49 protein-coding genes and 2 pseudogenes are annotated in these 57235 nt (G+C 73.5%); 26 read left to right on the forward strand and 25 right to left on the reverse strand.

From position 1 onward, the window contains the following. Positions 1-229 precede the first annotated feature (229 nt). Entirely contained in the window at positions 230-433 is a 204-nt protein-coding gene (locus ACI794_RS06000) for a hypothetical protein (protein ID WP_456615863.1), read from the forward strand. 138 nt (positions 434-571) lie between these two features. Here the strand turns inward: ACI794_RS06000 and ACI794_RS06005 are convergent, their stop codons facing one another. The 4 genes from ACI794_RS06005 to ACI794_RS06020 form a co-directional block, all read right to left on the reverse strand. Continuing rightward, positions 572-1009 carry a hypothetical protein gene (locus ACI794_RS06005; protein WP_456615864.1) on the reverse strand — a complete coding sequence of 146 codons (438 nt, stop codon included), beginning with the start codon at positions 1007-1009 and terminating at the stop codon, positions 572-574. Positions 1010-1083: 74 nt separating this feature from the next. Further along, complete coding sequence (locus ACI794_RS06010; protein WP_456615865.1) at positions 1084-2211, reverse strand: flavin-containing monooxygenase; 1128 nt, start codon at positions 2209-2211, stop codon at positions 1084-1086. Between the two features lie 44 nt (positions 2212-2255). Continuing rightward, entirely contained in the window at positions 2256-2744 is a 489-nt protein-coding gene (locus ACI794_RS06015) for a hypothetical protein (protein WP_456601732.1), read from the reverse strand. A 116-nt stretch (positions 2745-2860) separates the two neighbouring features. Then, positions 2861-5578, reverse strand: a complete 2718-nt coding sequence (locus ACI794_RS06020; protein WP_456601731.1) for an AAA family ATPase — start codon at positions 5576-5578, stop codon at positions 2861-2863. Positions 5579-5707: 129 nt separating this feature from the next. On the opposite strand from ACI794_RS06020, the gene ACI794_RS06025 reads away from it, so the two are divergent. From ACI794_RS06025 to ACI794_RS06065, 9 genes are all read left to right on the forward strand, one after another. Next, positions 5708-7228: an MFS transporter gene (locus ACI794_RS06025; protein WP_456601730.1), complete on the forward strand. Its 1521-nt coding sequence runs from the start codon at positions 5708-5710 to the stop codon at positions 7226-7228. A gap of 116 nt (positions 7229-7344) precedes the next feature. Then, positions 7345-7578: a heavy-metal-associated domain-containing protein gene (locus tag ACI794_RS06030; RefSeq protein ID WP_456601729.1), complete on the forward strand. Its 234-nt coding sequence runs from the start codon at positions 7345-7347 to the stop codon at positions 7576-7578. Between the two features lie 108 nt (positions 7579-7686). Then, positions 7687-7824 (forward strand): hypothetical protein, encoded by a 138-nt coding sequence (locus ACI794_RS06035; protein ID WP_456601728.1) that lies wholly within the window; start codon positions 7687-7689, stop codon positions 7822-7824. A 127-nt stretch (positions 7825-7951) separates the two neighbouring features. Then, positions 7952-8731 carry an ABC transporter ATP-binding protein gene (locus ACI794_RS06040; RefSeq protein ID WP_456601727.1) on the forward strand — a complete coding sequence of 260 codons (780 nt, stop codon included), beginning with the start codon at positions 7952-7954 and terminating at the stop codon, positions 8729-8731. Positions 8732-8737: 6 nt separating this feature from the next. Then, a complete protein-coding gene (locus tag ACI794_RS06045; protein ID WP_456615866.1) occupies positions 8738-11260 on the forward strand; it encodes an ABC transporter permease in 2523 nt (840 codons plus the stop codon). 33 nt (positions 11261-11293) lie between these two features. Beyond that, positions 11294-11830, forward strand: a complete 537-nt coding sequence (locus ACI794_RS06050; RefSeq protein ID WP_456601725.1) for an N-acetyltransferase family protein — start codon at positions 11294-11296, stop codon at positions 11828-11830. Between the two features lie 129 nt (positions 11831-11959). Continuing rightward, positions 11960-12922 carry an EamA family transporter gene (locus ACI794_RS06055; RefSeq protein WP_456601724.1) on the forward strand — a complete coding sequence of 321 codons (963 nt, stop codon included), beginning with the start codon at positions 11960-11962 and terminating at the stop codon, positions 12920-12922. Positions 12923-13024: 102 nt separating this feature from the next. After that, positions 13025-16291: a heavy metal translocating P-type ATPase gene (locus ACI794_RS06060; protein ID WP_456615867.1), complete on the forward strand. Its 3267-nt coding sequence runs from the start codon at positions 13025-13027 to the stop codon at positions 16289-16291. Between the two features lie 128 nt (positions 16292-16419). After that, positions 16420-17169, forward strand: a complete 750-nt coding sequence (locus ACI794_RS06065; RefSeq protein ID WP_456615868.1) for a GNAT family N-acetyltransferase — start codon at positions 16420-16422, stop codon at positions 17167-17169. Here ACI794_RS06065 and ACI794_RS06070 read toward each other — a convergent pair. Next, positions 17117-17782, reverse strand: coding sequence for a hypothetical protein (locus tag ACI794_RS06070; protein WP_456615869.1), 666 nt, complete (start codon positions 17780-17782; stop codon positions 17117-17119). The two genes, ACI794_RS06065 and ACI794_RS06070, sit on opposite strands and share 53 nt — an antisense overlap. Beyond that, positions 17770-18114: a DUF2568 domain-containing protein gene (locus ACI794_RS06075; protein ID WP_456601720.1), complete on the reverse strand. Its 345-nt coding sequence runs from the start codon at positions 18112-18114 to the stop codon at positions 17770-17772. The genes ACI794_RS06070 and ACI794_RS06075 overlap by 13 nt, the downstream gene beginning before the upstream one ends. Before the next feature lie 157 nt (positions 18115-18271). Between ACI794_RS06075 and ACI794_RS06080 the strand changes: the two genes are divergently transcribed. From ACI794_RS06080 to ACI794_RS06090, 3 genes are all read left to right on the forward strand, one after another. Next, positions 18272-19381, forward strand: a complete 1110-nt coding sequence (locus tag ACI794_RS06080; RefSeq protein WP_456601719.1) for a sensor histidine kinase — start codon at positions 18272-18274, stop codon at positions 19379-19381. 2 nt (positions 19382-19383) lie between these two features. After that, the gene (locus ACI794_RS06085) at positions 19384-20040 is read left to right on the forward strand and encodes a response regulator (protein WP_456615870.1); all 657 of its coding nucleotides are present in this window, start codon (positions 19384-19386) and stop codon (positions 20038-20040) included. A gap of 223 nt (positions 20041-20263) precedes the next feature. Further along, positions 20264-21463, forward strand: a complete 1200-nt coding sequence (locus ACI794_RS06090; protein ID WP_456615871.1) for an acyltransferase family protein — start codon at positions 20264-20266, stop codon at positions 21461-21463. A 72-nt stretch (positions 21464-21535) separates the two neighbouring features. Here ACI794_RS06090 and ACI794_RS06095 read toward each other — a convergent pair whose 3' ends face one another. After that, the gene (locus ACI794_RS06095) at positions 21536-22228 is read right to left on the reverse strand and encodes a TetR/AcrR family transcriptional regulator (protein ID WP_456615872.1); all 693 of its coding nucleotides are present in this window, start codon (positions 22226-22228) and stop codon (positions 21536-21538) included. Between the two features lie 103 nt (positions 22229-22331). On the opposite strand from ACI794_RS06095, the gene ACI794_RS06100 reads away from it, so the two are divergent. After that, a complete protein-coding gene (locus ACI794_RS06100) occupies positions 22332-22610 on the forward strand; it encodes a 2TM domain-containing protein (RefSeq protein WP_456615873.1) in 279 nt (92 codons plus the stop codon). After that, positions 22607-23527 carry a CPBP family intramembrane glutamic endopeptidase gene (locus ACI794_RS06105; protein WP_456615874.1) on the forward strand — a complete coding sequence of 307 codons (921 nt, stop codon included), beginning with the start codon at positions 22607-22609 and terminating at the stop codon, positions 23525-23527. Before ACI794_RS06100 ends, ACI794_RS06105 begins: the two co-directional genes overlap by 4 nt. Positions 23528-23607: 80 nt before the next feature. Here the strand turns inward: ACI794_RS06105 and ACI794_RS06110 are convergent, their stop codons facing one another. Beyond that, entirely contained in the window at positions 23608-25293 is a 1686-nt protein-coding gene (locus tag ACI794_RS06110; RefSeq protein WP_456615875.1) for an FAD-dependent oxidoreductase, read from the reverse strand. 199 nt (positions 25294-25492) lie between these two features. On the opposite strand from ACI794_RS06110, the gene ACI794_RS06115 reads away from it, so the two are divergent. Beyond that, positions 25493-25804 (forward strand): ubiquitin carboxyl-terminal hydrolase 14, encoded by a 312-nt coding sequence (locus ACI794_RS06115; protein WP_456601712.1) that lies wholly within the window; start codon positions 25493-25495, stop codon positions 25802-25804. A gap of 39 nt (positions 25805-25843) precedes the next feature. Here the strand turns inward: ACI794_RS06115 and ACI794_RS06120 are convergent, their stop codons facing one another. From ACI794_RS06120 to ACI794_RS06150, 7 genes and pseudogenes are all read right to left on the reverse strand, one after another. Beyond that, the gene (locus ACI794_RS06120) at positions 25844-26665 is read right to left on the reverse strand and encodes a hypothetical protein (RefSeq protein ID WP_456615876.1); all 822 of its coding nucleotides are present in this window, start codon (positions 26663-26665) and stop codon (positions 25844-25846) included. Further along, complete coding sequence (locus ACI794_RS06125) at positions 26662-27624, reverse strand: ABC transporter ATP-binding protein (RefSeq protein WP_456601710.1); 963 nt, start codon at positions 27622-27624, stop codon at positions 26662-26664. Before ACI794_RS06125 ends, ACI794_RS06120 begins: the two co-directional genes overlap by 4 nt. After that, complete coding sequence (locus ACI794_RS06130; protein WP_456615877.1) at positions 27621-27815, reverse strand: hypothetical protein; 195 nt, start codon at positions 27813-27815, stop codon at positions 27621-27623. Before ACI794_RS06130 ends, ACI794_RS06125 begins: the two co-directional genes overlap by 4 nt. A gap of 87 nt (positions 27816-27902) precedes the next feature. After that, positions 27903-28399: pseudogene (locus ACI794_RS06135) on the reverse strand (FBP domain-containing protein). 29 nt (positions 28400-28428) lie between these two features. After that, the gene (locus ACI794_RS06140; protein WP_456615878.1) at positions 28429-28779 is read right to left on the reverse strand and encodes a hypothetical protein; all 351 of its coding nucleotides are present in this window, start codon (positions 28777-28779) and stop codon (positions 28429-28431) included. A gap of 137 nt (positions 28780-28916) precedes the next feature. Further along, positions 28917-29582 (reverse strand): response regulator, encoded by a 666-nt coding sequence (locus tag ACI794_RS06145; protein ID WP_456615879.1) that lies wholly within the window; start codon positions 29580-29582, stop codon positions 28917-28919. Then, the gene (locus ACI794_RS06150; RefSeq protein ID WP_456615880.1) at positions 29579-30775 is read right to left on the reverse strand and encodes a sensor histidine kinase; all 1197 of its coding nucleotides are present in this window, start codon (positions 30773-30775) and stop codon (positions 29579-29581) included. Before ACI794_RS06150 ends, ACI794_RS06145 begins: the two co-directional genes overlap by 4 nt. A 133-nt stretch (positions 30776-30908) precedes the next feature. On the opposite strand from ACI794_RS06150, the gene ACI794_RS06155 reads away from it, so the two are divergent. Continuing rightward, the gene (locus ACI794_RS06155; RefSeq protein ID WP_456615881.1) at positions 30909-32555 is read left to right on the forward strand and encodes a histidine kinase; all 1647 of its coding nucleotides are present in this window, start codon (positions 30909-30911) and stop codon (positions 32553-32555) included. Between the two features lie 56 nt (positions 32556-32611). Here the strand turns inward: ACI794_RS06155 and ACI794_RS06160 are convergent, their stop codons facing one another. Then, complete coding sequence (locus ACI794_RS06160; RefSeq protein ID WP_456615882.1) at positions 32612-35146, reverse strand: ABC transporter permease; 2535 nt, start codon at positions 35144-35146, stop codon at positions 32612-32614. 1 nt (position 35147) lies between these two features. After that, the gene (locus ACI794_RS06165; protein WP_456601702.1) at positions 35148-35951 is read right to left on the reverse strand and encodes an ABC transporter ATP-binding protein; all 804 of its coding nucleotides are present in this window, start codon (positions 35949-35951) and stop codon (positions 35148-35150) included. 208 nt (positions 35952-36159) lie between these two features. On the opposite strand from ACI794_RS06165, the gene ACI794_RS06170 reads away from it, so the two are divergent. The 7 genes from ACI794_RS06170 (at position 36160) to ACI794_RS06200 (ending at position 43939) form a co-directional block, all read left to right on the forward strand. After that, complete coding sequence (locus ACI794_RS06170) at positions 36160-37008, forward strand: phosphatase PAP2 family protein (protein ID WP_456601701.1); 849 nt, start codon at positions 36160-36162, stop codon at positions 37006-37008. A gap of 134 nt (positions 37009-37142) precedes the next feature. Next, positions 37143-39869 carry a LuxR C-terminal-related transcriptional regulator gene (locus tag ACI794_RS06175; protein ID WP_456615883.1) on the forward strand — a complete coding sequence of 909 codons (2727 nt, stop codon included), beginning with the start codon at positions 37143-37145 and terminating at the stop codon, positions 39867-39869. A 182-nt stretch (positions 39870-40051) separates the two neighbouring features. Beyond that, entirely contained in the window at positions 40052-40291 is a 240-nt protein-coding gene (locus tag ACI794_RS06180; RefSeq protein WP_456615884.1) for a hypothetical protein, read from the forward strand. Positions 40292-40339: 48 nt separating this feature from the next. Next, on the forward strand, positions 40340-41086 hold the full coding sequence (locus ACI794_RS06185) for a DUF4386 domain-containing protein (RefSeq protein WP_456615885.1): 747 nt from the start codon (positions 40340-40342) through the stop codon (positions 41084-41086). Next, on the forward strand, positions 41083-42102 hold the full coding sequence (locus ACI794_RS06190) for an NAD(P)-dependent alcohol dehydrogenase (RefSeq protein WP_456615886.1): 1020 nt from the start codon (positions 41083-41085) through the stop codon (positions 42100-42102). Before ACI794_RS06185 ends, ACI794_RS06190 begins: the two co-directional genes overlap by 4 nt. Continuing rightward, on the forward strand, positions 42099-43073 hold the full coding sequence (locus ACI794_RS06195; protein WP_456615887.1) for an ABC transporter ATP-binding protein: 975 nt from the start codon (positions 42099-42101) through the stop codon (positions 43071-43073). The genes ACI794_RS06190 and ACI794_RS06195 overlap by 4 nt, the downstream gene beginning before the upstream one ends. Then, positions 43070-43939, forward strand: coding sequence for an ABC transporter permease subunit (locus ACI794_RS06200; RefSeq protein ID WP_456615888.1), 870 nt, complete (start codon positions 43070-43072; stop codon positions 43937-43939). Before ACI794_RS06195 ends, ACI794_RS06200 begins: the two co-directional genes overlap by 4 nt. 470 nt (positions 43940-44409) lie before the next feature. Here ACI794_RS06200 and ACI794_RS06205 read toward each other — a convergent pair whose 3' ends face one another. From ACI794_RS06205 to ACI794_RS06225, 5 genes and pseudogenes are all read right to left on the reverse strand, one after another. Beyond that, positions 44410-45177: a DUF6544 family protein gene (locus ACI794_RS06205; protein ID WP_456601694.1), complete on the reverse strand. Its 768-nt coding sequence runs from the start codon at positions 45175-45177 to the stop codon at positions 44410-44412. Then, positions 45174-45611: a hypothetical protein gene (locus ACI794_RS06210; protein WP_456615889.1), complete on the reverse strand. Its 438-nt coding sequence runs from the start codon at positions 45609-45611 to the stop codon at positions 45174-45176. Before ACI794_RS06210 ends, ACI794_RS06205 begins: the two co-directional genes overlap by 4 nt. A 394-nt stretch (positions 45612-46005) precedes the next feature. Further along, positions 46006-46455, reverse strand: coding sequence for an SRPBCC family protein (locus ACI794_RS06215; RefSeq protein WP_456615890.1), 450 nt, complete (start codon positions 46453-46455; stop codon positions 46006-46008). A gap of 957 nt (positions 46456-47412) precedes the next feature. Beyond that, positions 47413-47739: a hypothetical protein gene (locus ACI794_RS06220; RefSeq protein ID WP_456601804.1), complete on the reverse strand. Its 327-nt coding sequence runs from the start codon at positions 47737-47739 to the stop codon at positions 47413-47415. Positions 47740-47947: 208 nt separating this feature from the next. Next, positions 47948-48178, reverse strand: a pseudogene (locus ACI794_RS06225) (NAD(P)H-binding protein); the annotation flags it as partial. Positions 48179-48448: 270 nt separating this feature from the next. Between ACI794_RS06225 and ACI794_RS06230 the strand changes: the two are divergent. Further along, positions 48449-48970: a TetR/AcrR family transcriptional regulator gene (locus ACI794_RS06230; RefSeq protein WP_456615891.1), complete on the forward strand. Its 522-nt coding sequence runs from the start codon at positions 48449-48451 to the stop codon at positions 48968-48970. Positions 48971-50227: 1257 nt separating this feature from the next. Next, positions 50228-51190, forward strand: coding sequence for a diguanylate cyclase domain-containing protein (locus tag ACI794_RS06235; protein WP_456601690.1), 963 nt, complete (start codon positions 50228-50230; stop codon positions 51188-51190). Between the two features lie 541 nt (positions 51191-51731). Here ACI794_RS06235 and ACI794_RS06240 read toward each other — a convergent pair. The 3 genes from ACI794_RS06240 to ACI794_RS06250 form a co-directional block, all read right to left on the reverse strand. Further along, on the reverse strand, positions 51732-54563 hold the full coding sequence (locus tag ACI794_RS06240; RefSeq protein ID WP_456615892.1) for an EAL domain-containing protein: 2832 nt from the start codon (positions 54561-54563) through the stop codon (positions 51732-51734). 1317 nt (positions 54564-55880) lie between these two features. After that, entirely contained in the window at positions 55881-56771 is an 891-nt protein-coding gene (locus ACI794_RS06245) for a hypothetical protein (protein WP_456601688.1), read from the reverse strand. Continuing rightward, positions 56768-56923, reverse strand: a complete 156-nt coding sequence (locus tag ACI794_RS06250) for a hypothetical protein (RefSeq protein WP_456601687.1) — start codon at positions 56921-56923, stop codon at positions 56768-56770. The genes ACI794_RS06245 and ACI794_RS06250 overlap by 4 nt, the downstream gene beginning before the upstream one ends. Positions 56924-57235 lie beyond the last annotated feature (312 nt).

The following is a 57235-nucleotide window of genomic DNA, read 5'->3' on the forward strand; positions in this document are numbered from 1 at the left end:
CCCCCCCCCCCCCCCCCCCCCCCCCCCCCGCCCCCCCCCCCCCCCCCCCCCCCCCCCCCCCCCCCCCCCCCCCCCCCGCCCCCCCCCCCCCCCCCCCCCCCACCACCGGCGGACGCACGGGCAGCGGAGCGATCGCGGTCGCGGCGGTGAGCATGCCGGCGGCCGCCGCGGCGGCGGTATCCCGGGCGGAGGCGTCGCCGCGGCGGATTGCGAGGTATCCGCCGAGGGCGTGCGGGGCGGCGGCGACGGCGGCGCCGAGCAGCGGCCGTCGGCCGGCCAGGGTGGTGCCGGCCGCCGCGGCCAGGCCGCTCGTGCCGGCCGCGAGCACGGCCAGGCCGGGCTTGTCCGCCCGGCCGACGAGGGCGACGCCGCCGTCGACGAGCATCGCCGGTGCAGCGTCGACCAGGCCGCGGGCCAGGCCGGACGACGGTGAACGACCGCGGCGGGTGGCGGTGGCGGTGATCTCCCCGGCGGCGGCGGCCAGCAGCCCGGCGAGCAGCCCGACGGTGTGACGGGGAGGGTGCGAGACGGTCATCGGATGCTCCTCGGGAGGCCGGGCGGGTCGGGGTGGTCAGCCGCGAGCCGGGGGCTCGGCGGAGGGCGGGACGTTCGGGGTCAGCGGTTGTGCGGCCATTGCCAGCGCGACCGTCAGCACGGCGCTCACCGGCCCCCAGAGCACCGCCCCGGCTGGGGCGAGCCAGCCGAGCGCGGCCGGCCCTGCCAGCACGGCCACCGGTGCGCCGAGTGCGGCGACCACGGCACCGGCATGCCAGTCGCGGTGCAACAGCCAGCCGGCCGCGAACAGCGCCCACCCGACGACACCGGCACCGGCGACCAGCCAGGTGGTCCCGCCCAGCAGCGACCAGCCGAGCTCGAGACCGGTCACGGCGACGAGCAGCGGCAGCAGCGTGGTGGCCCAGCCGGTGAGGAACTGGACCACCGCGGCATGGTGGCTGCCCGGCGCGGGCCTGGCGGGCACGGTCGGCGGGAGCAGGATCGCGGTGGGCATCGGCTTCTCTTCGGTGGGCCGGCGGTGGGACGGACGGGGGTGCTGCGGGTGACGCTAGGGGCGCGGCAGGGGCTTCACGCCGGGGAAACTGCCTGGATCGACGGCTCGGAGCGCACCGGCCGGGTAGCGTCGGTGGCCATGCGCTCGGAGAGGGCGGCGGCGTCGGCCCCGACGAATCCCAGCAGGGCCGAGCCGCGGCAGGTCTGCCACGGCAGGCCGAGGAAGTACAGCCCGGGCACGTCGGTCACCCCGGCGGTGTGGCGCACCTGCCCGTCGACGACGACGCCGGGAACGTGCAGCCACGAGTGGTCGGGCCGGTAGCCGGTGGCCCAGACGACCGCGTCGACGTCGACCGCGCTCCCGTCGGCGAAGTGGGCGGTGCGACCCTCCAGACCGGCCAGCCGGGGCCGGAAGTCGATCCCGCGGCGGCGCAGGTCGCGGCTGCGGGTGCCGATGACCAGGTCGCCGCGGGCACGCAGCCGGCGGGCGATGCGGGTGTGGCTGGGCACGGTGAAGAACCCGGAACGGGTCAGCCAGAAGAACAGGTCACGGCCGGCGACGCGCTGAGGCAGCTCGGTCGGCCGGGTGCCGACCGCGACGGTGACCGGCTGGGTCGTGGCGAGCTCGGCGGCGATCTGCAGGCCGGAGTTGGCGGCACCCACGACCAGGACCCGGCCGGCGCCGGACAGCTGGGCGGGGTTGCGGTACTCGGCGCTGTGCAGCTGCGGCACCTGCGGGTCCAGCCCGTCGGCGAGACCGGGGATGTGCGGCGTCTGGAAGGGGCCGGTGGCGACGACGACCTGCTTCGCGCGCAGCGTCCCGGTCGGGGTGGTGGCCGCGAAGTCCCCGTCGGCGGCACGATGCAGGCGCAACACCGGGGAGTTGAGCCGCACGGGAAGCGCGAAGCGGGCGGCGTAGGCGGCGAGGTAGTCGGCGACGTCGTCCTTGCTCGGGTGGGTGTCGGCCGGGGCGGGGAACGGCATTCCGGGCAGCGAGTCGTACTGGGCGGGGCTGAACAGCCGCAGCGAGTCCCAGCGGGAGCGCCACGAGGAGCCGATCTCCGGGCCGGCGTCGACCAACAGGAAGCCCGCTCCACGGGCGGCGAGGTGGTGGCCGAGGGCGAGGCCGGCCTGACCGGCGCCGATGACGAGTACATCCAGGAGCTGGCGCTGACCGGCGGGGCAGGGCAGTGACGTGGGCATGGGATCTCCCGGCGTGGTGAGGAGGGGCGGAGGGGTGTCGGCGGTCAGACGAGGCCGACGGTGAGCAGGGCGGTGGCGATCACGAGGTCGGCGGCCAGGCAGGTCTCGGCGTACCAGCGGGGCACCACCCGGCCGAGGCGGTGATGGGCGACGTCCCAGGCGGCGTGGGCCAGCCAGCCGGCGGCCAGCACGTAGCGCGCGGTGGCCGGGTCGACGGCGACCGCAGCCATCGCCACCGCGCCGAAGCCGAGCACCGCGGCGGTCTGGGCGGTCAGCAGCCGCCGATCGGCCAGGTCGCCGCGGGCGGTGCCCCAGGTCAGGTAGATCACCGCGGCGAGCAGCACGCACCAGGCGCTGATCCAGGCGTGCACCTGGTCGGGCAGCGGCGCCAGGGCGGAGAGGCTGGCGGCGACCGCCGCGACGCCGATGCCGGTGGGCCAACGGCGGGCGAGCGTGGTGCGCAGTCCGCCGCGCCGGCGAGAACCCGAGGCGGCGGCCGCTTCCGGCATGTGGGTGACGACGGTGCTGGTCATCGGGAGCTCCTGGCGTCCGGGCTGTGGTGTCGCTCGGACGCTAGGAGCGGGTTGCCGACGTCACGCCGGGAGAACCGCCAGGTCGGCTGCCGGGGCGGGTCGCGGCAGCCGACCGATCAGAGCTCGAGCGCGAGCGCGGTGAGCTCGGCGCGGGAGGCCACGCCGAGCTTGCTGAACACGTTGCGCAGGTGGAAGTCGACGGTGCGCGGGGACACGAACAGCCGCGCGGCGACGTCCCGGTTGGACAGCCCCTGCCGCACGAGTGCGGCGACCTGGCGCTCCTGGGCGGTCAGGTCGGTGGACGTGGTGACGTCGCGGCGGCGGGCGGTCTCCCCGGAGGCGCGCAGCTCCTGCGCGGCCCGTTCGGCCCACGGCGCCGCGCCCAGCTCCTCGAACAGCGCCAGCGCCGCCCGCAGGTGCGCGCGGGCGTCCACCCGGCGTCGCGCGCGGCGCAGGTACTCACCGAGGGCCAGCTCGGTGCGCGCCCGATCGGGTACCCGCAGTGACGCCGCATGGGCGGTCAGGGCGCGGTGGAAGTGCTGCTCGGCGTCGCCGTCGCCGGCGAGCAGGGCGCGGCCGTGCTCCACGGCGGCGACCGCGGCCGGGGCGCGCGTGCCGGCCGCGAACGCCTCCAGCTCGGCCAGCCAGGTGCGTGCGAGATCCTCCCGTCCCGCGCGGACCGCGGCCTCCAGCCGGTCCAGGGCGGCCATGCGGCGGTACGCCGGGGAGCTGATCTGCTCGAGGTGGTGCAGCGCGGACGCCGGCTGCCGGGCGCGCAGTCCCTGCGCCCAGTGCACCATGTCGACGACGATGGATCCGGTGAGCCCGACCGGGTGCGCGTCCCGGATCGCCGACACGTCCGCCACGTGCTGATCGGCGGCGTCGTCCCCGCGAAGTGCGGCGAGCACGGCCAGCTCCGCGGCCGGCAGCGCGGTCAGCCCTGCATGCCCCGTGCTCGCGGTCAGCGTCAGCGCCTCGTTCGCGGCGCCGGCCGCCTGCGACCAGGCGCCGGTGGCGATCTGGAACAGCGCTCCGCGGGTGAGAGCGTGCTCCACCATGCTCAGCGCTCCCGCGCTCCGGGCGGCGGTCAGCTGCTGCTGGTGCAGCCGCAGGCCACGTTCGTCATCGTCGATCAGCATCGCCGCGACGCCGAGGTTGGGCTGCAGCACGTGATCGTCCACCACGACGTCGTCGGTGAGGGTGAAAGCGTCCTGGAAGCAGTCGGTCGCGGTGGCCCAGTCCTCACGGCGGACGGCGCGGAATCCCTGCAGGAGGGCGAAGGCTGCGTGCGAGTGGGGGGCGGCGTCCCTCCCGGGACGAGGAACCAGCGCTGCCGGGTCGAACTCCCGCGGGGACCGTGCCCCGAAAGCGGCCAGCGACGCGGCGAGCATCGCGAGCTGCTGGGCCAGCGCCTCCTCGGCGCCGGCTGCCACCTGGGCGGCCTGCACGATGTAGTCGTAGCCGTCGTCGACCGAGCGGGTGTTCCACTCGATCTGCCCCTGCAAGGTGAGCAGCCGCGCGCGCAGTGCGGGCTCGGTCACGTCGGCCGCGGCCGCGCTCGCCAGCGCTGCCGCCCGGGACGGGTGGGCCCCGAGCCAGCTCGATGACGCAGCCAGGTACAGCCGCCGGCCCCGGGCCTCGCCCCCACCGGTGAGTTCGGCGGCGCGCGCCCACGCGGCGGCAGCGGCCTCGTGCCCGCCGCGACCCGCGGCCCGCTCGGCGACCGCATCCAGCGCGTCGACCACCGCCTGATCCGGCCGGTCGGCCGCCGCCGCCAGGTGCCACGCCCGTCGGTCCGGGTCCCCGGACAGCACGTCGGCCAACGCCCGGTGGGCGGCGCGCCGCTGCGCGCTCGTAGCCGCCCGGTACACCGCCGAGCGGACCAGCGGGTGGTACAGCGTCAGAGCGTCGCCGTCGACCCGGACCAGACCGATCCGCTCGGCCTCCTCCAGGGCGTCGTCACCGAGGTCGAGACGAGCGGCGGCGTCCCGGACGACGGTCAGCCGGCCGGTGTCGTCGGCCGCGGCCAGCAGCAGGAACCGCTGGGCCCGGTCACCCAGATGCCGGACCCGGTCGAGGAACCCCCGCTCGACGCCGCCGGTCAGCGGCAGCGGCGCCGGGAGCGGCGTCCGGCCGGCCAACTGGTCGCCGGTCAGGGCGGCGGCGAGCTCGCCGAGGGCGAGCGGGTTGCCGCCGGTTGCGGCCACCAGCCGGTCCCGTACCGCCGGATCGACCGCACCGCCGGCCCGCGCCGCCAGCAGTTCCTCGGCGTCGGTCCCGGTGACGGCGCCGAGAACCACGGTGGACAGGTCGCGAGCGTCGAAGCCGTACGCCTCGCCGTCGCGGGCGGCGAAGAGCAGCGCGACGCGTTCGGCGTGCAGCCGCCGGGCGGCGAACAGCAGTGCCGCGGCGGAGGCGTCATCGAGCCAGTGGGCGTCGTCGACCACGGCGAGCACCGGCGTCTCCTCCGCGGCGTCGGCAAGCACGCTCAGCGTGCCGAGGAAGGCCAGGAACCGGTCACCGTCACCACCACCGGTCGCCTCGCCCAAGGCCGCCCGTAGCGCCGCAGCCTGCGGTGCCGGCAGGCTCTCGATCCGGCCACGCTCCGGCCACAGCAGTCGCTGCAGCGCGGCGAACGCCAGCGGGGACTCCGACTCCACTCCCGACGTGCGCAGCACCCGCATGCCGGAGGCGGTCGTGACCGCCTCCGCCAACAACGACGACTTCCCCGACCCGGCCACGCCACGGAGCACCAGCGACCCGCCGGCTCCGGCGCGGGCGGCGTCGAGCAGGGCGGCGATCGCCGCACGTTCGTCATCCCGTCCGACAAGCACGACCGGGACCGTACCGATCTGAGCGGGCCAGGCCCCGGATCGAGAACCTGGCGAAATCACCGGCGTGGGCGAGCTCGGCGATGGCGAGCGTGGGACCAGACCCAACAGCCCCCACCTCGAGGAGCAGCCATGTCGGCCCATCCCAGCGCCGAACCGGCGGCGCTCACCGCCCGGCACCAGCCGCAGCACGCGCCCGATCACACCGCACAGACCGCACCCGGCCACCCGTCACCGTCCGCGGACGAGCCGCGCCGGCCGTGGACGGTGTTCGCGCTGATGATCGCCGCCCAGTTCATGGTGATCCTGGACGTGTCGGTGGTGAACGTCGCCCTACCCAGCATCAGCGACGCCCTGCAGCTGTCCGCCGCCGACTACCAGTGGACGGTCAGCGCCTACGTGCTGCTGTCCGGTGGCTTGTTGCTGCTGGGCGGGCGGATCGCCGACCTGCTGAACCGACAGCGGGCGTTTCTCGCCGGCGTCGGCGTGTTCACCGCCGCCTCGCTGGTGAGCGGCCTGGCCCAGACCCCGCTCACGCTGATCCTGGCGCGAGCCGCGCAGGGCGCCGGTGCCGCGCTGCTCACCCCGGCTGCGCTGTCGATCATCATGACCGCCTACGCAGGCCGGCAGCGGCAGACCGCGCTCGCCGTGTGGGGGACCGTCGGCAGCCTGGGCATCGCCGCCGGCGTGCTGTTCGGCGGCGCGCTGACCAGCACCCTGGGCTGGCGCGCGGTGTTCTTCATCAACGTGCCGATCGGTGCCGCGGTGGTCCTCGGCACGCTGCGGACAGTGGCCCGCGGCGGTGCGCAGCCCGGCGGGCTGCGGCAGCTGGACGTGCCGGGCGCGCTCACCCTGGTCACCGGGCTGCTGGCCCTGGTCTTCGGCATCGAGGCCACCCGCTCGGCCGGGTGGACCGCACCCCGGACCTGGCTCGCCCTGGCCTTCGCCGCCGTCCTGCTGACCGCGTTCGCGCGGGTAGAGCGCCGCGCCGCCGACCCGCTGGTGCCGCCGTCGACCTGGTGGATCCGGTCGCTGATCTCCGCCTCGGCGGTCATGGCCGGCATCACCGGCGTCGTGGTCGGTGCCATCTTCCTGTCCTCGCTGTACCTGCAGGACGTCATCGGCGCGTCCCCGGTCATCGCCGGGCTGCAGTTCCTGCCGCTGGCCGCCGCGATCACCGTGGCCGCCACCGTCGCGTCGAGGGTCATCTCCCGCCTCGGCGCCCGCACGCTCATCCTCGTCGGCCTGGTCGTCATGGCCGCGGGGGTGCTGGTCCTGGCGGCAGGCGCCGGCGGCACGTCCTACGCCGCCGACGTGCTGCCCGGGTTCCTGCTGGTCGGCGCCGGCGTCGGACCGATGTTCGTCGCCATCGCCGTGGCCGCCATGAGCGACGTGCCGGCCGAGAAGTCCGGGCTCGCGTCCGGGCTGATGATGACCGGCCACGAGATCGGCGCCGCCCTGGGCGTCGCGGCGCTCACCGCCATCGCCGGTGACCTCGCCACACAAGCGGGTCTCATCGACGGCTACGGCCGCGCCTTCACCGCCACCGCCGGCGTCCTCGCCGCCCTGTTCGTGCTGGCCCTGCTCGCCGTCCCCGCCGGCAAGCCGACGGCCGGCGCCAGCGGTCACGGGCACGGAGGCCACGGCCACTGAGCCGCTGCCGGCCATCCCCCCTGACGAACCCGGCGAAATGCCCGGTGAGAAGGGCGCCGGTCCGCGGCGACTCTTCCCACCGACCGATCGCACCACCCACCTCCCGAGGAGTTCCCATGCTGTCCGGCACCCCCCGCACCTTCATCGGCTCGACCACCTTCACCGTCACCGGCATGACCTGCGCGCACTGCCAGCGCGCGGTCACCGAGGAGATCGCCGCCATCGAGGGTGTCGAGTCCGTCACCGTCGACGTGGCCAGCGGCACCGTCACCGTCACCGCCGACCGCCCCGTGGACCGCGCCGACATCGCCGCCGCGGTCGACGAGGCCGGCTACACCCTCCGGTCCTGACCGCCCCTCCGGCCGCGGGAGCCCCGCCCGGCTCCCGCCGCCCTACGCCTCACCACCCGCCTCCCGGCGTGACCGTTCCCCTCCCACCTCCCGTCGCAGGAGACCGCCATGTCCTTCGCCACCCACGACCACCTCGCCCGTGCCCGTCACCAGGAGCTGATCGACGACGCCGAGCGCGCCCGGCTGGCCCGTTGCCTGCAGCCGCCCCGCCGGTGGAGGCGCCCCCTCCACCGGGCGCGCACCTGACCGGAGGGCCCGCGCCCCGCGGACACCCGGCGATCGCGCGCTGTCCCGCCCGCGGGCCGCACCGCACATCTCCGCCGACCGACCACCGACCAGACCTGACCCCGCCATCCGCGAGAGAGAGACCGCCATGACCACCGTCGCCCCACCTGAGAGCACATCCCTCACCGTCGCGGCGCAAGCCCGCGACGTCGTCAAGACCTACGGCCAAGGGGAAGCCGCCGTCCGCGCCCTCGACGGCGCCGACGTCACGATCGACGCCGGCCGACTCACCGCGATCATGGGGCCCAGCGGCTCGGGCAAGTCGACGCTGGTGCACGCCCTCGCCGGGCTCGACACCATCGACTCCGGCCAGGTCCTCATCGGGGACACCGACCTCACCGCGCTGTCCGAGCGGGAGCGGACCCTGCTGCGCCGGGAACGGCTCGGCTTCGTGTTCCAGGCGTTCAACCTCATCCCCTCCCTGACGGCCGCGGAGAACATCGCCCTGCCGCTCACCCTGGCGGGCAAGCGGCCCGACCCGGCATGGCTGGCCGAGCTCGTGCAGATGCTGGGCCTGGGCAACCGGCTCGACCATCGACCGGCGGAGCTCTCCGGGGGCCAGCAGCAGCGCGTCGCCGTCGGCCGGGCGCTGATCGCCCGGCCCGACCTGGTCTTCGCCGACGAGCCGACCGGCAACCTCGACTCCCGGCACGGCGCCGCACTGCTCGCCTTCCTTCGGGACGCCACCCGCTCCCTGGGCCAGACGATCGTCATGGTCACCCACGACCCCGTCGCTGCCTCCTACGCCGACCGGGTCGTCTTCCTCACCGACGGCCGCATCGTCGACGAGCTCTCCGCCCCCACGCCCGAGACCGTCCTGGCACGCATGGCGCTCCTCGACGCTCCTACCTCACCGATTGGAGCGTGATCTGCGATGTGGCGCCTCGCCGTCAAGAACGCGGTCGCGCACCGCTCCCGCCTGACCCTGACCTGGCTCGCCGTCGCCCTGGGCGTCGCCTTCGTCGCCGGCAGCCTCGTGCTCACCGACACCAGCAGCCGGCTGCTCGACGCGCAGTTCCGCACCGCCGCCGCCGGCGTGGACCTCACCGTCCGCGGCGTGGCCGCGTTCGGCAGCGCGATGGGCGTGGAAGTGGAGCGGGACCCGTTGCCGGCCGACCTCGCCGAGCGTGTCGCAGGCACCCCCGGTGTCGGGCAGGCACGAGCGGTCGCCTCCGGTCCCGGGCAGCTGCAGGTCCGCGGGGAACCGGTGCGACCGAACGGCCCGACGATCCTGGGGACGTGGGCGGAAGCCCCGTTCACCGCCTACGATCTGCGCACCGGCCGCGCGCCGGACGGCGGCGACGAGGTGGTCCTGGACGCCGCCACCGCCGCCGCGCACGACATCGCCATCGGTGACACCGTCACCGTCTCCGCCGCGGCCAGCCGCCGGCTGGAGGTCGTCGGGTTGACCGGCGTGGGCGTGGACGACGGGCTGTCCAACAGCGCCGTGGTGCTGGTCGACCTGGGCACCGCCCAGGCCCTGCTCGGCCTGGGCACGGGGGTGACGTCGGTCGACGTCATCGCCGCCCCGGATGTCGCCGTCGCCGAGCTCCGGAGCGACCTGGCCCAGGCCCTGGGGGAGGAGTACGCGGTCACCAGCGGCCAGGACGCCGCCGAGGCGAGCGCCGAGGCGGCGAAGGAGAGCATCAGCTACCTCCGCGTCGTGCTCCTCGCGCTCGCCGCCGCCGGGCTCCTGGTCGGCGCGCTCCTGATCGCCAACACCTTCGGCATCGTGCTCAGCCAGCGCAGCCGGGAGCTGGCCCTGCTGCGTGCCGCCGGGGCCACCGGTCGGCAGGTGTTCGCCTCGGTGCTCGCCGAGGCCCTCCTCATCGGGATCACCGGCGCGGCCGGCGGCACCGCGGCCGGCATCGGCGCCGCCTACGGGCTCCGCGGCCTCGCGCAAGGCGCCGGCCTGGCGCTCCCCGACGGCCCGCTGACCGTCACCTCCCGCACGGTCCTCGTCGCTCTGGTCGCCGGCGCCCTCGTGACGCTCCTGGCCGCGCTCGGGCCGGCCCGCCGCGCCGCCCGCGTCGCCCCGGTCGAGGCCATGCGGCTCTCCGAGCCGGCACGGCCTCGCCGGCGCCGGTTGGTCACCGGGTGGGTGCTGCTCGCCCTCGGTGTCGCGCAGCTGGGCGCCGCCGCCGTCCTGCGGGACATCGCCGGCGTCGCGCTCGGCGCGGTGCTGCTCCTCCTCGGCCTGGTCGTGCTGGGCCCGGTGCTGGCACCGCGGCTGGCCAACGCCGTCGGCCGCCCGCTGGACCGCCTCGGTGTCCCCGGCCGCCTCGCGCGCGAGTCCACGGTCCGCAACCCGCGCCGGACGGCCGCCACCGTGACGGCCCTGGCCCTCGGCCTGGCCCTGATCAGCTTCGTCTCGGTGCTCGGCGGGTCGGTGAAGGCCATCAGCGCCGGCCAGCAGGAGGCCCTCACGGCCGACCTGCTGATCCGGAGCGCCGGCGACGAGATGCTCGGCGGGCTGTCCCCGGAGGTCGCGGTCCGCGTCGCCGACCTGCCGGAGGTGGGCGCGACCTCCTCGATCCGCTACGGGCACTGGCTGGACGGCGGCACGACCAGCGCCCTGACCGCGGTCGAGCCGGCGACCCTGCCGCAGGTCGCCGACGTCGAGATGACGGCCGGCGACCTCGGGGCCCTCGAGGAGGGAGGCGTCGTCCTCGCCGAGGACGTCGCGACCGAACGGGGTCTGGGAGTTGGCGACAAGCTGGCGATGACCTTCCCGCGCCACGGGGAGCAGCAGGTCCGGGTCGTCGGCGTCATGGCCGACGCTTCCGCCCAGGCGCTCAGCAGCGGCTACATCCTGTCGCTGACCACGTACGCCCAGCACTTCAACGAGGACGTGGACGCCAGCGTGTTCGTCGCGCTCGCCGACGGCGTCGACGCGGAGGCCGGACGGACGGCACTGGAGACCGCCGTCAGCGACTTCCCGAACGCGGAGATCCTCGACCAGACCCAGGCGGTCGCCGCGCGGGCCGCCACCGTCGACCAGGCGCTCGGGCTGATCACCCTCCTGCTCGGCTTCGCCGTGGTCATCGCCTTGCTCGGGATCACCAACACCCTGGCCCTGTCCATCGTGGAGCGGACCCGGGAGATCGGGTTGCTGAGGGCGGTCGGCATGACGCGCCGGCAGCTGCGGTCGATGATCCGCGCCGAGGCCGCCCTCGTGGCCGTGGCGGCCGTCCTCGCGGGTGTCGCCGTCGGGCTCGGGCTGGCCGTGGCAACTCTTGCCGGCCTCAGCAACGACGAGCTGCTGACGATCCGGATCCCCGTCGGCCAGCTCCTGGTCGTCGTCGCGATCGCCGTGCTCGCCGGCCTCGCCGCCGGCCTGTTGCCCGCCCGCCGGGCTGCCCGGCTCGACGTCCTCACCGCCATCGCCACCCACTGACCGCCCGTGCACCACCGTCCACCAGGAGTTCCGATGACCGACCGATCCACCACCCCCCGCCCCACGGCGCCCCCCGACCACCACGCGGCCGTCACGATCCGCCGAGCGACGCCGGCCGATGCCGCGGACGTCGCCGTCATGGTCGCCGAGATCGCCGCGCACGAGGACCGAGCGGCCCACGTCCACGTCCAGGAGGAGCAGTGGCGCCGCCTGCTGGCCCGGCCCGAGGTCATCGTGCTGCTGGCCGAACGCAGCGGCGGGCCGGTGGGCTACGTCTCCGCCGTCCGGCAGCTGCACCTGTGGACCGGTGGCGACGTCGTGAACCTCGACGACCTCTACGTCCGCCCCGGGCACCGCGACGCCGGCGTCGGCCGGCAGCTCATGGCCACCCTCGCCGAACTGGCGGAACCGGAGCAGCTGCTCATCCGCTGGAGCATGGAAGTCGACAACGCCGACGCGCAGCGGTTCTACCGCCGCCTGGGCGCCGGCCTGCGGCACAAGCTGCTCGCCGCCTGGCCGCCGACCGCGTACGCGGAGGCCGCCGCCGCGGTGCGTCCCGGCGTTGTCTGACCCGCAGCCACGGCCGGCATCAGCGGGCGCAGAGCCGAGCCCGGCGAAACCACCGGTTCGACGGCGCTCGTCACCGCGGAGCATCTGAGTCCGACCGAGCACCCCCTGCCCCGTGGTGGAGGAGTTCCCATGCAGCAGCGTCACCGGCTCCTCGCCGTCGCCGTCGCCGTCTCGTGGGGACTGAACTTCCCCGCGATCCACCTCTCGCTGGCCCATTTCCCGCCGTTCTTCCTGGTCGCCCTGCGATTCGCGCTGCTCGCGGTTCCGACCGTGCTGCTGGTCCGGCGGCCGACCGTGCCGTGGCGGTGGATCCTCGGGTACGGCGCCGGATTCGGCGTGCTGCAGTTCCTCTTCCTGTACCTCGCCATGGCCTCCGGGATGCCCTCGGGTCTCGCCTCGCTGGTGCTGCAGTCGTCGGCTCCCTTCACCGTGGTGCTGGCCGGCGTGCTGCTGCGCGAGCGGCTGAGCGGCCGCCAGGCGCTCGGCGTCGCCACGGCGGCAGCCGGCCTGGCGGGGATCGCCGTCCACCGGGCCGAGATGGGCGGTGGGGCGATGCTGCTGCCGCTCCTGCTGACGGTCTGCGGCGGGCTCGGCTGGGCCCTGGGCAACCTGTGCAGCCGCCAGGCGCGGGCCACCGAGCCGTTCCGGCTCACGCTGTGGATGACGGTGGTTCCACCGCTGCCCATGCTCGTCGCCTCACTGACCCTCGAAGGCCCGGCCCGCATCTCGGCGTCGGTGGCCTCGCTGGGCACCGGGCAGGGCGCCCTGGCCGTGGCCGGCCTCGCCTACACCGTGCTGGTCGCCACGATCGGCGGATCGGGCGTGTGGACCTGGCTCATGAGCCGCTACCCGTCGAGCGTGGTCGCCCCTTACTCGATGCTGGTGCCGGTGGCCGGCATGGCCTCGTCCTGGCTCGTGCTGGGCGAGCCCACGTTCGCCGTCGAGCTGGTGTGCGGTGCGGTCGTCGTCGCCGGCGTCCTGCTCGGCAGCGGTCCGGCCGCCCCGGTGCAGCGGGCGGCAGGACGCAGCGCGCTTGAGGTCGCTCCGCGGGTTCCCGCCGCGCCCCTCCCTTCACAGGCCGCCGGCCGCTGAACGACCTGGAGCCGGCAACCCGGCGAAATCGCCGGTCCGACCCCCTGGGTCGCCCCCGAGCATCGACTCCGCCTCATCAACCTGTCCCGCCCAGGAGTTGCCATGACGACCACCGTCCCTCCGGCCGCCGCGACGGCGACCGAGCCGACCGCCGGCTGCACCCTCGACATCGGCGGCATGACCTGCGCCTCGTGCGTCGGCCGGGTGGAGAAGGCGCTGCGCCGGGTCGACGGCGTCGCGACCGCGGAGGTGAACCTGGCGACCGAGGTCGCCACCGTCCGGTTCGACGCGGCCCGGGTGGGCGTCGAGGAGCTGACCGCGGCGGTGGCGCGTGCCGGTTACACCGCCACGCCGCACCGCGAGGCCCAGCCTGACTCCCAGGGCGTCGGCACCGATCCCGCCGCGGCGCCCGCGGACCACGAGGGCGAAGCCCAGGTGACCGCGCTGAAGTGGAAGTGGCAGTTCACCCTCGCCGTGGGCCTGGGGCTGATGGCCCTGATGTACGTGCCGCTGTACCTGGACACGATGGACTGGCTGATGCCGGCCATCCTCGTCGTGGCCACCGTCGTGCAGGCCTGGGCCGGCCGGGAGATCTATGCCGCGGCGTGGACCGCGGCCAAGCACGGGTCGACGAACATGAACACCCTGGTCGCGCTAGGTACCGGCGTCGCCTACGGATACAGCGCCTTCGTCACCTTGTGGCCGGCCGCCGCTGAGAGCTGGGGCCTGCCGCTGCACGTGTACTTCGAGACCTCGCTGGTGATCCTCGCCCTGGTCCTGGCCGGCCGGTGGATGGAGGCCCGCGCGAAGAAGCGCACCGCCGCGGCGATCACCGCGCTCGTCGGGCTGGCCCCGAAGACGGCGCGGGTCCTGCGCGACGGCGCGGAGGTGGACGTGCCGGTCGAGCGGGTCGTCGTCGGCGACCTGGTGCGGGTGCGGCCGGGCGAGAAGGTGCCGGTGGACGGCGTCGTCACCGACGGGGCGACGGCCGTGGACGAGAGCATGCTGACCGGCGAGAGCCTCCCGGTGGACAAGACGGTCGGCGACACGGTCATCGGCGCCACGCTCAACCGGACCGGCACGGTGGTGCTGCGGGCCACCGCGGTGGGGGAGGACACCGCCCTGGCGCAGATCGTCCGCCTGGTCGAGGACGCCCAGGGTGCCAAGGTGCCGATGCAGCGGCTCGCCGACCGCGTCTCCGCATGGTTCGTCCCGATCGTCCTGCTGCTCGGCGTGGCCACCTTCGCCGCCTGGGCGCTGTTCGGCCCGGACACCGGCCGGCTGACCATGGCCACCAGCACGGCGATCGCGGTGCTGATCATCGCCTGCCCGTGCGCGCTGGGCCTGGCCACCCCGACCGCAGTCATGGTCGGCACCGGCCGCGCCGCGGAGCTGGGCATCCTGGTCGGCAACGGCGACGCGCTGGAGACCGCCCGCCGGGTCACCGCCGTCGTCCTGGACAAGACCGGCACCCTCACCAGCGGACGGCCGGCCCTCACCTCGGTGACCACGGCGGGCGGCTGGGCCGAGGACGACGTGCTGGCCCTCGTCGCGGGGGCGGAGACCGGCAGCGAGCACCCCGTCGCCGAGGCGATCGTCGCCGCCGCTGCCGCCCGCGGCCTGCACCTTCCCGCGCTCGGCTCGTTCGACGCCGTCCCGGGTCACGGCATCGACGCCGTCGTCGGAGGGAGGCACGTGCTCGCCGGCAACCAGGCACTGATGCGTGCACGCGGCGTGGACGTCTCCGCGCTGGCCGATGCCGCCGCCGCTGCGGCCACGGACGGGCAGACCGCGATGTTCGTCGCCATCGACGGGCAGCCGGCCGCGAGCATCGCCGTTGCCGACACGGTGAAGCCCGAGTCCGCCGAGGCGGTGGCCCAGCTGCGGGCGCTGGGGCTGCAGGTGTGGATGCTCACCGGGGACAACACCGCGACCGCGCGGGCCATCGCCGACCAGGTCGGCATCGAGGACGTGCTCGCCGAGGTGCTGCCCGCCGACAAGGCGGCCAAGGTCCGCGGGCTCCAAGAGCAGGGGCACGTGGTGGCGATGGCCGGCGACGGCATCAACGACGCCGCGGCCCTGTCGGCCGCCGACGTCGGCATCGCCATCGGCACCGGCGCCGACGTCGCCATCGCCGCCTCCGACATCACCCTCGTCGGCGGTGACCTGCGCGGCATCGTCTCGGCGATCGCCCTGTCCCGGCGCACGGTCGCGACCATGAAGCAGGGCCTCGCTTGGGCGTTCGGCTACAACCTGCTGCTCATCCCGGTCGCCGCCGGTGCCCTCTACTGGTGGGACGGCCTGCTGCTGGACCCGGTGCTGGCAAGCGCCGCCATGGCGATGAGCTCGGTCAGCGTGCTGACCAACGCCTTGCGGCTGCGCCGGTTCCAGCGGCCGGCGACCGTCCAGGAGATCCTGCGGCCGCCGCTGCGCGCCCGCATCGGCCAGTACGCCTACCTGACCGGTGTCGCCGTCGTGGCGCTCGCGCTCGGGGCGGGGCTCACGGCGGTCAGCCGGATGGACTTCGCCGAACGCGGCATGAACGGCACCCTTGCCTGGATGCAGGGCACCGGCATGCCGATGCGCCCGGCCATGAGCGAGATGATGACCGCCGAGGTGCCACCGACCGATGCCGCCGAGGCCGGCGTGGACGTGCGGCTGGACCTGCCCGCACAGGTCCGCCCCGGTGAACCGACGCGGCTGGTCGCCACCGTGGTCGACGCCGCCACCGGCGAGCCGATCGAGGACCTGACCCGCAGCCACGAGGCGTGGATGCACCTCATCGCCACCCGGGAGGACCTCGGCACGTTCACACACGTCCACCCGCAGCCGACCGGCAAGCCCGGGCAGCTGGCCGTGGACGTCACCTTCGTGACGGCGGGCACGTACGTGGTCAACACCGAGTTCCGGCGGCAGGGGCAGATGGAGGACGTCCACCAGCGGCAGGTCATCACCGTCGCCGGTTCCGCTCCCGAGTCGGTGAGCCTGGTGGCGGGACCACGCGCGGTCGTCGTCGACGGCGTCCGGGTCGAGCTGGACGGCGAGGTGGAGGCAGGCGGCGTGAGCGATCTCCACTTCGCGGTCAGCGACGCGGCAACCGGCCGGCCGCTCGACGATCTGCAGCCCTACCTCGCCGCCGCCGGCCACGTCGTGGTCATGCGCGCGGACGGGTCCACCTTCGCCCACGAGCACGCCGAGGTGGCCGACGACTCCGGGCGACCGGTCTTCGCCACGCCGGGACAGACCTTCGGCCCGGAACTCGACGTGCACGCGGAGTTCCCCACCACGGGGACGTACCGGCTGTGGGCCCAGTTCCGGCTCGCCGACGGAACAGTGATCACCGCGCCGTTCACCGTGCACGCTGCCTGACCGAACCGTCACCCCCGCGCGCCGGCGACTGCGCGCAGGGGTGACGGACGGTCGCATCCCCCCAGGAGCAACGAATGACCCTCACGTCGCGCCCCGCCACCCTCGCCGACGTCCCGTCAGCCGCCGAGGTGCTCGCCGACGCCTTCACCGACTACGCGTGGACCAGGTGGACGGTCGATGTCCACGACCACGAGGAGCGGCTACGGGAGTTGCACTGTCTCTTCCTCACCGAGGTCGCACTTCCCTTCGGCTGTGTCGACGTCGGCGAGGCGGAGGGGCAGCTCGTGAGCGTCGCGGTGTGGATGCCGGGCGATGCGGTGCCGGATGACGTGTGGGCGCGGGTCGGGCCGGCGGCCGCCGAGCTGGCGGGGGACCGGGCGTCAGCGGCTGAGGAGGCCGAGGCAGCGCTGGCCCTACGTCGACCCGCGGACCGGCACGTGATCCTGGCCAGCCTGGGTGTACTGCCCCATCGGCAGGGCAGGGGGATCGGTGCCGCGACCCTGACCCCGGGGCTCGACCGCGCCGACCAGGACGGGCTGCCGGTGCACCTGGAGACCAGCGCGGAGCCGAACGTGCGCTTCTACCGGCGCCTCGGCTTCGCGATCACCGATGTCGTCGACCTGCCGGCCGGCGGCCCACGGACCTGGCTGATGCGCCGCCGACCCCGAGCCGGAGCCGTCAGAGCAGCGGCGGGGCGGGGAACGCGCACGCCCGGTGAACTGCATCTCGGTCCTCCTGATGGGGGCGTGGCCACCCCGGCCATGTGCGGCGCCGGCCCCGGTCATCCGTTGCCTCGTCGGGCCGAGGCCGCCGCCGGAGCACTCGTCACCGGCTGCCGGCCGCCCGTCGCCACACCACCAGACCCGTGCCGCCGATGACGACCAGCAGGAGCGGCAGGCTGAGGTACAGCGTGGCGGTGAGCGAAGGAACCTCGAGCACGAGGGACGCTGCGCCGGCGAGGAGCAGCGGTGCGAGCCCCCGGGCGAGGACGGTCAGCCAGCGCTGTCCCAGCCCGATCCGCCAGGTGACGGCGGTCCCTGCGACGACGAGGACGGCGAGCGCGAGCAGCTTGCCGGCGTCCACGAGGTCGATCGCCGCTCGCAGCGCCGCCGTGCGCTGCGGGGAGCCGTCGTCGACGCCGGCGACCAGCACGAGGAGCAGGCTCACCTGGAGCCAGGACAGTGCGGCGGCGGTGACCCCGGCCCCCACGGTGAGAGCCGGCCCGCGTCCGTCGTTCCGGCGAACAGCCAAGCGGGCAAGGCTGACGGCGAGCACCGCCAGGGCCACACCTGCCGTGCCGTGCACCAGGAGCGACTGGACGACCATGCCGAAGCGGTGGTCGGCGATGTGGGTGTGCACCTGGACGGCCGTCGCGCCGGTCGGTACGGCGGGCACTGCGAGCAGGCCGGCGATCCACGCCGCGACGTAGGCCGAGGAAGCCGCCGCCGCCTGGCGGGGGAGGCTGCTGCGGACCGGGATCACTGCTGCCACCAGACCAGCAGAGCGGCGTTGACGGCGGCGGCGAGGCCGAAGGCCGAGGCGAGCTGGGGGCGCCCGGCCTGCACGAGCGCGGCGACCGCGGCACCGAGCACCAGCGCCTGGACGGCGAGCCGCGCCGCCGAGGGAAGGGCCACCGCGGCCCGTGGTGAGGCGAACAGCCCCCAGACGACGGCGGCCACGACAGGCGCGCCGACCCCGGCCAGCACGCGGACAGCGACGGGGACGCCGAGCGTGAAGCCCCAGAGGGCCAGCGCGGCGAGCGCGCTCAGCTCCAGGGCGAAACGGGCTACCAGGTTGGCGCCCTGCAGTACGGCGAGGCTCATTCCGGCTCCTTCTGCGTCGGGACGGCTGCAGCGTGGCTGCGCGGTAGGGACGCCGTCGTCGGCGCCCGGGTGGATCCTCCGAGCTCCACCCGACACGCCGGGCGTCTCCACCCGGGGATGGATTCCGCCGACCCGCGGAAGCTGGCACTGTCGCTGCGTGCAGGTCCGTCCTCGGTTGTTCACGGCGGTGGGGTTCGCCGTCGTGGCGCTGGTCGCGGTGGCGAACGCCGGCGGCGCGGTCGGATTCGGGTCCAGCGGGCCGGCTGCCCAGGTCACCGTTGCCACCGTCGCCTACGCGTTGGCGGCGGGAGTGCTCCTGCTGTGGGGCACCGCGCCGCGATGGGGCGTCGTGGCTCTGCTGGTCACCATGGCCCTGGCCGCCACCGCCGTCCGCAACGCGGATCCCACCGGGCCGGTCGTGGCCCTGTTCCTGATCATGGCCTTCGCGCCGTTGCGCCTGCCGCTGCCGGAGGCGGCGGCCACCGCCGTCGCCTCCGCGCTGGTGTTCAACCTGGAGCAGGCGCGCACCGCGGAGGACCCTGCCCTGTTCGTCCTGGTCACCGACGGCGGCGCCGCCTTCTTCTTCCTCATGGGCTGGCTGCTGCGCCGCGAGCAGGAGCAGCGCATGGAGCTGGAGGCCACCCGGGACGCCGAGCGCAGGGCCGCGGCCCTGGGCGAACGAACACGGCTGGCCCGCGAACTGCACGACGTCCTGGCTCACACCCTGTCGGGGCTGGCCGTCCACCTGGAGGGCGCCCGGCTCCTGGCCCGCTCGGGCCCGACACCGCCCGGCGTCGTCGCGGTCATCGACAGCGCCCATGCCCTGGCCAGGTCCGGGCTCGCGGACGCCCGCCGCGCCGTCGCCACCCTCCGCGGCGACGACCTGCCGGGCCCGGAGCTGGTGCCGCAGCTCGTCGAAGAGCACCGGAGGGCCGGAGGATCCTGCACCCTGACGGTGAGCGGCGACCCGGTGCTGTTGCCGGCCGACGCACGGCTCGCGATGTACCGGGCCGTGCAGGAGGCGCTGAGCAACGTCCGCAAGCACGCGCCCGATGCCGCCGCCGAGGTCGTCCTGCGCTGGGAACCGGAGGAAGCAGTGGTCATCGTCGAGGACCACGGGGCGGCCGGCCAGGTCTCATCCCCCGATCCGGTCGGCTACGGCCTGACCGGCCTGGCCGAGCGGGCACACCTGCTGGGGGGACGGTTCGAGGCCGTTCCCACCTCGGACGGGTTTCGCGTCGAGCTCGCCGTCCCGGTGGCGAGGTGAACGTGCGCGTCCTCCTCGTGGACGACCAGCGGGTCGTCCGCGACGGGCTGACTCTGCTCCTGGGGCTGCTCCCCGGGATCGAACTGGTCGGCAGTGCCGAGGACGGGGAGCAGGCGCTGGAAGCGGTGGCCCGGCTGCAGCCGGACGTCGTCCTGATGGACCTGCGCATGCCGCGCATGGACGGCATCGAAGCCACGCGGCGGCTCCGGGCGAACCACCCGGACGCCGCGGTGCTGGCCCTGACCACCTATGCCGACGACGACTCCGTCCTCGCCGCGCTGCGTGCCGGCGCTCGTGGCTACCTGACCAAGGACGCCGGGGCCGAGGACATCGCCCGGGCCGTCGCCACGGTCGCCGCCGGGCAGATGGTTCTCGACCCCGCGGCGCAGGAGCGCGTGGTCCACAATCTGGGCATCGAGGCGTCGGCGTCACGGCCGTCGGCGGGCCGCCGGGCGCTGCCCGACGACCTCACGCGACGGGAGGCGGAGATCCTCGGTCTCATCGCCGAGGGGCTGTCCAACGGCGAGATCGCCACCCGCCTGTACGTCAGCGAGGCCACTGTCAAGACCCACGTCAACCACATCTTCGCCAAGACCGGCGCCCGTGACCGAGCCCAGGCCGTCGCCTACGCCTACCGGACGGGGCTCGCCTCCACATGAGACCGCAAGACGTCTGCCGACGGCACCGGCACATCGGTCGAGGGTCACGCGAACTCCGCCGCGCCGCCGCCCGTCGGTGCTCACGGCCCGGACCGTCCGGCGGACTACGTCGTCCTCTGTCCCGTGCCCGTCACCGCGGTCCCCGGACGGCGGGCGGTACTCGACAGGGCGGTGGGGGCCTGCCAAGGTGCTGCCGGCGGCCGATGCTGAGGAGCGCGACGGGATGACGGCGACGGAGACGTCGGGGCGGGTCGACCGCTGGCCGGGGTTGGACCTCGCCCGGGTGGTGGTCGTCGGCGGCCTGATCCCGTTCCACGCCGCGCTGGTCTTCGACGCGACCGACGACTTCTACGTCAAGAGTGACCGGACCACCGACCTCGTGCCGTTCGCCGCCCCCATCGTGGTCGCGGCGATGCCACTGCTGTTCCTGGTTGCCGGGATCGGCGCATGGCACTCGTGGCAGGCCCGCGGCACCGGTGACTACCTCGCCCGGCGGGTGCGCCGGTTGCTGGTCCCCCTCGTGGCCGGCATCGTGCTGCTCGTTCCCCTGCCGGTGTGGCTGCGGCTGCGGGCGGATCCGGGGTACAGCGAGTCCTACGCGGCTTTCTGGCCCCGCTTCTTCCGCGTCGACGGGGACTGGTCGGAGTTCCCGTTCGTGCTCCGGCCTGCGGTCGACGGCCGGGGGTTCGAGACGGGCCACCTGTGGTTCGTGTACCTGCTGCTGCTGTACTCGCTGGTCGTGCTGCCGCTGTTCGGCTGGCTGGCCTCCGCCGGCGGGCGGCGAGGAGTGCAGCGGTTGGCGACTGCCACGGGGCGACGCGGTGTGGTCCTGCTGCCCGCGGTGCTGCTGGCTGCGGTTGCCGCCGGGTTCGGCCTGGACGAGGGGATGGCCGCCGGCCACGAACTCGGTTTCCTGCTGTTCTTCGCGGCGGGTGGTGTCATGGCCGCCGACGAGCGCTTCCGGGACGCGCTGCGACGGGACGCGGTCCTCGCCGCGGCGACCGCGGTCGGGCTCATGGCCGTCGCCGGAGGGGCTCTCCTGCTCGGTGGGGACGGCGACCTGCTGCTGGACCGCACTCCGCTCGCCCTCGCCGGGAGGGCGGCGTTCGGTGCGGCCGGGTGGTGCGCGGTCGTGGCGGTCATCGGGGGGCTGGGCCGGCTGCGGCCGCGGCAGCCCCGCACGGGTGGGGAGAGCCCGTCGGGTGGTCGCCTCGCCCGCTACGTCGCACCCGCGGTACTGGCCTGGTACGTGCTGCACCAGCCGATCCTCGTGCTGGTGGCCTACCTGGTCGTCGGCGGCCCGATGCACCCGGTGCTGGAGTACCTGGTCATCTGCCTCTGCACGGCCGCCCTCACCCTCCTGGCCTACGACGTGCTCGTCCGGCGGACGGCGCTGACCCGGGCGTTGTTCGCCGGGACCTGAGCCCCGTCGGGACATCGGCACCGGCCGGTCGGTCGCGGCGGCCGGGTCGCCGACCGGCACCCGGCATCGCCTTCAGCCCGATTCTTCAGCGGCGGTCGGCAGCTGGGCCCGCAGGCCCCCGAGCAGCAGCCGCAGGCCGTGGTCGAACTGGGCGGTGAGGTCGGGCCCGTACAGGTGATCGACGGTAGCGGCGATGTGCGGGTAGTGGTCGGCCGGCAGCCGGGCGAGCACCGCGTGCGTGTCCGCCTGATCCTGTACCCCGCCGTCGGGGGAGGCGGCGAACGGGGCTTCGAGTGCAGCGAAGCCGAGGGTGTAGAAGAGCACCGCCTGGTACCCCTTCGCCGCCGCCGCGGGGTCCAGGCCGGCGGTCAACAGCAGCCCGAGGCCGGCGTCGAACCCGTGCAGCGTCGCCTCTTGACGCGGCGGGCGTCTCACCGCCGCCGCCACCAGCGCCGGATGAGCCAGCAGAGCGCGGCGGGTCCGGTGTGCCGCAAGGCGCAGCCGCTCCAGCTCGGCCGGCCGGCACGGCGCCCCGGGCGGCGGCTCGGGACCGGGCCGGCCGTCGCGTGCCTGGGCGAACAGCCGGTCGGCCAAGGCCTCGACCAGCTCGGACTTGTCGGCGAAGAAGCGGTACACCATCGTCGGGACGGCACCGACGGCCTGGCCGAGGCGGCGCATGGTGAGCCCGTCGAGCCCCTCGGCGTCGACGATCTGCATCGCCGCCTCGAGCAGCCCGTCCCGGGTGATCCGCTGCGATCGTGGCACGGCATGGCCCTTCGTCGAGACGTCCCTTGCCTCAGTGAACACCGTTCACCTACGCTGCCGCCATTCGGTGAACAGCGTTCACTCACCCGGTCGGGGAGGGGTCATGACGACTGACGCGCTACGGGAGGGTGCGGAGCGGCGGGCGCGGCAGCGGGTCGAGCAGAAGCTCGGTCTGGCGCTGCACTGGTTGGTCTACCTGGGGGTCAACAGCGGGCTGGTCCTGGCCGCGGGCGGCATCACCGGCTCCGGTTGGCGACTCATGGGATGGGGGCTGGGCCTGGCGGTGCACACGGCCTACGTCGTCGGTGACCTCGGCCGGGTCCGGGAGCGGCTGGTGCAGCGGGAACTGGACCGGGAGCTGGAGCGCGGGCGGGCGCGGTGACCGAGGTCCTGCCGGGGCGATCCGCGGCGGTCGACCGGGGGCCGGCCGATCGCCTGGCGCAAGGCGTGTTCTGGGGGGCGCTGGCGCTGGCCAGCGCCCTGCCGCAGATCGTCGTCGCCGAGCTGACCGGGGAGGCGCCGTCCCTCCTGCCGGTCACCCAGGTCCTGGCGCTCGTCCTGCTGCTGATCGCCGTCCGGCGTTCCGATCGCCTGCGGGGTCTGGACGCGTCGCTCCGCTGGCTCCTGGCGATGGCGGCCGGCTGGCACCTGGTCATCGGCGGCCTGACGGGCACCGATGTCTGGGAGAACTGGCAGCACACCGTCCCGTGGGTCGCCCGCGGCGCCGTGGTCCAAGCCCTGCTGGTGGTACCGACCGTGCTGCTCGTCGTCCTGGGCCCGGGTCGGCTCGGGCGCACCGCGCTGCGGTTGCGTGCCGGGGACGATCGCGTCCGCGCCCGGGCGGGGGTCTACACGGCCGGTGCCGTTCCGGTCTGGCGCCGGCTCGGCACCTTCTGGGCGGTCGGCATCACCGCCGGCACGGCCACCGCCATGTGGTTCGCCCTGGGTTCGGACTTCGGCGATCCGACCGTCCTCCTGTGGTCCCTGCCGTTCGTCGCGCTGCTGGCCGCGACCAACACCGTCAACGAGGAGTTCGGCTACCGCAACGTGCCGCTCGCCGTGCTGCCATCGGTCGTCGGCACACGGGGGGCGCTGGCTGGAACTGGCCTGCTGTTCGGCCTGGCCCACTACCACGGCAATCCGCCCGGTGCCTCGGGCGTGCTGCTGGCGGGCTTCCTGGGGGTGCTCCTGGCCAAGAGCATGGTGGAGACCGGCGGATCCCGGTGGGCCTGGATCATCCACTGGCTGCAGGACATGGTGATCTTCTCCGCCTTGACCCTGGCCTGGACGAACCTGTAGCTCGGGTGCCATCGGAGCGCGGCGGAGGCCGCCGCGGGTTCACGCGCGTGCCGGTGGACCGGGCCCGTTCACCGTCGGCGTCAGGCCGGGACGCCTGCGTCCTCGGCGAGTGCGGAGTGCACGAGCGACACGACTGTCGCCCCTTCTCCGACGGCCGACGCCACCCGCTTGACCGAGCCGGCCCGGACATCCCCGACGGCGAACACCCGCGGCAGGCTCGTCTCCAGCAGCAGCGCCTCGTGGGCCGCCCTGTCCGGGGCATGCTCGTCCCGCAGGTCCGGGCCGGTGAGGACGAAGCCGTGGGCGTCCCGGCGGATCTCGTGCGGCAACCACCCGGTGTCCGGCACAGCGCCGATCATCACGAACATCGCGTCGGCCTGGACCTCGATCTGCTCACCTCCTGACCGGAGCGTCAACGACGTCAGCCACTCGGTGCCGCCACACGCGACGACTTCCGTGCCGGTCAGGACTTGGACGTTGGGCAGGGACGCCAACTGCTCGACCAGGTAGTGCGACATACCGGACGCCAGCGATCCGGACCGGACGACGAGGGTGACCTGATCGGCGGACTCGGCGAGCTTGACCGCCGCCTGGCCGGCCGAGTTGCCTCCACCGACGATGAACACCCGCCCACCGGAGATGCCGGGAAGCTGGACCGTGGGGGATCCGTACTGGACCCCCGACCCGACCAGCGCCTCGGCGCCGGCCGCAGGCAGGCGTCGGTAGCTGACGCCGATGGCGAGGACGACGGCGCGGGCACGCACCTCGCTGCCGTCCTCAAGGCGGATCACGTGTTTGCCGTCCTCCCTGTGCAGCGACGAGACCCGTCGCGGAACCAGCACCTCGGCGCCCAGCCGCACCGCCTGGGTGCCCGCGCGCTGCATGAGCGCGCCGCCGCTGATGCCGCTCGGGAAACCGAGGTAGTTCTCGATCCGGGAACTGGTGCCTGCCTGGCCGCCGTAGGCCTGCGACTCCAGGACGAGGGTGCGCAGTCCCTCCGACGCGCCGTAGACCGCAGCGGCCAGACCGGCCGGTCCCGCGCCGACGACGACGAGGTCGTAGCGGTCGCGGGCAGGAGTGGTCCGGGCGCCGAGCGCGTCGGCCACCTGTCGCGGCTCCGGGTCGAGGAGCACAGCTCCGTTGTGGAAGAGCAACAGCACCTGGTCCGGGCGCGCGGCGTGATGTCCGCGCAGCAGGCTGCCGCGCCCGGATCCCGGGTCCAGCCACTCGTGCGGAAGGCCGTTGCGGGTGAGCAGGTCACGCAGTTCGTTGCCGCGCGCCGAGGTCGGCGCACACACCACCGTGATGGTCCGCACGGCCATCAGCTGGTCCAACTGCCACTCTTCGATCAGGTCGTCCACTGGTGGGTGCAGGCGGTCAGCTGCGGGGCGCCACGGGTGCGGAACGGCTGCATGGGCGTCGCCGCTGGCGAGCGCGCCGCGGACCAGCTCACCTTCGTCGTACTGCGCGGGGTCGGTGACGTACGCGGCGGACAACAGGACGCGTCGCACCCCGGGGAACCGGTGGCGGATCTCGGCCAGCAGGGCGGACCCCTGCCCGCCAGGCAGTCGGCTGGCGACCAGCGCGAGCGCCACGGTCCGGGACCGTTCGACGAGCAGGTCCGTGGCCGCCTCGCCGGTGGCCGCAGCGAGCACCCGTTCGGCGCCGAGGTGGGCGGACAGGTCGGCGACCAGACCGCTTCGGACGCTGTCGTCCGGGACGACGACCAGGACCGCCCCCGGAAGGGCTTCCGACGACTGGGACATGCCCTCTACTCTGCCGGATCTCGCTGGCCCGTCGGCCCGTCCCGCCCGCGGTCAGCGGATCGCATCCGTACCCGCCGGCTCGTCCGCGTCGTCACGTCCCGACGCCCGAGGAGATGACCGTCATGACCGTTCCAGCCGGTCCCGCCTCCGCCATCGCACCGGTCCTCCGGTTGCTCGTCGACACGGGGGAGAGCCGGCGATGACCCTTGCCACCGCGCTGCGCGGCCGGCTGCCGTGGTTCCTGCGCCGCCGCGGCACCTGCAGCCACCTGGACGCCGTGCGCGACGTCTCGCCCAGCGCCGACGGGTGCGAGGACTGCCTGAAGACCGGTGACGCCTGGGTGCACCTGCGCATGTGCCTGGTCTGCGGGAAGGTCGGCTGCTGCGACCAGTCGAAGAACAAGCACGCCACCGCTCATTTCCGCGAGACCGCCCATCCGCTCGCGCAGTCACGCGAGCCTGGCGAGTCGTGGCGCTGGTGCTACGTCGACCAGGTGATGCTCACCCGCTGAAGCCCGTGCCCGGCGCCGACGCAGTCGGGCGTGACGGGATCAGAGCTCCCGGCGGGCCACGCCGCGGACGGCGAGCAGCAGCGCCGCGCCAGTGGCGAGGGTGGCGACGAGCGCGGCACGCAGGTAGTCGCCCGTGTCGGCGCCCTGAAGGAGGGCGGTGGGGGCACCGGCGAGAGCCGAGGGCATCCACGGCTGCAGCGCCGGGATCGCGGCGAGCAGCGGGAGGACCAGGACGACGGCGAGAGTCACCGCGACGGCCGACAGCGTGCTCCGGGCGCGGGTGGCGACCGCCGCGGTGACTGCAAGGGCGAAGACCAGGTACAGGGAGCTCAGTGCCCACCCGGTCAGCACGGCCGGGATGTCGGGCAGGCCGATCAGGACGCCGGTCTCGTACACCGCCAGGGCGGTGCCGGCCGCGTGGGCGGCCACGGCGGCGCCGGTGACCACCGTCCAGCGGGGGAGGACCAGCCGGGCGGCGGAGGGCACGCGGGTGCGGTAGAAGACAGCGAGTGTGGGGTGGGCGTTGACGGTCAGCGCCGCGGCGGCGAGGACCAGCGCCGCGAGAAGCCCCAGCTGGAGCGCGTTGCCGGTGTAGCCGTCCATGGCGTCGGCGGGCGTGGGCGCGGTGGCCCGCACGGTGATGTTCCCGGCCGTGCCGACCGCGGACAGGAGCTCGTCTGCGTAGCGGGCCAGCAGCGGGCCGGTGCACGCGAAGAAGAGGAAGGGAGCAGCCAACCCGATCCACCGTCGGGTGCGGGTCAGGCGCAGCCACTCCAGCCGCCACAGCCCGAGCGGCCGGATGGTCCCGGCCTTGCGGTGCACGCCGGAAGCGGCCGGTGGACGGCTCGTGGTTGCGGTCACGGGTTCTCCCGGGTGGTGGTCAGGGACAGGAACGCGGTCTCCAGGTCGGCGGTGTGCGGCTCGATCGCCACGATCCGGGCGCCGCATGCGGCCAGCGCGGGCACCAGCCCGATCTCCGCGGAGTGGGCGCTGGTGACGTCGACGCGGAGGACGCCCCGCGCGGGGCTGGTCACCCGCGTGACCCAGGGCTGGTCCTCGAGGGCCGCCCCGGCCCGGTCCGCGCCGTCGCGCAGCCGCACCGTCCAGGCGGGGCGGGCGTGGTCGGCGAGCAGGTCGGCGGTGGCCCCCTGGTAGAGCAGCCGACCGTCGCGCAGCACACCGATGGTGTCGGCCACCCGCTCGACGTCGGCGAGGATGTGCGTGGACAGGATGACCGTGCGGTCGCCGGCCATCCCGGCGATCAGGTCGAGCATCCCCGCCCGGCCGGCCGGGTCCAGGGCGCTGGTGGGCTCGTCGAGCACCAGGATCTCCGGGTCGGTCACCAGGGCAGCGGCCAGGCCCACCCGCTGCCGCATGCCACGGCTGAACCCACCGACCCGGCGGTACGCGGCGTCGCCGAGGCCGGCGTGGGACAGCGCCTCGTGCACGCGCGCGGCCGGGAGGTGAGGGGCGCTCAACGAGCGGGCGAGCTCGACGGCCTCGGCGGCGGTCAGCCACGGCTCCAGGTCGGGCACGTCGGGGCAGACGGCGATGCGCTCGACCGGTACGGCCGTGGTGACGGAACCGGCGTCGGCGCGGCGAAGCCCGGTCACGATGGACAGCAGGGTGGTCTTGCCGGCGCCGTTGGGGCCGACGATGCCGTAGACGCTGCCCCGGGGGACGAGCAGGTCGACGCCGTGCACGCCGGCGCCACCGGGGTAGCTGCGGGTGAGACCGGCGGTGCTGATCGCCCACGGGTGGCCGGGGTCGACCGCCGGGCGGTGCGCCAGGCTCGCCGCGAGCGGAGTACGGGCGCTCATCGCTGCTGACGCCCGGCGACGAGGTAGGCGACGGCGCCGAAGGGGATGGAGAACAAGCAGATCAGCGCCCACCCCCACCGCGGCAGCCACCGCGGATTCGGGAAGCGGGCGAGGTCAGCCAGCGCGTAGGCCACGACACCGACGGCGAGCAGGAGCAGCGGGGCCAGGGCCAGCACGGTGCTCGAGGACATGGCAGGTCCTTCCGGGGAGGGGAACGGGCAGTGAGGACGGGCAGACGGGGTCGGGCGGTGACGGGCGCCGTCAGGCCTCCGACTCCGTCAGATCGCGCGCAGTACGTGGTCGGCGAAGCCGTCCAACCGGGTCTGCAGGGCTGTCGCCCGTTCGGAGATCACCTCGTCGGGGTCACGGGTCTGCAGCCACGGGGGGATGTCGGTCCTGACCCGTCGGGAGCAGTTCAGGTCTGCGCAGATGTACTGGCCGACGGTGTTGCCGTTGCGTCCGGCCTCGCCGGCTCGCCGGGCGGTGAACAGGGAGACGTCGGCGCCGGACTGAGTGCTCTGGCAGAGCAGGCACATCGCGGCCGACCGGCTGGACATGCCGGTGTCGGCGGCGCGCAGCGCGATGCCCAATGGCCGGCCGTCGCGCCACCAGACGGCGTATCCGCGCAGTGGCGCTCGGGGTCTCGCCAGCCGAGGAACTCGCGCTCGTCCCAGGGCACGTCGTCCAGACTGCCGGGCAGAGTCATGGCCAGCGCCTCGCTGCGGGAGCAGTTGACGAACGAGCGCCGGATCTCCTTGTCCGTCAACGCCTTCATCGAAGCGTCCTCCTTGCAGGGTGGGGAAGTCAGCGGAGGGTGGTGAGCAGTACGGCGAGTGCAGCTGCGTCGTCGTGGCCGATGAGCAGTTCGTCGTACCGGTGCCCCTGGAGGCGCAGACGGAGGGCCGGCTGGCCACGGCGGACGTCGACGAGGCGCCGGGCGCCGCGGCCGCGCCAGGTGCCGACCATCCGTCGACCGGGGATGCCCAGCCCGGGTGCACGCAGGCCGCGGGCGGCGGTGAGCCCGTCGGCCACGGCCTCGGCGCTGGTGATCGCCGAGCGGGGGACGACCTGATGGCGGAGCAGGCCGGCGATCCTGCTGAAGCGGGGGAGCCGGACGGTGAGGGTGTCGTCGGAGACGTGGATCGCGGCGGTCATGGGGGCTCCGTGGCTCGCGGCAGGGCAGGGTGCCCCGCTCGGTCCCGACGCTAGGAGCGGAGCGCCGCTCGGTCGTCCTCCGGACGTCCCGTTCCGAACCCCTCCCGGAGGAGGACCGCCCGAGGTGGAGCTCGTACTCAGGAGCCGGCCGGCGTGACGAGCCCGCGCTCGTATGCGAGCACGACCGCCTGGACCCGGTCGCGCAGGCCCAGCTTCATGAGCACGTTGCTCACGTGGGTCTTCACCGTCGTCTCGCTGAGGACGAGTTCCCTGGCGATCTCGGCGTTGGACAGCCCTCGTGCCACGAGCAGCAGGACCTGGTGCTCGCGTTCGGTGAGCTGGGCTAGGGGGGCCGGCGCGGTCGTCGTGGTGGCGGGCAGCTGCCGGGCGAAGCGGTCGAGCAGGCGGCGCGTGACCCGGGGGGCGACGACGGCCTCGCCACGGTGGACGACGCGGACGGCCTCGACGAGGTCGTCGGCGGGGACGTCCTTGAGCAGGAACCCCGACGCCCCGGCACGGAGTGACTCGACGACGTACTCGTCGAGGTCGTAGGTCGTCAGCACCAGCACGCGTGGCGGGGTGTCGAGCTCGCCGAGCCGACGGGTGGCCTCGACGCCGTCCATCCGCGGCATGCGGATGTCCATGAGGACGACATCAGGGTGCAGTGCGCGGGCTTGGGCGAGGGCGACCTGACCGTCGGCGGCCTCGCCGACGACCTCGATGTCCGACTCGGTCTGGAGGATCAGGCGGAAGCCCGTACGGAGCAGCGGCTGGTCGTCCACGAGCAGGACGCGGATCGTCATGACTGGCTCCGGGTGGTCGTCGGGAGGCTGGCGGTGACGGTGAAGCCGCCTCCGCGGTGAGGGCCGGTCCGCAGGCTGCCGCCATAGGCCGCGACGCGCTCGCGGAGCGAGTTCAGACCGTGGCCGTCGGGCGGGGAGTCGGCGAACCAGCTCAGGGCGCCGCGGCCGTCGTCCTCGACAGCCAGGCACAGGCACCCCTGTCTCCAGTCGAGCGTGACGCGGGCGGTGGCCCGCCCGGCGTGCTGCCGAATGTTCCGCAGGGCTTCCTGGACGATCCGGTAGGCGGTCAGGCCTACCCCCTGCTCGACGTCAGCGGGCGTGCCGCTGACCAGCAGCTGGACCTCCATGCCTTCGGCGCGCGCGTCGTGGAGGAGGGCCTCGAGGTCGGCGAGACCGGGCTGGGGTCGCAGCGCCGCTGCATCCTCGGCGGGCCGCAGGACGTCCAGGACCCGGCGCATTTCGGCGATGGCGTCGCGGCCCTTGCTCTCCACGTCGGCCAGCAGCTGTTCTGCGGTGTCCGGGTCGTCGCGCAGGAGCCGTCGGGCCGCCGCGGTCTGCACGGTCAGTTCCGTGATGCCGTGGGTGACCAGGTCGTGCATCTCCCGGGCGATCCCTGCCCGTTCGTCCACCTCCGTGGCTCGCGCACGGGCCTCGCGCGCCTCGAACAGGGCCCTGTTGCGCTCCTCGCGGCCGGCGCTCTCGGCCCGGTGGCTGCGCACCGACCGGCCGACGGCCCAGACGGCGACGATCATGAAGCTGTTGCTGACCCAGTCGGCCAGGGTGGGCTCCATCGGCCCTACCACCAGGAGCAGTCCTACCAGCAGGTACACGAACCCTGCGGCCGGCGCGCTCACCGACACCGGCCGCCGGGCGGCGACCGTGTACAGGATGAGCAGCGGTGCGAAGGTGGCCACGCTCTGCGGGTAGCCCAGCTGGAGCGGTATCAGCGACGCGCCGCAGGCGACGAGGAGCGCCGGCACGGGCCAGCGGGTCCGCACGGCGACGGCCGCGCCGGCGAGCAGGGTCAGCCCGACACCGAACGCGTCCGGTTCCCGGTAGTCGAACGTCGCCAGCGCCGGGGTCGACCAGAGGGACAGGACACCGAGCGCGGCGACCAGGGCGCCGAGCGCGGCATCGAGCCGCGCCGCGTGTCGTCGCAGGAAGTCCACCGCCGCGGCGGCCAGTCGTCGCACGTCCGGAACGGTAGGTCACTCCGCGGGCCGGACGACTCCTCCTCGAGGACCGGTCCGCCCCGCTTTCCTCCTCTCGGAGGAGGAGGTCGAGAACCGCTCACCGGCGGCTGGTAGCTCGGTAGCCTGTCCAGCCGTGTGGAGCACCGACAGCGCGACCGCCGACGACACGAGGCGACCCGCTGGCGTGGGAGAGGTGCCGGGGGTGGACCCGGGCGTCGACGACCTCCCCGCCGCACCGGGCAGCGGGTCCGAGTCCGCCGGCGCCGCCGTCCTGCGGGAGCTGGGGCTGGACGCGCTGGTGGAGATGCTGGAGACCTCCGGCTACGGCGTCTGCGTGACCGGCGACGACCACCGGTGGGTGTACCTGAACCCCAGCGGCTGCCGCCTCGTCGGCCGTTCGTTCGCCGAGTTGCAGGGCGAGGACTACCTGCTGTCGTTCCCGGAGCACGAGCGGGCGTACCTCCTGGCCCTGGAGCACGACCAGCGGGACGGCGACACCGGCTTCTACGCCAACACGATCGTGCGGCCGGACGGCCGCGAGGTCGGCATCACGTGGTCGGGCTCGGTCCTGCACGCGGGCGGCAAGGAACTCGCCCCGGCGATCTTCCACCCCACCTTCGGGCTGGCCAGCGCCGGGCAGGACGCGGTGGCCCTGGGCGCGGCGGCCGCCCGCATCGCCGAGGGCGGGTCGGTCGGCGAGGTGCTGGACTCCCTGGCCGAGGAGGCCGTCGCGCGGTCGCGCGCGGTGGCCTGCCTGGTGCTCGTGGAGTGCCCCGACGGCCGGCTCGCCCTCGGCGCCGGCGCCGGACTGCCCGAGCAGCTCGACGACGCAGTGCGGGCTGCCCATTTGCGGCTGGCGGATCTGCCCGGCGGTGACCAGCTGACGACGGGGCGGCTGATGCTGCTGTCCGACGGCCGGTCCCGGCTGGCCGCGTCGCCGTCGACGTCGATCATCGCCGAACTGACCGCCGGACTGGCGTGGGAGGGGTCGGTCAAGGTGCCGCTGCACCGGGGCGGGCAGATCGTCGGCGCCCTCGTCCTGCTCCTGCCGGTCACCGTCACCGCGCCCACGAAGGCGGAGCTGACCTCGTGGTCGGCCCTGGGGGCGCACGCGTCGGTGGCGCTGGCCGACGAGCAACTGCGGGAGCAGGCCGCCGCGCACGCCGCCGAGCTGGAACGGCACCGGCTCGGCCGGGACCTGCACGACTCGGTGAGCGCGGCCCTGTTCTCCATCCACGCACGAGCGCAGGCGATCCAGCGGGGGCTGGCCGCGGGCGCTCCCGAGGTGGTGGCCGAGGCCGCGCGGGACCTGGAGGCCCTGTCCAAGGAGGCGGTCTCCCAGCTCCGGCAGATGGTCTCCGGGATGCGCGGGCACCACTCCGAGCCGCCGGTCGACCTGCCGGAGGCGCTGCGCCAGCTGGCGACCACCTGCACCACACGCCACGGGCTGCCGGTGCGGCTGCAGCTGGACGACGCGGTGCCGCCCGTGGGGGCCGAGGCCACCCAGCACCTGGTGCGGATCGCGGGGGAGGCGCTGCACAACTGCCTCAAGCACGCCGGCGCCTCCGCGGCGGCCGTCGCCCTGGGCGTGCGTGGCTCCGAACTCGTCCTCACCGTCACCGACGACGGCTGCGGGTTCGACCCCGCCGCCCGTCGGGCCGGGGGCCACGGGCAGCGGACGATGCAGGAGCGGGCGAGGCTCTGCGGCGGGACGGTGCACGTGGACAGCGTCCCCGACCGCGGCACCCGCGTCGTCGCGCGCATCCCTCTGGCCGCCTGAGACAGGCACCGGAGGGGCGTCCCGTGCGGGGCGCCCCTCTGGCCGTTGCTGCCCGATCAGGTGGTGGCGATGGCGTCGAGCACCTGCATCCGCGCCGCGCGCCGGGCCGGCCAGACGGCGGCCAGGACGCCGATCAGGGCGCCGATGGCGAGGAAGAGGACCAGCCGCCCGCCCGGGACGACCAACTCCGAGATGCCCTGGTCGGCGAGCGCCCGGCTGAGGCCGATCCCGATCAGCGCGCCCAGCGCGAGCCCCAGCACCGACCCGTACACCGAGATGAGCACCGACTCGAGCCGGACCATCCGGCGCAGCTGGGCGCGGGTCATGCCGATCGCCCGGAGCAGGCCCACCTCGCGGGTCCGCTCGAGCACCGACATCGCCAGGGTGTTGACGATGCCCAGGACGGCGATCAGCACCGACAGCACCAGCAGGGCGTTGATCAGCATCAGGATCTGGTCGACCTGCCCCTTCTGCTCGCCGGCGAACTCGTCGCGGTCCTTGAGGGTCACGACCGGGTAGGGGTCGATCGCCGTCTCGATGGCCGATCGCACGGACGCGGTGTCCGCGCCGTCCGCGACGTCCACGAAGACGTACCGGTCCAGCCCCGCACCACCGGTGACGGCGAAGGTCTCCAGCGACACGACCGCCGGTGCGATCACCTGGTTGGCCGCGAAGACGCCGCCGACGGTCAGCTGTGCTGTGTCCCCGGTGGCCGTCACCATCTGCACGGTGTCACCGACGTCCCAGCCGTGGCTGTCCGCCGTCGGCTCGTCGACCACCAGCCCCCGGCCGGCGAGGCCTGCGCTGCTGCCGTCGCGGTAGTCCAGCAGCACCGTGCTGTCCAGCGTTGCAGGGTCGATCGCCGCGACCAGGGTTCCCTGCCCGTCGAGCATGGCCTGGCCGAACCGCTCCTGGGTGACGGCCTCGACCCCGTCGATCGTGCGGAGCCGGTCGGCGACCTCCGGGGTGAAGGGTTGACCCACCGAGGTCGAGACGACGAAGTCCGCTCGCAGCGCCGTGCCGATCAGCTTGTCGACCGAGGCGTTGGTCGACGCGCCGAGGATGCTGAACGCCGTCACCAGGGCGAGGCCGACCATCAGGGCCGATGCCGTGGCCGCCGTCCGGCGGGGATTGCGCTGGGCGTTCTCCCGGGCGAGGTGCCCGGTCGTTCCCCACACCCGGGGCAGGACGGCCCCCACCGACCGGGCGAACGGCCGCGCCAGGACCGGGCTCAGCGCGATGGCGGCCAGGACCAGGCTCAGCCCGCCGAACCCGACCAGCTGGGCGGCGCTCCCGCCGTCGGCCAGGAGGCTGGTGACCAGTGCACCGGCACCGACGACGGCCAGCACCGAACCGGTGAGGGCGCGCCGGCGCAGCGAGCGCTCCGCCGCCACGTGGTCGTCGCGCATGGCCGCGACCGGAGGGGTGGCGGCCGCCCTGCGGGCGGGCAGGTACGCCGCGACCAGCGTGACCACGACGCCGACGGCGTAGGACCAGGCGATGGTGCCCGCCGAGAGGACCAGGTTCCCGTCCAGCGTCAGGCCGAAGCTCCCGAACAGCGCCCGCAGGGCCGAGGCGATGCCGAACCCACCCAGCAGCCCCAGCGTCGAACCGAGGATGCCCATGACGAGGGCCTCGGTGAGCACCGATCGGGTCACCTGTCCGCGGCCGGCCCCCAGGGCGCGCAGAAGCGCCAGCTCCCGCGTGCGCTGGGCGACGAGCATGGAGAAGGTGTTGAGGATGATGAACGACCCCACGAACAGGGCGATGCCGGCGAACGCCGTCAGCAGCACGGTGATGAAGGAGAGCCCGTCCTCCAGCGCCGCTGACTGCTCGTCGGCCTGCTCCTGCGCGGTCGTCACGTCGTAGTCGTCCCCCAGGGCGGCGGCGATGCGGTTCCGGAGCTCGTCGTGGGACACCGCGTCGGCGGCGAGCACGTTGATGCCGGTGAAGTCGTCCCCCAGTCCGAGGAGCGTCTGCGCGGTGCCCAGGTGGAACGCGGTCAGGGAGGCACCGGCCAGACCGCCGTCCTCGCCGAAGGTGAAGATGCCGACGACCTCGGCCTCGATGCGCGGGCCCGGGGTGAGCAGGGTGACGCGGTCGCCGACGGTGTAGCCGATCTCCTCGGCCGTCGCCGCGTCGAGCGCGACCTCGCCGTCGCGAGCCGGTGCCCGCCCGTCGGTGAGCTCGCTCGGTGACAGGTCCGGGTCGTCGAACCAGCTGACGCCCACACCCGGTGCACCGCCGGTGTCGAGCACGTCGCCGTCCCGGTCCAGGACGTAGACGCCCTCTGTCTGCACATACCCCTCCGCCGCGGCCACGCCGTCGACGGCGCGCACCTGCTCCACCAACGCCGAGGGCAGGTGGGCGGTGGTGCCGCTGGGGCCGTTGACGCCCTCCTCGAAGGCCGCCGCGGGCTCGACGCTCACGTCGGCAGCGGTGCTCTCGAACAGCGCGGTGAAGGTCCGGTTCAGGGTGTCGGTGAAGATCATGGTTCCGGCGACGAAGGCGACGCCGAGCACGATGGCGAGTCCGGAGAAGGCGAGCCGCAGCTTGTGCGCCATCAGGCTGCGCCAGGTGGTCCGCCACATCTCAGATCGCCTCGGTGGCGCCGCGGCCGGCGGTGTCGAAGGCCTTCATGCGCTCGAGGACCCGGTCGGCGGTCGGGGCCGCCATCTCGTCGACGATGCGCCCGTCGGCCAGGAACAGCACCCGGTCGGCGTAGGAGGCTGCCGACGGGTCGTGGGTCACCATCACGACGGTCTGGCCCATCTCGCGCACGGAGGTGCGCAGGAACGAGAGCACCGAGGCGCCGCTGCGGGAGTCGAGGTTCCCGGTGGGCTCGTCGGCGAAGATGATGTCCGGCCGGCTCGCCAGGGCGCGGGCGCAGGCGACGCGCTGCTGCTGCCCGCCGGACAGCTCGGTCGGCCGGTGTCCCAGCCGCTCTCGCAGGCCCACGGCGTCGATGACACCATCCAGCCAGGCCTGGTCGGGGGTGCGACCGGCGATGTCCATGGGCAGCGTGATGTTCTCCAGCGCGGTCAGCGTGGGCAGCAGGTTGAAGGCCTGGAAGATGAAGCCGACCTTGTCCCGGCGCAGCCGGGTGAGGCCCTTGTCGTCCAGGGCGCTGATCTCGGTCTCGCCGATCCACGCCTGGCCGGAGGTCAGGCTGTCCAGACCGGCCATGCAGTGCATCAGCGTCGACTTGCCGGACCCCGAGGGGCCCATGATCGCGGTGAACTGACCGCGGCGGAACGCGACGTCGACGGTGTCGAGGGCGACGACCCGCGTGTCGCCCTCGCCGTACACCTTGCTCAGCGCCGCTCCGCGAGCGGCGTACGTGTGAGCGGCCGCCAACACGTCGGCTGCGGTCGTCCCCTGCTGGACCGTTGTCACGATCCCTCCTCGGTGGTCCGTGGGTGCCGCAGCTCCTGCGGCGCCATGAATCGTCGAGGCGGATGCGCGCCCGGCCATCGGCCGGACGGAGGGATCTGCGCGTGGGTCTGCAGGAGGAGGTCGAGGCCCGTCTCCTCCTCGAGGAGGACCGGGGGGTCGGTCCCGGCGCACGACCCGTCCGGCCATCGTCGTGGGGAACATCGGCGTCATGACGACGAACTGGACGACGGTGCGGCCGGTTGCAGCCCCGATTCTGCTGCTGGGCGGGGCCGCCGTGTTGCTCCTGACCAACGACACCCCGAGCTCCCAGGCCGCTCGATCCGCCGCCGGCGCGGTCGCGGACTGGCCTACGTGGGGGCAGCACGCACTGGCCGGCGCGAGCGAGGGCGGACTGGTGCTGCTGGCACTGCTGCTCGCGGCCTCGGCGTGGCAGGCGCGTGCTCGCGGGCCTCGTCCGGTGGCCACCGCGGTCGTGGGCGGTGTCGGCGTGCTGGTGGCCCTGGGAGTCAGCGAGCTGGTGAAGGCGCTGGTCGCCCAGGACCGCCCGTGCCGCACGGTCCCCGGCCTCGACGCCATCGCCGAGTGCCCGCCCGTCGGCGACTGGTCGTTGCCGAGCAACCACGCAACCCTGGCGGCGGCTCTGGCCGCTGCCCTGATCTGGAGGATCCCCCGGTGGTGGCCGGTCGCCACGCTGCTCGCCCTGGGGGTCGCTGCCGCCCGCGTGGGCCTCGGGGTGCACTACCCGCACGACGTGGTGGACGGGCTGGTACTCGGTGCCCTCGTCGTGTCGCTGTTCGTGCTGATGCTGCGCGGCCCGGCGACCCGACTGGTGACCGCCGCCAGCGGTGTGCCTTTGATCAGGCCGATCCTGTCGGCCGAGCGGCGGCCGCACAGCTGGAGTCGGGAGTCAGGTCCTGGGGCCCGCCCTGGGGCGCACGACGCTGCCGCCGCCCCGGCCACCCGCCGGGGACAGGGGGTGGCCGGGGCGCTGCCTGCTCGACAGGCGGCGGAACGACGGAGTCCCATCGCACCGAGGCGAGGGGCCGCCGGCACGTGAGCACCGCGATGGGAGGACGGAAGCCCGTCGACACCGCCGGACGCCGCTGACACGATGTGTCCCCTGCGCCGACGGTGTGGCGGTGACCGGAGTCGTCGGCGTCGGGGCGCGACCTCGCGAGGGTGGTGGTCGGGATGGGCCCGCTGCTCAGCACGAAGCTGAACGTCCCCCGGCGGCGGCGCGGCTTGGTGGCGCGGTCGCGGCTGAGCGAGCGCCTGGGTCGCGGTGACGAGGCGGCTCTGACGCTCGTCTCGGCGCCCGCCGGATTCGGGAAGACCACCGTTCTCACGGAGTGGCTGGCCGCCGCCGATGGGAGGTCGATCGCCTGGCTGTCGCTCGACGAGCGGGACGACGATCCGACCGTCTTCTGGACCTACGTCGTCTCCGCCTTGCAGACCGCGGTCGCCGGTGTGGGCACCGGCGCGCTCGCGCTCCTGCAGGAGCCGCACGCGGCCATGGACGAGGTGCTCGTCGCCCTCGTCAACGACCTCGACGCCGTGCCGGGCGACGTGGTGCTGGTCCTGGACGATTACCACCTCGTCACGGCTCGGGTCGTGCACGAGTGGATGACCTTCTTGCTCGAGCGGCTGCCGCCCCACGTCCACCTGGTGATCGCCACCCGCGCCGACCCGCCCCTGCACCTGGCCCGACTTCGGGCGCGCGGCGAACTGGTCGAGGTCCGTGCAGCGGACCTGCGCTTCACGGCCGGGGAGACGGCCACGTACCTCACCGACGCGATGGGCCTGGCCGTGAGCCCGGAGCACGTCGCGGCGCTCGACACGCGGACCGAGGGGTGGATCGCCGCGCTGCAGCTCGCGGCGTTGTCGATGCGGGGCCGCGACGACGTCGCCGGCTTCATCGCCGGCTTCGCCGGCGACGATCGCTACGTCGTCGACTACCTGGTCGAGGAGGTGCTGGAGCGCCAACCCGGTGACGTACGGGACTTCCTGCTGCGGACGGCCGTGCTCCGCCGGCTCAGCGGCCCGCTGTGCGACGTCGTCGTCGGCCGGGACGGCGGCACGTCGATGCTGGAGGCCCTGGAGCGCGCGAACCTGTTCCTGGTCCCGCTGGACGACCGCCGCCACTGGTACCGGTTCCACCACCTGTTCGCCGACGTGCTGCACGCGCGGCTGCTGGCCGAACAGCCCGAAGCCGTCCCGGAGCTGCACCGGCGGGCCGGCGACTGGTTCGCCCAGCACGGCGAACCCGCCGAGGCGATCCGGCACGCGCTGGCCGGTGGCGACCCCGAACGGGCGGCCGACCTGGTGGAGCTGGCCATGCCGGCGGCCCGGCAGAACCGCCAGGAGACCACGCTCCGCCACTGGTTCAAGCAGCTGCCGGAGCAGGTGCTCCGTGACCGGCCGCTGCTCCGCGCGGGATACGCCGGCGCGATCCTGGTCCACGGCGAACTCGACGGCGTCGAAGAGCACCTGCGCGACGCCGAACGCTGGCTGGACGCGGCCGGCGCCCGGGAGCCAGGCGGCTCCGGAGCCGACGACGCCGTCCTCCGAGCCGTCCGGGGCCAGGTCGCCGTGTACCGCGCCGCCCAGGCCCGCCTGACCGGCGACCTGCAGGCCACTATGACCCACGCCCAGCGCGTCCTCGACCTCGCCGGGGACGACGAGCACCTGGTGCGCGGCTCGGCGGCCGGGCTGCTCGGACTGGCGTACTGGACCGGGGGTGACCTCGACGCCGCGAACCGCTGGTGGAGCGAGTCCCGTGCGCAGCTGCACCGGGCCGGTCACCACTCGGACACCTTGGGCGTCTCGCTCGCGGTGGCGGACATCGAGCTGGCGCGCGGGAGGCTCCGGGACGCCGAGGCCACCTACCGGTCCGGGCTGACGGCCGCGGTGCGGCACGGCGGGTCCGTGCTGCGCGGAGCGGCCGACATGCACGTGGGGCTGAGCGAGCTCCACCTCGAACGCGACGAGCTGAACGGCGCGCGCGAACACCTGGCCGTGAGCGCCGCTCTGGGGGAGCGCGCCGGCCTGCCGCAGAACCGGCACCGCAGCAGGGTCGCGACGGCGCGGCTGCGGGCGGCGGAGGGCGACCTGGCGGGCGCGGTCGACCTGCTCGACGAGGCCGAGCGCCTGTATGTCGGCGACATGTTCCCGGACGTCCGCCCGATCCCCGCGCTGCGGGCGCGGATGTGGCTGGCGCAGGGCCGGGTGGGCGAGGCGTTCGGCTGGGCGTGCGAGCGCCGGCTGTCGCCCCGGGACGACCTGTCCTACCTGCGCGAGTTCGAGCACACCACGCTCGCCCGTGTCCTGCTGGCACGACACGAGCTCTCGGGTGACCCGGGCAGCCTCGCCCAGGCGACCGGGCTCCTGGAGCGGCTGACGCACGCGGCCGAGGAAGGTAAGCGGAGAGGGAGCGTGATCGAGCTGTCCCTGCTGCTGGCCAGGGCGCAGCAGGCCGGCGGCGACACCCCACGCGCGCTCGCCTCCCTGGACCGGGCCGTGGCGCTCGCCCAGCCGGAGGGGTACGTCCGGGTCTTCCTCGACGAGGGGGAGAGGCTGATCCCGCTGCTGGAAGCCCTCGCCGCCCGGGCGGGCACGAGCCCCTACCTCCACCGACTCCTCGCCGCAGGTCCGGACCAGGACGGCGCGGCTGCCGGCCGACGATCCCTGGTCGAACCGCTCAGCGCCCGTGAGCTCGACGTGCTGCGGCTGCTGGGCACCGATCTGGACGGCCCGGACATCGCCCGCCGGCTGTTCGTCTCGGTGAACACCGTCCGCACCCACACGAAGAACCTCTACGCCAAACTCGGCGTGAACAACCGCCGCGCGGCGGTCCGCCGCGGGCAGGAGCTCGGTCTGCTCGCGCCGACCGCCCACCGGACTCGCGCGATCGCCCCGTAACGCTGCGGCGGGCTGCCGCGGTCGGCGCCGGCCGGCCTCCTGACGGCCCGGTTCATCACCCAAATCACCACACATGGTGATCCGCACTCACCCTCCGGCTTCCTACGTTCCGTGCCGTACCGAGCAGACGCCGGAGCGGCGACCGGGAACCTTCCCGGCCCGGAGCGGCCAGGAGGTCGGCGATGGCGGAGAACCGGCACCTCGGTCTCTCCGACGGGGGGCGCTACGAGATCCGCATCGAGGGCCGACTAGGCCCCCGCTGGGCTCCCTGGTTCGACGGCCTGAGCCTCACCGCGGCCGACGACGGCACCACCGTCCTGTCCGGCCCGGTTGCCGACCAGGCCGCGCTGCACGGCGTCCTCACCCGCATCCGGGACCTGGGCCTGGCCCTGGTCTCGGTCACCCGCCTCGACAGCCACTGATCCGACGACCGCGCACCCGTTGCGGCCAGCACCCACCAGGAGATCGCGATGGCAACGACCACCCCACCCGCACCGACGACCATCGTCCCCACCGATCCGATGCGGCGCACCTCCCGCGCCGCCGGCATCCTCTACCTGCTCACCTTCGTGTCCGTTCCGACCCTCGCGATGTACCAGGACGTGCGGGAGGAGGACGACTTCGTCCTCGGCGCCGGCAGCGACGTCGGCGTGGTCTGGGCGGCGTTGTCGGAGGTCGTCGTCGCCCTGGCCGGCATCGGCACCGCCGTGGTGCTGTTCCGCGTCGCGCGGCGGCAGAGCGAGACCGCCGCGCTCGGGTTCGTAGCCTCCCGGGTCGTCGAAGGCGCCCTCATCATCGTCGGTGTCGTCAGCGTGCTCACCCTGGTCACCCTGCGGCAGGACGTCGCCGGCACTGCCGACGCGGACCCGGCGTCCCTGCTCACCGCCGGCCACACCCTGTCCGCGACCTACGACTGGACGTTCCTGCTCAGCCAGAGCCTCATGCCGGTCTTCAACGCCCTCTGCCTGGGCACCGTCCTGTACCGCTCCGGCCTCGTGCCGCGGATCCTCCCGACCATCGGCCTGATCGGCGCCCCGCTGCTGCTGGCCTCGGATCTGGCGATCTTCTTCGACCTGTACGACCGCACCTCGCCCGCCTCGCTCCTCGGCGCGCTCCCCATCGCGGTGTGGGAGTTCTCCCTCGGCGTCTACCTCGTCGTCAAGGGCTTCAAGCCGGCCGCCGTCGCCGCCCTGCAGGGTCGGCAGGACCAGCGATGAGGGCCGCGGTCTACCGCCGCTTCGGCGGGCCGGACACCGTCGGCGTCGAGGAGGTGCCGCGGCCGACGGTGGGGCCGGACGACGTCCTCATCCGGGTGCACGCCAGCACCGTCAGCGCCGCCGACCACCGCGCCCGCAGCCGCGAGGTGCCCCGCGGACTCGGCCTGCTCGCCGCTACCGGGATCGGCCTGCTCCGTCCCAAGCGGCGCGTGCTCGGGATGGACGCCGCCGGCGTCGTCGAGGCCGTCGGGCACCGCGTCACCCGGTTCGCGCCCGGCGACGAGGTGATCGCGATGCTGGGGGCGGCCTTCGGCGGGCACGCCGAGTACGCCCGGATCCGGCCCGACGGCGCGGTCGCCCACAAGCCCCCGAACATGACGTTCGAGGACGCCGTGACCCTCGTCTTCGGCGGCCTCATCGCCCGCCGCTTCCTGCAGCAGGCGCACCTCGTCCCCGGTGCCACGGTGCTGGTGAACGGCGCCTCCGGCGCGGTCGGCACCGCAGCCGTGCAACTGGCCAAGCACGCCGGCGGGCACGTCACCGCGGTCTGCAGCGGGCCCAACCGAGACCTGGTGAGCTCACTGGGAGCCGACCGGGTGATCGACTACGCGACCGAGGACTTCACCGCCGATCCCGCCACCTACGACGTGATCGTGGACTGCGTCGGCAACGCCCCGTACGAGCGCGTCCGGCACCTGATCCGGCCGGGCGGCGCGCTGCTGCTCGTCATCGCCGACCTGCCCGCGATCCTGCGCGCCCCGATCCGCAGCCGGCGCACCGGCCACCGGATCACCACCGACGGCGGCAAGCCCACCGCCGAGGATCTCCGGGCGCTCGTGGCTCTCGCCCGGGCCGGCGCCTACCGGGCGGTCCGGGACCGCACCTTCGACCTGGCCGACATCGCCGAGGCGCACCGCTACGTCGACACCGGCCACAAGCGCGGCAACGTCGTCCTCCGCCTCCCCGGACCGACGACCTCGTCCATCCAGCAGCACTTCCGAGAGGCAGCGTCATGATCGAGGCACACGAGCTCACCAAGCGCTACGGCGACAAGATCGCCGTCGACGGCATCAGCTTCACGATCGCCCCCGGCTCCGTCACCGGCTTCCTCGGACCGAACGGCGCCGGCAAGTCCACCACCATGCGGATGATCATGGGGTTGGACCGGCCCACCTCCGGGTCGGTCACGGTCAACGGCAAGCCCTACGCCGACCACCGTTCTCCGCTGAGCGAGGCCGGTGCGCTGCTCGACGCCAAGGCCGTCCACCCCGGCCGAAGCGCCCGCTCCCACCTGCGCACCATGGCCGCCACCCACAACATCCCCGCCTCCCGCGTGGACGAGGTCATCGAGATGACCGGCCTGGCCACCGTCGCGGGCAAACGCGTCGGGGGCTTCTCCCTGGGCATGGGCCAGCGCCTCGGCATCGCGTCGGCGATGCTTGCGGACCCCCGCACCCTGATCCTCGACGAGCCGGTCAACGGCCTGGATCCCGAAGGCGTGCAGTGGGTGCGCCGGCTCGTCCGGTCGCTCGCCGACGAGGGGCGGACGGTCTTCCTCTCCTCCCACCTGATGAGCGAGATGGCGCAGACCGCCGACCAGCTCCTGGTCATCGGCCGCGGCCGGATCATCGCCGTAGGCCCGGTGCAGGAGGTCATCGACTCCGTCTCCGCTGCTGCCGTCCGCGTGCGCAGTCCACGCGCCGGCGAGCTGGCCGACCTGGTTCGAGGCGAGGGCGTCGTCGTCACCTCGCCCGAGCCCGGGACGCTCGAGCTCCGTGGGGTCGACGCCGAGACCATCGGGGAGACCGCGTTGGCCGCCGGGATCGTGCTGCACGAGCTGAGCCCGCGCAGCGCCACCCTCGAAGAGGCCTACATGAGCCTCACCCAGGACGCCGTCGAGTACCGCTCCGACGCCACCCTCTCCGCCGCCACCGCTGACACGACATCCACCGGCATGCCTGCCACCGCTGAGGAGACGAACCGATGAGCACCACCCTCGCTGCCCCCGACCCCGTCGCCGCCGTTCCGCCGCCTGCTCCCGCACCGGCCGCGAGGGCACGCCTGACCTTCACCGGCGTACTTCGCGCGGAGTGGATCAAGCTGCTGTCCCTGCGATCCACCTGGTGGGTGCTCGCGGCGACCGTGGCGCTGATCGTCGGCGTCTCCCTGGCCGTGGCCTTCTCCCTCGACGCCGTCGCCGCCGACCCGGCGACCGCGGCCGCGACGGCCGCGTTGACCGGCGCCGAGGTGGTGTCCGGCGGCTTCCAGCTCGGCATGCTGACCATCGCGGTGCTCGGCGCGCTGCTGATCACCGGCGAGTACTCGACCGGCATGATCCGCTCGACCCTGGCCGCGGTACCCACCAGGCTGCCGGTGCTGGCCGCCAAGGCCCTCGCGCTGGCCGCGGTCACCGCCGCGGTGGCCGCCGTGTCGATCGCGCTGGCCTTCGTGGTGACGATGCCGATCCTCTCCGGGCAGGACCGCACCGTCGCCCTCGGCGACGCGGATACCTGGCAGGTGTTCGGCGGCACGGTGTACTTCCTCGTCGCCGCCGCGGTGTTCGCCCTCGGCATCGGGACTCTGCTGCGGTCCAGTGCCGCCGCTATCACCGTGGCGATCACCGTGCTCCTCCTCCTGCCCGGCGTGCTGACGTTCATCAACCTGAGCTGGGTGCAGACACTGGTGGACTACCTGCCCGTACCGGCAGCCGGAGCGTTCCTCGGCGGCGGCGAGGACTCCCTGGCCTCCGTCGGCAAGGACCTCAGCCCGCTGACCGGAGTGCTCGTCGTCGCCGCCTACGCCCTCGTGCCCCTCGTCGCCGGTGCGGTCGCGCTGCGCCGACGCGACGCCTGACCGCCACCGGTCGATCCGCTCGAGCGCCGCAGACCCTCCAGGCGGCACCGGGATCGCCGCCACGCGGCGATCCCGGTGCCGCCCACGACGAGCAGCAGCAGCGGCAGACCGACGTAGAGCGCCGCCGTCAGCGCCGCCGTCAGCGCCTCCGCGCGCGTCGTGCTGCTGCGGCGCGTGGCCAGCCGCTGGATCACAGCCGCGGCGGGTGTACCGGTCTCCAGGCCCCGTCGGATGCGGCCCGATGGCCCACGAGATCCGAGGCGGCGCCCCTAGCCGTCGCACGGGGGGACGCCCACTCATCGCCGGCACCCTGACCGTCATCGGAATCCCCACGACCGGTTCGATACGCGACCGGCCCTCCAGTCAGAGGCCGCCTCCGCCCACCGACGGGGAGGCCCCGGGTCCGCGAGCTCGCCGCCGGTCGCGGGGAGGAAGGGGCAGTCGCCGGCAACCTGCGGTGGGATCGGCCGTCAGCAGAAGCGGGCGCCGGTGATGGTGGCGCGGAAGAACGCGCCTTCGTCCTGCCGGTCGGTGCCCCACCACCACCCCGCACGGAGCCGGGAGCCGATGGTGACGCCGTCGAAGGTTTCCTCGGTCTCGATGGTCACGCCGAAGGGGTAGCGGCCGAAGGGTTCACCGCCAGGGTTGCCCCAGCGCTGCATGAGGACGCCGAGCAGCCGTCCGTCGGGAGCGACGTGGAACTCGGCGCGCTCCTCGTGCTCGTCGATCCGCCAGGTGACGACGGCGTGGTCCTGGTCGCGGCCCGGTGTCCAGGTAGCGGATCGGAAGGTGGTCGGGGCAAGGGCCATCTCGCCGGCGAGGCGGCCGGCGGCGCTGCGGGTGACGTCGGGTCCGGTCGCGGTCATCACGGGGACCAGCCCCGCGAGCCGCCAGTTCATCTGTCCGGTACCGGAACTGTACCGGTCGAAGCCGGTGACGGGTACGCCGAACAGGCGGGCCGTGGCTGCCCACACGAAGCCGTGGGGAGGGGCGAGCACCTGCTGGGCGGTGAACTGTCGCCAGGCTCCGAGCCGGATCTGCCCGTGCATGGTGAGTGTCACCGACGGCCACAGCGGCGTCCCTGGGGCGATTGCGTGCCGCAGCCACCGGCGTGCGGCCGCGGGGAGGTCGGCCACCGCCGCGGGATCGAAGGTCTCGGCGGGCCGGCTCCGTCCGGCCAGCCGGTCCCACTCGGCCCGGACCCTGCGGGCGGACCTCGGGGCCGGGGGAGGGGTCATCGGCCGCTCCTGGCGGCGGGCCGCGGCTGCCGGTGGGCGGATGCGACGGCGAAGGCGATGGCGACGAGCACCGCCGCGTCGACGATCAGCCCCGCCCAGGCGAGAGAGGCCGACGGCAGGAGCACCGCGATCGAGATGAGCGATGCCAGCAAGCCGACCGGACGCCACGTCGGCCGACGGGCGGCCAGGAGTCCGGCGGTGAGCAGGAAGAGCACGACGGCAACCAGCCAGATCCCGCCGACAGCCATGCCGGCAACAGAGCCGGCCTCCGGTTGCACGTCCGCGTACCGCAGCTCACCGGGCTGGCCCCACCGCCACAGCAGCGCTACACCCATCAGGTGCACCAACCCGTGGATCGCCAGTACCAACGCGCCCATGGTCCTCAGCGCCCGCCGCAGGCCGCGTTCCCGGAGCATCGGCCCCGTGCCGGTCACCTCGCGAACACTACCGTCCGTCCTCGGATCCAGCCGGAGGCCTGGGGGTCGCCGAACTGCGCTCACCGCAGCGCCGGAAGCATGCGGTCAGCCGTGACCGGTTCCAGGGCGGACGGCCACGCGTTCGGCACCAGCGACCGGCAGTCGCTGGACGACGCCGGCGTCAGACGGGCCGTCGGACCGCGAACCGGTACGCCCGGCAGCGGGAGCCGGCGGGTGGTTGCCGGGCCCGGGGCGGTGGCCATCGGTTGATCAAGACAACGGCGACCTGTGCAGGCCCGGGAGGTGAGCGATCGCCCACATCGAAGTGTCCGAGGGGCGACACGCTCCATACACACGGCTCCGAGCCGGCTCGACACGATGACGGGAGCGCCGGTCTCACCTGCCAATGCGGTCAGCCAGGCGGTCGTTCCTCGATGCGCTCTCTGATCGATCGAAGGCTCGCGCGCATGGTTCCCGTGAAGCGTGCCCTCATCAAGGGCAGCACCAGGCGGAGCGCGCCGCTGGCCCGGGAGTCGATCACCAGGACCAGGTCGGTTCCGCCCGTCGTCCGGGGAGAACAGTGGACCTCCTGCCTCAGCTGGAACGATCCGTGGTCGACGGTGGCGGCGAAGTGGGTCTGCGGCCGGTAGACAGTGACGGTCACGGTCCCCTCGATCCGTCTGCCGCCCTGGATCCGGACCACCCGCGCGGTGGATCCGGGGCCCATCGGCCCGACCGAGGTCTGCGTCATGTCGATTATCGAGGGGTCCCATCTCGGGTGGTTGGCGAAGTGCTCGGTGGCGACGAACCGGAAGACGTCGGAGGGCGCGGCGTCGATGTGCTCCCCAGCGCTCAGGCGCACGGGCCCTCCTCCGCTCCGATGGACCGGTCAACCGGCTGTCAGAGGAGTGTGCTCGCCCGGTCCCGGCTCCACGAGGCGTTCCCATGTCACCTCCAGTGGCGACGGCGGGTGGTGGCGCGGCGGGGTGGCCGCAGCGCTCGGAGCCATGTCGACCGTCCTTGCTGCCGCGCGTGATCCGGTCGGCCCGGAGACGAGCCTGGTGTCGCTGGCCGAGGAAGGGTCTGCCCCGGTGAGCACAAGGGCGCACCGACGACGATCCTCACAGCGGCGAGGACTGGATCGACGTCCTGGCGTTCTTCGAGGGGGGCGGCGCGTCGGGTGGGGGCCTCAGCGGGACGGAAGTGACGAGATGGAAGTTCCCGGCCGGCAGGACCGTGGTCCCTGACCCCAGCAACAGTCATTGCGGAGGCTCACCTCGTGCAGCTGCCAGCCGCCGTCGGCGATCCGACCGCCGCAACCCCCGGTCCCGACCGGCACGGCGGAGGCTCGCCTACGGGTCTCGATCCTGATCTCGTCTGACCGAAGGGCGGCGGCCGCCGCCTGACGCGCCTCGGCGGGCGGCCTTCGTCAGTCCAGCGCGCCCGCTCTCGGGACCGCGAACGGCGGAAATGGGCACGCGTCGGTCCCGCAGCCGGATCTGGACGAACCCCTGCCAGGCGGCACCCTTGGCCAGGTTGCTCGCGAGGGCGGCAGCAGCAGGCCGAGCAACGTGCTCACGCCGACGAACGGCGCGGTGGGGAGGTCAACCACCACGGGGGCGGAAGCGACGGCCTGTCCGACCGTGAAGGAACCACAGGAGTGGGCTGGGAACGGGGTGGGCGCGGACGGTCCCGGTCAGGGTGCGCCGACCCGCTCATCCGGCGTCCCGACGGCGAGAGACGGTCATCGTCCGAGGGCGGTCAGGGGCCGCCGGGGAGCGCTGCGGTACCAGCGGACGGTCGCCTCGATGCCTTCCCTCTAGGGGGTGACCCGACCAGGTCCGAAGGCGTCGAGGTAAGCGGTTGCGTCGACGCAGTGCGGCTGGCGGAACTGGTACAGCATCTCGGCGCCTTCCCGGGCGACCGGCCAGGCGCCCCCGACGACGCGAGCCGCGTTGGCGCTCAGCCGCGCCACCCTCAGCGATCGCCCCGCCTGCCCGAACAACTCCTCGAGAAAGGTGCGGGCGGTTCCCGGTGGCGGCGTGGGCAGGTGCCAAGCCCGGCCCAGCGCGGCGTCGTGCTCGCCGAGGTCCACCAGGCCGTGGGCGAAGTCGTCGATGAACATGGGGGCCAGTGGCTCATCCATGTCCCCGACCCACATTGCGGGCCCACGGCCGAGCGCCGGGCCGAACACGTTGCGCCCCAGGACGGACTCGACGGCGGCCCGTACAGCTCCGTTGCCCGGCCGATGACCGTGCGCACCCGCCCGCTGCTGTGCGCAGCGAGCACACGCTCGGCGAGCCAGGCGCGCAACACTCCCTTCCAGCTGACCGGCCGGAGCGGCAGGTCCTCGGTCATCGGTCCGTTGACACACCCGCGCCGCGGCACACCTCCCGCATCCGCTCGGCGTCCGTGGCATCGCCGGCGCTGGCCTCCACCCCGGGCGGCAGCGTCATCCGCCCACTGCGGTTCACCGCCCGTACCCGTCGGCCGCGCCGGACGAGCTCCCGTACGAGCGCGGTACCGGTGCGGCCGCTCGCGCCGATGACCACGTGCAGGCCGTCCGCGTCGCTCATGGTGGTCCCTCCGTCGGCGACGAGTGTTTCCCGGGCGTCTTCGAGTCAAGCGCGCCACGAGCCGTCGCCAAGAGGACATCGCGTCACTACTTTGCGACTTTGCGCACCAGCGGCTGCCCGGTGCGGCGAGCGACACCTCCGGCCATTCGGTCGCATACACGACTGATGGAGGCCGAGTGTCGAGAACCGGTCAGCTGCCGGACCCCCGGGTCAGGCCCACGCGTCAAGCGCTGCGGCAGGCCCTGGTGGCGGTCGTCGAGGAGCAGTCGTACCAGGCCGGTGACGGTCACCCGGGTCTGCCGGCAGGCCATGGTGAAGAAGGCCACCTTCTACCTCCACTACCAGGACAAGTACGACCTGCTGCTGGACGTGGTGGGGGAGCGGTTCGGTGTCATGAGCCTGCGCGACAGTCCGCCACCGCCGGACCTGGCGAGCTACTCCCTTGAACGGGCCTCCGCGACGGTCCTCCCGTTGCTCGAGCACGTAGCTGCTCACGCCGGCTTCTACCGCGGCATCGTGGGTGCCGGGGGCTCCCAGGAGATTCGCGCCGACCTGCGGACCTACGTGCGGGGGTTGATCCTCCAGCGCATCCGGGCGGTTCTTCCGGCGGGGATCAGCGCGCCGGTGCCGGTCGACGTCGTCGCCGCCTACACCGCGGCGGCCGGGCTCGGCGCCGTCGTGTGGTGGCTCGACGCCGGGATCCCCTCGACACCCGGCCAGTTCGCGGAGTGGTTGCTGCGGCTGCTCTCGTTCGGCGCGCACCAGGCGCTCGGGCTCCCGGCTCCCGCACCGCAGCCCTAGCAGCGCCGGGCCGGACGGCCCGGCGGTCGACGAACGGCGCATCCAGGGCCTGCTGGCCCGCACAGGAGTCCTCCGGTGGTCGGGGAGGGGCCGGTCCCCGCAGTCGTGGGGATCAGCCGTGACGGCGGTCGCCACGGTCGGGGGGCGTCATGCGCGCTGCGCCCAGGGGTGGTCGCACCGGTGCCGCACCCCCCCGGCACGCGCGGGGGCGGCCCGGGCGAGCCGGAACCCCCCTGCGGGGTGCTGCTCTCTCGGTACGTCGTGCAGGTGAGGTGGTCGAAGGCGACCTCGGCGGCCTCGAAGGGGCGAACCCCGGGTCGCCCCAGCGCGGGTCGTGCTCGCCGACGCAGTAGCGGGTGCTGCCGCCGTCTGCCGCGACGATCGACGAGAAGTCGATGTCGCCGCGGCCCACGATTTCGATCCGTCGGTCCGGAGTCGGGTTGAGGTTCTTGACGTGGAGCCGCTGGACCCGGTCGCCGTACTACTCGTGGCCGCCGCACGGGCAAGGAAGGCATCCCCGCCCCCAGCGGCCAGTGCATCGCGAACCGCTTGGTGGGCGGTCCTGGACGGGGGCGCCGCAGTGGTGACCCCATGCTGCCCTACTCGAGCCGCCCGATGCCTTCGGCAAAGCGCAGCAACGCCTGAGCGCCGGGCTCACCGAAGTCGGCGAACGGTGCGGTGTCGAGCGTCGCCATTGTCCGGCGCAAGAGAACGTGCAGCTGCACTTCGAGGGCCCTTGCATACCTGTATGACTAGCGGCGCAGCGCCCGAACTGGGAATCCCGGCGTGATCACTACGTGTGGCCTTGCGGAGAGCTGGGCATCCGCGCTGTGACGTAGGGACCAGTCGCCGCAGTCGATCACGATGGTTGCTGACTTGTCGCTCCTCCCCAGTAGCGGTCGATGACCCACTCGATCGCCGGTCGGATGCCGAGCGTGCACGGGTACGCCGTACCCCGGATGCCGCGCAGAGTGACGTGCCTGTTGATGTGAGTCAACGATCGGTCCACGGGTGGCGAGCCCGGCCGCGCCTACTCCGGATTTCGTCGGACGACTCTCTTCGCCGGGTGACAGCCGCGGGATGTGGGATCGACCTCGATGCATCGGCACCGGGGAGCCGTGGGGACGTTGACCTCCGTAGGAGTGAGACGGGCCGTTGGGTGCTCGGGGAACGGACCAGGGTTGCCGACCGCTAAGCAGCGAGGCAGGCGAGCGAAATCGCACTGCGCTGACCAGCTCCGGGATGGGAGGTGAACTGATGGACGTGCGCCTGCACGAGCACGAAGCTGGCCCGGCGTTCGACGATGGTTTCGCCGCGGCCGTGCTCGACGCGCTTCCGGACGCCACCGCGGTCGTCGACGCCACCGGCACCATCGTCATGGTCAACCGGGCCTGGCGGATGTTCACGCTGGACAACGGAGGTAACCCCAGCAGCACCGGTATCGGAGTGAACTACTTGGCGGTGTGCGAGAGGGCTGCAGCCGCCGGCTGTCCGGAAGCGGCTGCGGTCATCGCCGGTCTGCATGCCGTGCTGACCGGGGCGACAGTGCAGTTCGACAACGAGTACCCCTGCCCTTCCCCGGCCGTGGAACGCTGGTTCCTGTTGCGGATCACCCCGCTGACCGGCTCTCGCGGTGGGGCGGTCGTCTCGCACGTCAACATCAGCCGCCGCAAGATGGCAGAGGACGAACTCGCCCACGAGGCGTCTCACGACCCGCTCACCGGCCTGGCGAACCGGGCGCTGTTCTTCCAGCACCTGAGCTTCACCCTCGAGCCGCGCCCGGGGCGCCGCCAAGAGCCGGATGCGGGTGTGATCTTCCTCGATCTGGACGGATTCAAGCCGGTCAACGACATGTTCGGGCATGACGCCGGCGATGAAGTTCTGCTGACCGTTGCCCACCGGCTGCGCCGCGTACTCCGCGAGCAGGACACCATCGCCCGACTGGGCGGCGACGAGTTCGCAGTGTCCGTTCCCCGTGCCTCAGCGGAGCAGCTCGCCGGCCTCGTCGAGCGACTGGATGCCGCCCTCGCCGAGCCCTACCGCGTCCACGGTCGGCAGGTGCACGTCCGTGCCAGCATCGGGAGTCACGTCGCCACCGCCGGTGATTCCCCGGCCGACGCGCTGCGGTGTGCCGACCTGCACATGTACCAGGTCAAGCGGAGACGCCAGCAACAGCGGAGTCACCCGGTCGAAGGCCTTCGTGGCGGGCGACCGGAGTAGCCCCGCGGCGGAACGGAGCAGCCGGGCGACCGTGCACGGGCTGCTCAGGCCCGTGCCGGTCAGCGCTTGGCGCCGGCGCCTGCCCTGCCGATGCTTCCGGGTGACGTCCCACTGCGGCCCCATGGTGCCGAGTCGACCGGCTGATTCGACTGCCGCCATGTAGTCACGCCCGAACTCGCGGGTACCGGATGATGGCCGGGCCCCGGGACAGCCGGCGGATGTAGTCCTTCAGTCACTGCGCGGCCATGCCGACATCCGAGACAGCGTCCCCCCGGCGCGGAAGCCGCAGGGGGTTCCCGCGGTATCCGAGGGGAATCCGCACACCGCAGGGGTCCGCACCCTGTTCAGGCCGGTCGAGAGGATCGGCCTCGCTGGGCGGCGATCCACGAGGAAGCGGATGACGCTCGGCCATCGACCGGACGGCGTCGTGGCGGCCCATCCCCGGCGTTTCGTCGAGCACAACCCCCGAGATCCGCGAGCGAGCCGCCGTCGGCCGTGGCCTGAACTCCGAGATATCCCGGAGGTGCAAGGCGACCCGGACTCAACCAACTGGCGCCGACCCGTCCCCGCCGGTCGAGGGGAGCCACTCCTCCGTCAGGGCGGCTGGCGACGCGGGTCGCCCTAGGTGATAGCCCTGGACGAGGTCGCATCCCAAGTTCTTCAGGTGCTGCAACTGGGCGGCTGTCTCGACTCCCTCGGCGACGCAGGTCATCCCGAATTCGTGCGCCAGGCTTACGACGGCCGCCACGAGGGCGGCGTCTCGCGGGCTGCCGGGGATGCCGGCGACGAACGACCGGTCCACCTTCAGCTGGGCGAGCGGGAGGTAGCGGAGATAGGAGAGCGAGGAGTAGCCGGTGCCGAAGTCGTCGATCGACAGGGAGACACCGAACTCGGCGAGGGCGGCGAGGGCGTCGCTCATGACGGAGCGCTCGGACATGAGCGTCGTCTCGGTGATCTCCATAGTCAGTACGGCGGGCTCCAGGCCGTAGTGGGCCACGAGTCGTTCGACCATACGGACCAGCCCGGGGTCCAGCAGCTGCCGCGGGGAGAGGTTGACCGCGACGGAAAAGCCTTCGGGCACGGCACCGGCCCGTTGCCAGACGGAGACCTGGTGCAGCGCCTCGCGGAGCACCCACTCGCCGATCGGGACGATGAGGCCGGTGTCCTCGGCCAGCGGGATGAAGTCGTCCGGGGGCACCTCTCCGTAGCCGGGCCGGTTCCACCGCAGCAGGGCCTCGACGCCCCGCAGTGCCTCATCGGACGTCGACAGAACCGGCTGGTACTCCAGCGCGAGTTCTCCTCGGGGGAGTCCGTGCCGCAGCGCCTCCTCGGTGTCCAGGTGCCGGAGCGCCTGGTAGCGGAGGCCGGCCTCGAAGCGGGAGAAGCGGTTGCGTCCGTGGTCCTTGGCCAGGTACATCGCGGTGTCGGCCTCCCGCAGCAGGTCTGCGGCGCGGTGATGCTCCTGGGCCACGGTCACCCCTACCGAGGCCGTGATGCGCACATCTTTGCCGTTCAGGTCGACGGGCTCCTGGAAGCCCATGACGACGCGTTCGGCCAGAAGGGCCGCCTCTCCGGTGTCGGTGTCCTCGCACAGGACGACGAACTCGTCGCCGCCCAGGCGGGCCACCGTGTCCGACGCCCGGGTGGTGGCGAGCAGCCGCCGCGCCGCGTGCTGGATGAGCTGATCGCCCACGTCATGGCCGAAGGAGTCGTTGACGAGCTTGAAGCGGTCCAGGTCGATGAACAGGAGGGCGACGGGGACCCCTCGCGCGTGCCGATGCAGGGCGTGCTCGAGCCGGTCCATGAGCAGCCGGCGGTTCGGTAGCCCGGTCAACGAATCGTGCAGGCCTTGATGGGCCAATCTGGCCTCGGCCCGGCGGAGCAGGACGTTGTCCACGTCCCGGCGGAGTTCAGAAGCCTCCTGCACCTCGAGTTGCTCCCACGGCAGGGAACGCCCGCTCACCGTCTGTCGCCAGAGCTGGAAGGAGTTCCGGGGTGACAGCGGCGTCGCTCGGTTGCTGGACGACTGGTCACCCAGCCAGTCGACGCTGTGCATGACCTCCCGCCGGAACCAGGCGAGGTAGTCGCCGTCGCCTCCGAAGGGGACCACGAGCAAGCCGGCCACCGTGGGAACGAGGTCGGCCAGGTCCGGTCGATCGGTGGCGAGCGCCTCGCTGACCAGGGTCGGCACTGCACCGTCACCGGCGAGTGACAACCGGGAGATCATCGCGTCAACCGCCGCGGGGGGAGGGGTGTGCCCGATGGCCACATGGCGCTCCTCAAGGCAGACGATCGCGCCGTCCGCAGACACGAGGTCGAGCAGGGTGACCTCCTCGTCGACCAAGCTTGCGCCGACGTCCGGGCTCTCCGTCATCTGTTCCACGAGCAGCGTGCGTACCTGCTGGATCTGCAGCTGCCGCCGCAGCCGCGCATTTTCTGACATGACGCGGAGCTGCAGGGACACCTGCTGGGTGAGCAGATCGCAGGCACGGCGCACGACGTAGGGCACGTGGCGCGGCCGATGGTGTGTGCACGAGATCATCCCGACGAGCTCGCCGTCTCGAACGAGTGAGAACGACATGCTGGCCGCCACGCCCATGTTGCGCATGAACTCCAGGTGGTGTGGCGAGACGCTGCGCAGCTGGGACAGGCTCAGGTCCAGCGGTACCCCCGTCCGGGAATTCACGGCAGGCACCAGAGGAACGGGCACGTAGTCGCTGGTCACGATCAGTCGCGAGGGCTGCAGCGTGTAGAGCCGGCGGGCCTGGGCCGGAATGTCCGACGCGGGGTAGTGCAGGCCCAGGAAGGGCTCCTGATCGGCGGATCGATCTTCGGCGACCACCTCGCCGTGGCCGTCAGGGTGGAAGTGGTAGACCATGACGCGGTCGAAGCCGGTGAGCGCGCGCAGTTCCCGGGCGGCCCCGGCTCGGAGTTCGTCCACGTCGACGGCAGTGGAGAGCCGCTGCGCCGCCGCGTGAAGCTGGGTGACCAGCCTGGCCTCCGGTTGCGTCGGGGCCGGCTCCATCTCGATGACCAGCAGCCCATCGGCCTCGTGCGGGATGGCGTCGAACGGACGGGCCCCGACGACGACCTCGACCGGGGCGCCGGGGGCTTCGGCGAGTGCGGACCGGAGACGGGGGAACCACTCAGGCCACGCACCGTGCCGGGCACGCACGTCGAGTCGCGGCGACGCGTCGACGCCGAGGAGCTCCGTGGCGTTCCGGCTGGCCTGGACGAGGGTGAAGTCGTGCGGATCGACCGCCAGCAGCACTCCGTGTGGCTGGATAGCTCCCGGTGCGTGCAACGGTTCTCGCGAGCACTCGTCCAGTCGCAACCGCTCGTCCTCCGGCAGGAGGTCTTGGGCGCGCGTCACGTCGGCGTCCCGAGACTTGGGCAGCTGCCCCGGTCCCTACCGGTCTCACCGGCCCATAGCGGTAGGACGACTGCCCCTGACGGCGAGATCGGGCCAGCACAGCGGGTCACGGTAGGGGCATCCGTCCAGGGGAGAGGGCTTGCAGCTGGAGCATCACCGTACGGGTGGTGAGCGGCAACTTCCGGCCGTGGAGCGGCGTACCGGTCGCCGAGCTGCCGGAGAGGCGGCACCGTCGAAGGGGGAGCCTGTGCGGTGACGCTCCGCCGCCCGGCCCTACCGGGCTCGCGGTGGGGAGCCGGTGAGACTTCCTGCGGAGCGAAGAAGACAGACACTCACACGGCCATCGTTCTCGCTGCCCATCGAGACCTGTGTCCCGGGACGGCGGCAGGGAACAACCCGTGTTCACGGACCCCAAGTCCTGCCGCCGAGAGCGGCCACTCCCCGCGGCGACTGGCGGGCCGGTACCACGCATGCAGCGGCAGCTCATTCAGCTATCCGCGTACCAACGCTGCACCAGTCAGGAGTGCCGCACGACATCTCGCCCGGCGGCGCTCTACGCCACGCCCGCGCCGGTGGCTGTTGCCCGGGGACGGGTCAGCGTCTGGTAGGTGCCCGGGGACGGGTCAGCGTCTGGGAGGCCAGAGACGCGGCCTCGGCCCGCAGCCTTGCGAACGCGGTCGATCTCTCCACTCGTTGCCGGCGACTCCTCATCGCCCTCGAGGTGACCGTGGTGGCCCTGCCGTCCGCTTCTCCGCGCAGTCCACACTGCGAAAACGTCCCCAGCTCCTCGCGCGCCGGGACCTCGTGACCGGCCGCCTCGACCTGGTGGCACGGCTGGACCGCGCAACCGCGTACCCGGTCCGGGACGCCCTCTCCGCGCTGCTGGTCACCATCTGCAGGCGGCGACACGCTCATCTCGTGGGGGTCCACCCGGTGCGTGGTCTCGGTCCGGACGGTCGCAACGACTGCCCGCCCACCGTGCGTCAGTGCGAATCGGACCAAGCCAGAGACGAGCGAACCCCCGCCGGCCAGTGACGCCGTGGGGGTTCAACTCGGTGTCCGAGGGGCGACACGGTACATACGCACACCCCTGCGCTCGGTCTGAGCCAACCGGACCATGGGCAGTCCCGGGACCGCGCCGCTTCCCCCGGTGGGCGCCAGCGGGTCCGGTCACGAATACGTAGGAAGTTCTACTCCTGGCGCGGTCGGGTGTCGCGGCTCGGCGGTCCGGTAGTCGGGCACGATGCTGCCCGGCCGAACCTCGGTCAGCAGTCCGCCCGAGGGGTCCATGTGGCAACGATGACTGTGCCGCCGTGGTCACCTGAGCACCCGGTGCTCGAAGTCTTCACCGTCCTGCCAGATCACGTCGAGATCCAGGTACATCGACGCGGCGCATGAGAGGTCGTCCTGGGAAGGTTCGCCGGGCAGCAGTACGGCTACTCGGTCGACGAGCGTCCGGTCGGCTGTGAGGTTCAGGAGGTATCGGTACCGGTGCACCTGCCCGATCGCCGGGAACAGTCCGTCGACGGTGGCCTTCGCCTCGACGATCAGGCGGCGACGCTCGTCGTAGATGTCCGCGACGAGGTCCGTGCCCCCGTCCCTCCCGATCCGGTACTCAAGCCTCGGCCTGTAGTCGAGCGTCGCGATGTAGGAGGCGACGAGGTGGGCCTCGAGCCTCCTCTCATCGGCGAGTGCCTGCGCGACCGTGGTGTCCGGGTCCGCGAGCCGGGTCGCGGCGAGTGCCAGTTCGCCGCGGGCGCGCCAGCACTTCATGGCGTACAGCTCGAGCTCGCGCCCCTTGAGCCGCTCGTGCATCGCCCGGTAGACGTCGGCGTGCCGGTATCTGCCGTCGAGCGCCACGAAGGTCTGGTAGATCGTCCGGTGCCCACCGTCGGCCTTGGTCGGCCAGCCGAGGGCGAGCACGGCGTCGGCGACCTCGGCGAGCGGCGCCTCCCGCGGGTCGGTCGGTCGAGCCCGCCGGTACTCATCGGTCTCGAGGTCGTGGGCGAGCGCGCCGGTCGACTCGAGGTCGATCACGGCCCGCAGGACGGGGTCGATGGTGAGCGCCGGCGCGATGCCGAGGGTCTCGGCGAGGTGCTCCCGGGTGTCCGCCCAGGTGGCGGTGCCCGCGGTGTCGAGCTGCTGCTCGATGTAGCGGGTCGCGCGGCTCACCCGGTGCTCGAGGGTCGGGCCGAGCGGGGACGTCACGGTGCGACCGTCCAGACAGCCTCGAGCAGCGGCGGGACCGTGCGGGCGACCTGGGCCTCGGTGGAGACCTGCACGACCTCAGGGCGCGGTGCGGGTCGAGCATGGGCGCGGGCGGTGAGCGTGGCGCTCGGTGGGGTGGCAGGCGACGTCATGACCGCGACCGTGCCATGCACCAGGCGCTACGTGCAGGGCAGGCGCTTCAGAACGCCCGTCCGCCCGGCGAGCAGGCACGCCGGTGCCGGTGCCGGTGTTCAGGCATCAGACGAGCGTGCCGACAGTTGAGACAGGTGAACCCCCATCGGCCGGATTGCCGTGGGGGTTCAACTCGGTGTCCGAGGGGGGACTTCGGCACTGTGGCGTGGGCAATCGCCCACCCATCGCGCTTCCGCGGGCGAGCGAAGCGGGGACGGTGCAACCGCGTCTGGCCCTCGAGTTCTACTGCCCCTCGAGGCTCGCCCCTACCT

The sequence above is a fragment of the Blastococcus sp. SYSU DS0541 genome (assembly GCF_054050875.1).

What these genes read in the sequence shown, in the direction of transcription:
- ACI794_RS06005 (WP_456615864.1), bottom strand. Translation starts at nt 1,009, where the DNA reads ATGCCCACCGCGATCCTGCTCCCGCCGACCGTGCCCGCCAGGCCCGCG.
- ACI794_RS06010 (WP_456615865.1), bottom strand. Translation starts at nt 2,211, where the DNA reads ATGCCCACGTCACTGCCCTGCCCCGCCGGTCAGCGCCAGCTCCTGGAT.
- ACI794_RS06015 (WP_456601732.1), bottom strand. Translation starts at nt 2,744, where the DNA reads ATGACCAGCACCGTCGTCACCCACATGCCGGAAGCGGCCGCCGCCTCG.
- ACI794_RS06025 (WP_456601730.1), top strand. Translation starts at nt 5,708, where the DNA reads ATGTCGGCCCATCCCAGCGCCGAACCGGCGGCGCTCACCGCCCGGCAC.
- ACI794_RS06030 (WP_456601729.1), top strand. Translation starts at nt 7,345, where the DNA reads ATGCTGTCCGGCACCCCCCGCACCTTCATCGGCTCGACCACCTTCACC.
- ACI794_RS06035 (WP_456601728.1), top strand. Translation starts at nt 7,687, where the DNA reads ATGTCCTTCGCCACCCACGACCACCTCGCCCGTGCCCGTCACCAGGAG.
- ACI794_RS06040 (WP_456601727.1), top strand. Translation starts at nt 7,952, where the DNA reads ATGACCACCGTCGCCCCACCTGAGAGCACATCCCTCACCGTCGCGGCG.
- ACI794_RS06045 (WP_456615866.1), top strand. Translation starts at nt 8,738, where the DNA reads ATGTGGCGCCTCGCCGTCAAGAACGCGGTCGCGCACCGCTCCCGCCTG.
- ACI794_RS06050 (WP_456601725.1), top strand. Translation starts at nt 11,294, where the DNA reads ATGACCGACCGATCCACCACCCCCCGCCCCACGGCGCCCCCCGACCAC.
- ACI794_RS06055 (WP_456601724.1), top strand. Translation starts at nt 11,960, where the DNA reads ATGCAGCAGCGTCACCGGCTCCTCGCCGTCGCCGTCGCCGTCTCGTGG.
- ACI794_RS06060 (WP_456615867.1), top strand. Translation starts at nt 13,025, where the DNA reads ATGACGACCACCGTCCCTCCGGCCGCCGCGACGGCGACCGAGCCGACC.
- ACI794_RS06075 (WP_456601720.1), bottom strand. Translation starts at nt 18,114, where the DNA reads ATGAGCCTCGCCGTACTGCAGGGCGCCAACCTGGTAGCCCGTTTCGCC.
- ACI794_RS06090 (WP_456615871.1), top strand. Translation starts at nt 20,264, where the DNA reads ATGACGGCGACGGAGACGTCGGGGCGGGTCGACCGCTGGCCGGGGTTG.
- ACI794_RS06100 (WP_456615873.1), top strand. Translation starts at nt 22,332, where the DNA reads ATGACGACTGACGCGCTACGGGAGGGTGCGGAGCGGCGGGCGCGGCAG.
- ACI794_RS06110 (WP_456615875.1), bottom strand. Translation starts at nt 25,293, where the DNA reads ATGTCCCAGTCGTCGGAAGCCCTTCCGGGGGCGGTCCTGGTCGTCGTC.
- ACI794_RS06115 (WP_456601712.1), top strand. Translation starts at nt 25,493, where the DNA reads ATGACCCTTGCCACCGCGCTGCGCGGCCGGCTGCCGTGGTTCCTGCGC.
- ACI794_RS06125 (WP_456601710.1), bottom strand. Translation starts at nt 27,624, where the DNA reads ATGAGCGCCCGTACTCCGCTCGCGGCGAGCCTGGCGCACCGCCCGGCG.
- ACI794_RS06130 (WP_456615877.1), bottom strand. Translation starts at nt 27,815, where the DNA reads ATGTCCTCGAGCACCGTGCTGGCCCTGGCCCCGCTGCTCCTGCTCGCC.
- ACI794_RS06140 (WP_456615878.1), bottom strand. Translation starts at nt 28,779, where the DNA reads ATGACCGCCGCGATCCACGTCTCCGACGACACCCTCACCGTCCGGCTC.
- ACI794_RS06145 (WP_456615879.1), bottom strand. Translation starts at nt 29,582, where the DNA reads ATGACGATCCGCGTCCTGCTCGTGGACGACCAGCCGCTGCTCCGTACG.
- ACI794_RS06160 (WP_456615882.1), bottom strand. Translation starts at nt 35,146, where the DNA reads ATGTGGCGGACCACCTGGCGCAGCCTGATGGCGCACAAGCTGCGGCTC.
- ACI794_RS06170 (WP_456601701.1), top strand. Translation starts at nt 36,160, where the DNA reads ATGACGACGAACTGGACGACGGTGCGGCCGGTTGCAGCCCCGATTCTG.
- ACI794_RS06175 (WP_456615883.1), top strand. Translation starts at nt 37,143, where the DNA reads ATGGGCCCGCTGCTCAGCACGAAGCTGAACGTCCCCCGGCGGCGGCGC.
- ACI794_RS06180 (WP_456615884.1), top strand. Translation starts at nt 40,052, where the DNA reads ATGGCGGAGAACCGGCACCTCGGTCTCTCCGACGGGGGGCGCTACGAG.
- ACI794_RS06185 (WP_456615885.1), top strand. Translation starts at nt 40,340, where the DNA reads ATGGCAACGACCACCCCACCCGCACCGACGACCATCGTCCCCACCGAT.
- ACI794_RS06190 (WP_456615886.1), top strand. Translation starts at nt 41,083, where the DNA reads ATGAGGGCCGCGGTCTACCGCCGCTTCGGCGGGCCGGACACCGTCGGC.
- ACI794_RS06195 (WP_456615887.1), top strand. Translation starts at nt 42,099, where the DNA reads ATGATCGAGGCACACGAGCTCACCAAGCGCTACGGCGACAAGATCGCC.
- ACI794_RS06200 (WP_456615888.1), top strand. Translation starts at nt 43,070, where the DNA reads ATGAGCACCACCCTCGCTGCCCCCGACCCCGTCGCCGCCGTTCCGCCG.
- ACI794_RS06205 (WP_456601694.1), bottom strand. Translation starts at nt 45,177, where the DNA reads ATGACCCCTCCCCCGGCCCCGAGGTCCGCCCGCAGGGTCCGGGCCGAG.
- ACI794_RS06220 (WP_456601804.1), bottom strand. Translation starts at nt 47,739, where the DNA reads ATGGATGAGCCACTGGCCCCCATGTTCATCGACGACTTCGCCCACGGC.
- ACI794_RS06235 (WP_456601690.1), top strand. Translation starts at nt 50,228, where the DNA reads ATGGACGTGCGCCTGCACGAGCACGAAGCTGGCCCGGCGTTCGACGAT.
- ACI794_RS06250 (WP_456601687.1), bottom strand. Translation starts at nt 56,923, where the DNA reads ATGACGTCGCCTGCCACCCCACCGAGCGCCACGCTCACCGCCCGCGCC.